The following is a 57,671-nucleotide window of genomic DNA, read 5'->3' as shown; positions in this document are numbered from 1 at the left end:
TGCTCGAACAGGCTGCCGACCGTTTCACGCCCGTAAAGACGCAGGAAGCCGGGCCGGACCGTCAGGCTGAACAGCCGTTCCGGGGCGGGGCTGCGCAGCCATTGCAGGTCCTGCGGCAGTTGGGGAAGGTCGAAGCGCCCGTCCCAGCGTTCGATGTCCCATGGGGCGGGCGGCAGGTCCGGCGCAGGCGGCGTCCGGTCGGGCTGCGCGTCCCCGTTGACGGTGCGCAGCCAGCCATCCTCGCCCCACAGCATCGGTTGTATCGCGGTTTCGCGGCCCATGATGCAGCGTTCGCGCCCCGGCAGGGGACGGCCGCACAGATAGGCCAGCCAGGTGCTGCCATCCGCCAGTTCCACCAGATCGCCGTGGCCGGCGCGGGCGATGGGCACGTCCTTGCGGCCCGCGCTGGTCAATATGGCTCCATCCGGATGCACTTCATAGGGGCCGAGCAGGTCGGGCGCGCGCGCCATGACGACGGCATGATCCCAGCCCGTGCCCCCTTCGGCGACCAGCAGATGATAGAAGCCGCCATGCTTGTAGAGATGCGGCCCTTCGGTAAAGCCGCGCTCCGTGCCCCTGAAGATCAGCGTCGGTTCGCCGACCAGCTTCAGCGCCGCGCGGTCCAGTTCCTGCGCTTGTATGCCGGCGAACCGGCCATGGCCGGGCCGGTGGTCCCACAGCATGTTGAGCATCCAGCTGCGCCCGTCATCGTCATGGAATAGCGCCGGGTCGAAACCGCTGCTGTTGAGGTGCACCGCGTCCGACCATATGCCGTCGACCGTTTCGCAGGTGACGACATAATTGGGGAAGTCGCGCAACGACATGCCCTTCGCCCCCTGGACGGTGGTGGCGCCGTAACGCTTGACGTCCGTGAAGACCAGCCAGAAGCGGCCGTCCGCATGGCTGAGGTCCGGGGCCCACACGCCGCAGCCGTCGGGATCGCCGCGCATGTCGAGCTGCGCCGCGCGGTCGAGCGGGCGAGCGACGAGCCGCCAGTTCACCAGGTCGCGGCTGTGGTGGATCTGCACGCCCGGATACCATTCGAAGGTGGATGTCGCGATGTAGAAATCGTCGCCCACGCGCACGATCGACGGATCAGGATTGAAGCCCCGCAAAATGGGGTTGGAAATGTTTGTCATCGAGGCTTGCGCACCAGCGTCCACAAAATGGCGGCGCCGACCAGGTCGAGCACGCCGAGCAGGATGAAAAAGGGCTCATAGCCGACCCGGTCGACCATCTGCCCAAGGGAAAGGGAAAAGACCAGCACCCCCAGATTCCCGGCCAGGCCCGCCATGCCGGCGGCGGTCGCCACCTCATTCCTGGCGAACAGGTCGGACGCCATGGTGATGACCGTCACCGACAGGGTCTGATGGGCGAAGCCGCCAAGGCAGAGCAGGGCGATCGCCGCATAGGGATTGGTGGCAAAGCCGACAAAGGCCATGCCGGTCATCAACAGGGCGCCAAGCGTGAAGGCCCAGCGCCGCGCATCGACAAGGTCGATCCCCCTGCGCTGGAGGAAGGCGACGACGGCCGGGCCGAACAGGCATCCAAGGTCGGCGGCCAGGAAGGGCAGCCAGGCGAACAGCGCGATTTGCCCAAGATCGAAGCCGCGCACGCGCGCGAGGTAGAGCGGCATCCAGAAGGACAGCATGCCCCAGACCGGATCGGCCAGCAGGCGGGGAAGCGCTATGCCCCAAAGGTCGCGCCGCCGCGCAAGGGCGAGCACAGCGGGTTTTTCGGCGCGAGCGGCCAGGCGCTGTTCCTGGTTGTTCAGGATATAGTCGCGCTCCGCCTGACTCAGCCGCCGGTGCCTCATCGGGCTGTTGTAATGGAGGAACCAGAGGACCGACCAGATGAGGCCTATGCCCCCCGCCACGACGAAGGCCAGCCGCCAGCTATGCACCATGACGGCCCAGGCGACGAGCGGCGGGGCGAAGACCGCGCCGAAGGAAGCGCCGATATTGTAGATGCCGCCCGCGATGCCGCGTTCCCTGGAGGGGAACCATTCCGCCACCAGCTTCTGGCCGGCGGGCTGGGCCGATCCTTCCGCCAGGCCGAGCAGCCCGCGCAGCGCGGCGAATCCGAACCAGCCATTCACAAGGCCATGCGCCATGGTGACGAGCGACCAGACCGCGACGCATATGGCGAAGCCAATGCGCAGCCCTACGCTGTCAAGGAAATAGCCGGCCGCCGGCTGGAGCATCACGCCCAGTTGGAAGGCGCCGGTTATCCAGCCATATTCGACGTTGCTGATCTTCTGTTCGGCAAGGATCACGGGCGCGGCAACGCCCAGCACGGAACGCGACAGATAATTGATGACCATCGCGCCCACAAACAGGCCGATGATCGTCCAGCGGAACTTGCCGACCAGCGTCAACATGGCGGCCTGCTCCAGCGCGAGCCGCGAAATCGCCTGGGTTTTCGGGCGATGGGAGCCGGGCCGCCGTCCTCCACGGACATGGCATGGCGGCGGCATTTGTGGTTCGAAAGCAACATCCCCTCCCGATAATCTTGTATGAGTATTGACAATAATCCTCCTCCAATCAATAGGCATTGTTAGCGCTAACTAAAAATCAGTCGATTCCTTGTTATCGTTTGACGGTGAAGGCGCGCGGCCGGGGCGACAGCCCCGCATTCAGATGCAAAGCATCATTTTATTGGGGAGAGCAGGATGTCGGATTTCCAGTTTCAACGCCGTTTGATGCGCGCGGGTTGCGCCATGGCAAGCATGGTCGCGCTCGGCATCGGCCTTGTCCATGCGCCCGCTTTCGCTCAGGCGGCGAGCCAGGCTTCGGCGCCCCAGAATGGCGAAGAGCGCGCCAGCACTTCGGACATCGTGGTCACCGGATCGCGCATCAAGGCCAGCGGCTATACCGCGCCGACGCCCACGACCGTGATCGATGAAACGTCGATTCAGGCCAATGCGCAGCCCAACATCTTCACCACCATTGCCCAGTTGCCGTCGCTTCAGGGCTCAAGCGGCACCACGGTCAACACCTTCAGCACCTCAAGCGGCCAGCAGGGCCTCAGTTCCTTCTCGCTGCGCGGCGTGGGCGCGATCCGTACCCTGACGCTGATCGATGGCCAGCGGGTTGTCGGCGCAAACGTGACCGGCGTTCCCGACGTCAGCCTGTTCCCGCAATTGCTGATCCAGCGCGTCGACGTGGTGAATGGCGGTGCGTCGGCCTCCTACGGATCGGACGCCGTGGGCGGCGTCGTCAACTTCATCACCGACACCCGCTTCAAGGGGCTGAAGGGCAATATCCAGGGCGGCATCAGCAAATATGACGACAATGAACAGGTGCTCGTCCAGCTTGCGGCCGGCACCAGCTTCCTGGACGATCGCGCGCATCTGGTCGTCAGCGGCGAATATGCCAATGAAGACGGCGTGGGCGGCGGCGACTGGGGCATCGGCCTGGCCGGCGGCCGCGACTGGTTCAAGCAGACCAGCCTGATCGACCGTGGCGTCATCAATGACGGATCGCCGCGCTATGTGCTGCGCGATTATGCGCAGGCCTATAACTACACCAAATATGGCCTCATCACCTCCGGCCCGCTGCAGGGCACGGCGTTCGACCAGAACGGCAACCCGTTCCAGTTCAACTATGGATCGAACGGCGTCCCCGCGCGTGACGGCACGACCAATGTGCGCGGCTGCTTTCCCGGCTTCTGCCTTGGCGGAGACCTGTCGGGCAATGTCGATGCGGGCCGTTCGCTCCAGTCGTCCATCGAACGCATCAACACTTATGCACGCCTCGGCTTCGACTTTGCCGACAATGACGAACTCTACTTCACCTTCAACTTCGGCCAGGTGAAGACGCAGAACCAGCCTGTGGGCGGCATGAACAAGCCGGGCCTGACGATCCAGTGCGCCAATCCGTTCGTGCCGGCGTCGATCAAGGCGGCCTGCGCGACGGCGGGCATCACCAGCTTCGGCTATGGCACCAGCAACGCCGCGCTGGGCAACACGCAGGTCAACACCGACCGCCGCCAGTATCGCGCGGTGATCGGCGCCAAGGGTCAGTTCGACTTCCTGGGCACCGAATGGTCGTACGACAATTATTATGAGCGCGGCACGAACTATACCGACATCGATGTGTCGAACATCCTGCTCACCAACCGCTTCAACGACGCGATCAACGCAACCACGCTGAACGGCGCGGTGGTGTGCGCCAGCGCCGCGGCGCGGGCGAACGGATGCCAGCCGCTCAACATCTTCGGCGGCAACCCGTCGGCGGCTGCGCTCGCCTATATCATGCCGGAGAACGGACCCCGCCAGCGGACCCGCCAGACGCAGGACGTGGTCAGCATCAACATCTCCGGTTCGCCGGTGGAACTGTGGGCCGGGCCGCTGTCGATCGCCTTCGGCGGCGAATATCGCCACGAATTCTATCGCGTGAAGGCCGATCCCTATGGCGTCGGCACCAATTTCCAGCCGAGCGAACCCGACTATCCGTTCGATCCCACGCTGCTGCCCGGCGGCAACAACTGGTACGCCGGCAATTACAAGAGCGGCGGCGGCGCCTATGGCGTGAAGGAAGCCTTTTTCGAGGCCGATCTGCCGGTCCTCAACAGCGACGCGCTCGGTCGCGCCAACATCAACGGCGCGGTGCGCGTGACCGACTACAGCACGTCCGGCACCATCTGGGCATGGAAGGTCGGCGGCACATGGAACCTCCCGATCGAAGGATTCCGCCTGCGCGGCGTGACGTCCAAGGACGTCCGCGCGCCCAACCTGTCGGAACTGTTCGCCGCGCCGGTCACCACGACATTGCCCAATTTCTTCGACCCGTTTCGGGGCGTCAATGTGCTCGCGATCCAGAACAGCATCGGCAACCCGAACCTGCGTCCGGAAACGGCGCGCAACACGACGGCGGGCATCGCCTTTTCCGGCGCGTCCTGGCTGCCGGGCCTCAGCGTTTCGTTCGATTATTACAAGATCAAGATCAAGGACGTCATCTCCAGCCTGGGCGCGGGCGACATCGTCAACCTTTGCTTCCAGAATGTCCGTCCCGAAACCTGCAGCGCGTTCAACCTGAACAACCAGCAGGGGCCGAACTTCATCAATGTGCAGGCGTTCAACCTGGCGTCGATCGATACCAGCGGGTTCGACATAGAGGCGAGCTACCAGTGGCGGCAGCCTCTGGGCCTGCCGGGCACCCTGACCCTGCGCGGCCTTGCGACGCATGTCAGCAAGTTCGTGACGGACTCCGGCCTGATCGGCACGATCCCGGTCGACAGCGCGGGCGTCAATACCGGCAACACGCCCGACTGGAAGTTCCTGGCGATCCAGAGCTACGAGAATGAGAAATTCTCTTTCATGATCCAGGAGCGTTGGTTCAGCGACGGCGTGCTGGGCCACCAATATGTGGTTTGCCAGCCGGGCACCTGCCCTGCGTCCACCAACAATCATCCGACCATCGACCAGAATTTCATGCCCGGCGCCTTCTACATGGACATTGGCGGCACCTATAATGTCACGCCGCAGGTGACCGCCTATTTCAAGGTCGACAACCTGTTCGATCGCGATCCGGCCAAGTCGCCATTCTTCGTCAATCCCGCGCTCTACGATGTCGTCGGGCGCATGTATCGGGCAGGCGTTCGTTTCCGTTTCTAGGACATGGTGCGGGAAATCGGGGAACCGGTCTTCCGCTCATGACCGTCTGAATGAAGACCATGCTGTCGGGGTCGAAGCGACACCGGCAGCATGGCGATGAACTGGGGAGAGGTTTGCGTCCAGAGCTTTGCCTGGGCCAGGGCAGCGGCGGTTTTCCCCTTCCCCCGCCTTGCCCCATGCCTCTCCTCCCTCTTCTTCCGCGGCATCGGGCCGCTTGCGCCGGGCCGTCAAGCGCGCAATCCCTTTCTTCCAACGGGATTATGTGGTAGCGCTCCCAAGATAAGAGGCGAGAGGGTGGGATGGCTGGGGATATTTTTCCGTCGCTGACGAACATATTGGCGCCCCACGGGCCGCCGGTCAGCGCGAAGCTGCTGAGTTTCGCTCCCGGCGACTACAGCATCCATTTCTTCCTGCAACTCGCGCTCATCGTCCTCGCCTGCCGGGGGGTGGGCTGGTTCTGCCGCAAATTCCTGGCGCAGCCCCAGGTGGTCGGGGAAATGATCGCCGGCGTGATCCTGGGGCCCTCGCTGTTCGGCGTCGTCGCGCCCGACCTGCAGGCGATGATCTTTCCCAGGGAAACCAACAATGTGCTTTACGCCGGCGCGCAGTTCGGCGTGGCGCTTTACATGTTCCTCGTCGGCCTGACGCTGCGCCTGGATCATTTCCAGTCGAAGGCCCGGAACGCGGCGATGGTGTCGGGCGCGGGGCTGTTCGCGCCTTTCGTCATCGCGATCCTGATCACGCCCTGGCTTGTCACCGTTCCCGGCCTTTTCGCGGAGGGCATAGGTCAGGGCAGCGCGACGCTCTTCATGGGCGCATGCATTGCCCTGACCGCCTTTCCGATGCTGGCGCGGATCATCAACGAACGCGGCCTTGCCGACAGCCCGCTCGGAACCCTTTCGCTGACGGCCGGGGCGTTCGACGACGCCGCATCCTGGTGCGTGCTGGCCGTGGTGCTCGCCCTGTTCGGCGGCGGCAGCGGCGTCGCCGTTCTGGCGATCGTCGGCGCCTTCCTCTACGTCGGTTTCCTGCTGCTGTTCGGTCGGCGCCTGCTCGCGCCGCTGGGGCGCGCGGTAGAGGCGCAGGGGGAAATGAGCATGACCGTGCTGGCGATCACGCTGGCGCTGTTCTGCCTGTCCGCCTTCATCATGGACGCGATCGGCATTCACGGCATATTCGGCGGCTTCATCCTGGGCGTATTCATGCCGCGCGGTTTGTTCGTGGAGGAACTGAGGAAGAAGGTCGAACCGTTGGCCGTCGTCATCTTGCTGCCGATGTTCTTCACCTATTCCGGGTTGAACACGCGCCTCGACATGGTGAATTCGCTTTCCTTCCTGCTCATTGCGCTCGGCATATTGGTCGCCTCCATCCTTGCCAAGTTCGGCGCCTGCTATGCGGCGGCGCGCCTGTCGGGCGAGGATAATCGGACCGCGCTGGGAATCGGCGCGCTGATGAACTCGCGCGGACTGATGGAACTCATCATCATCAATATCGGCATTCAGAAGGGCATTATCGAACCCGCCCTGTTCTCGATGCTGGTGCTGATGGCGATCGTCACCACCATGATGGCGGGGCCGCTGTTCGAGATAGTCTATGGAAGGCGCGCGCGGGCGGAGGGGGAATTGGGTCGGCTGGGGGCCGCGGCCTGATCTCCCTGTCGTGAGCCGACCCTAAGGTGTGTGGGAATTCAGCTCAGGGTGGAGCGAAAATGGTGGATTTCGAGAACCGGCGCGGAGCGAACTCAAAGTACGTGAGCACTGGAAGCGCAGAAAGCCGCCATTTGCAGCCCGCTCTGGGCTGAATCCCCACACACCTTAGGCCGGCCGAACCGGCACGACCGCCAGCATATCGGAGGATGTGAGGAAAAGGCGTCGCCCGGCGGCGTCCAGCGCGCAGTTCGCCACCGACTTGCCCGTCCCGACCAGCCCCAGCGCCCTGCCGTCCGGGGCGAGTATGTGGACGCCCCCCGGACCTGTGGCGAAGACATGCCCATTGCGTGAAACCTTGATGCCGTCCGGCAGGCCGGGCAGGCCCTTCTCCTGTTCCGCGCGCATGTCGTGGAACAGGCGCCGACCCGTCGGAAAGCCGCGTTCATCGAGCGAATAGGCCAGAACCTCCGGCCGCTGCTCATCGGACAGTGCAAGATAGAGCGTCCTGCCGTCCGGCGATACCGCAACGCCATTGGGGCGGCGGTGACTGCCGTCCAGCAGCGACAGCGCTCCGTCCGGACCCAGCGCATAGAGGCCGCAATGCTCCAGTTCCCGCAGCGCAGACCTATCGCCATCCGTCAGCCCATAGGGCGGGTCGGTGAAATAGATCATGCCCGACGGCGCGACGCACAGATCATTGGGGCTGTTGAACCGCTTGCCCTGGAACCGGTCGGCCAAAATGGTCCGGGCGCGCGTGCGCAGGTCGATTCGCACGATGGCGCGCGTGCCGCTGTCCGCGGCGATCAGCGCGCCGGAGGAATCGATCGCCAGACCGTTGAGGCCCGGCTCCCTGATGCCGGGCGGCACGGGGCCTTGCAGGCCGGAAGGCGACAGGAACGGACGCGCCCCATCCTTCGGCCGCCAGCGATACAGGATATTGGACGGCGGATCGTTGAACAGCAGGCAATTGTCCCGCGGCGCCCAGACCGGACCCTCGGCCCATTTATAGCCCCTGGCGAGGACGGTCACGGCGGCGGATGGCGCGACGATCCGGTCCAGTTCGGGGTCGAGCCGCCGGATCGAGCCGATGGGGACGGCCACCGCCGCGCCCAGCCGCGCGCCGACCGGCAGGCTCGCCAGACCGGCCAGGAACATCCGGCGCGACGTCATGCCCTTATGGCGACCTCTCGCCGCTCGGCCGCCGAACGGTAGATCGCTTCGATCACGCGCATGTCGGCAAGGCCTTCCTCGCCCGGCACGATGGGGGTCGTGCCGTTGACGATGCATTCGGCCATATGATCGAGCTGCCCCGCAAACTGGTTCTTGGCCGTGGGCGGGAGCGTGCGCGGGGTCGTGACGCCATCCTTGCGGATCGACATGCTCTGCTCCTGATAGGGGGTCGCCGGTTCCATGTCGATCCAGCCCTGCGTGCCGATGACGCGATAGCCATTATGGGAGGAACTATAGCTGGAGATGCAGTTGGCGACGATGCCGGATGGAAAGCGCAGCAGGAAGCTGATGCGGTCCTCCACCGTCTTGAAGCGGGGATCGGATTTGTCCGTGGTCTCGACGGCGCTGACCGAAACCGGCTCTTCCCCGGTCAGGTAGCGGGCTGCGTTCAGGCTGTAGATGCCGATGTCCATCATCGATCCGCCGCCCGACAACGGCCGGTCGAGCCGCCACTGGTCCGGCCGGGCCGGGAAACCATGTTCGGCGGTGATGAGGCGGGTGGGGCCGACATGGCCGCCGCGCGCCAGTTCGATGGCGAGCCGGTTATAGGGTTCGAACCGCGAACGATAGCCGATCATCAGCTTCGTCCCCGCCTTGCGGCAGGCGGCGATCATCGCCTCGCACTCCGCGACTGACACGGCCATGGGCTTTTCACACATCACATGCTTGCCCGCCTGCGCCGCGCGGATGCTATATTCGGCATGCATGCTGTTGGGCAGCACCACATAGACGACGTCGATGTCCGGATTGTCCCGGATGCGGTCGAAATCGGCATAGCTGTAGCGGTGGGTCGCCGCTATGCCATATTGCGCGCCATATTGGTCCAGCTTGGCCGGCGTGCCGCTGACGAGGGCGACCAGCCTCGCATGCTCGCAACCCGCGAAGTTCGGCATGATCTGGCGCGTGGCGTAGGAACCCAGCCCGACAATGGCATAGCCGATCTTGCGCGCCGGCGCCGCGCCGGCGCGCGTTGCCATGCCGGCCAGAACCATTCCGGCGCCAAGGCCGCCCAGGATTTCACGACGGGAAGTGGTCGCCACGCGAAGCTCCCTTTTTTCTGGAGGATGAATGAGGGGTCAGTCGGCGGCGCGGCCAAGCGCGGGGCGCAGCCAGCCCAGATTGCGCGCGACGATGGCCGCCTGGGTGCGGTTGCGGACGTTCAGCTTCCGCATCAGCGCCGTCATGTGAACCTTCACCGTGGCTTCGGCCATGCCCAGTTCATAGGCGATCTGCTTGTTCAGCAGTCCCGAATGAACGCAGCGCAGAACCTTCATCTGGGTGGGGGTGAGCTGGGGCGGTTCGGCCGTCCTGATGCCCTGGGGCCTCTGATCCTGATGACCGAGGCTGTCATGCAGATCCAGCGCGATGTGCATCCTCTCTCTCCCTGTTTTGCCGGGCGCTGTCCTGCCCGGCGCTATTCTACCCGGCCTATTCCGCCAGGCTTGCCGAGGCAGCGCGGTTCGCGCACTGCCATGTCGGATTCGATAACGCTAACATACCGGAATCGGTCAGACAGCTTCAAGCGAAAAATGCGATATACGACCCCATATCTGTGGTTTTGCGCTGAAATCATGGCTATGACCTGTCTAACAGGTTTCAGCAGCGGCTGATCTCCGCATGGCCCGATCACCATATAGAAGAGAGGGGAGAGGATGGCGTTAACATCAGTTATGGCGGCGGTGGCTCCTCATCCGCCGGTCGCCCGCGCCGGCGCAGGAGCAGGCGCCGCATGAGCCCGGCGGACTATCGGCTGATCTTCTCGGCCATTGCCGGCATCGCGCTCTCCATCACGCTCATCATCCGGGGGCGGCTGCATCCGTTCGTGGGCCTGCTCTGCGGCGCCTTCACCGTGGGGCTGCTGGCGGGCCTGCCGATGGAGGAAACCGCAAAGGCGGTGGAGAAGGGCGCGGGCGCCATCCTGGGCGGCACGGGCCTTGTCGTCGCGCTTGGCCTCGGCCTTGGCGCGATGCTCCAACTGTCGGACGGCGCGGGCGGACTCGCGCGCGCTGCGCTGCGCATTTCAGGCATTGGGGGCGCGCCCTGGGCCAGCCTTTTCACCGCCATCGTGATCGGTCTGCCCCTCTTCTTCGAAACGGGGCTGGTGCTGCTGCTGCCGATCGTCGCTTCGGCGGCGGCGGCCTTGCCCAATGGGCAGAACAACGACACGGCCAAGCTCCGCCTGATGTTGCCCGCCCTGTCGGGCCTGTCGGTGGTCCATGCGCTGGTGCCGCCGCACCCCGGCCCGTTGCTGGCCGTGAACGCGCTGGGCGCCAATCTGGGCCTGACGCTGGTCTATGGCCTGATCGTCGGCATCCCCACCGCCATCATCGCCGGCCCGCTGCTGGCCCGCTTCACCGCGCCCGGCGTGAAGCTCAGTCCTCCGCTGCTCGACCCCGTGCGCGTCGATGTCGCGACTCCTTCCGTCGGCCGCGCACTGGCGGCCGTGCTGCTGCCGGTCGTGCTGATCGCTGCGGGGCAGGCGGTCGCGCTGATGCCGCCGGACATGGCGGCGCTGTTCCACTGGCTGAGCTGGATCAGCGATCCGGTCGTCGCGCTGCTCGTGGCGGTGCTTGCCGCATTGCCGCTGCTGTTCGGGCGACGCATCGCCGACCGCAGCATCCAGAACGCCATCTGGACGGAGGCGATGACGCCCGCCGGGGGCATCATCCTGGCCATCGGCGCGGGCGGCGCGCTGAAGCAGGTGCTGGTGACGGCGGGGCTTTCCGACATGTTGGTGCGGCTGGCGCAGGGCGGCGCGATCTCCCCGATCCTGCTCGCCTGGGGCGTGTCCGTCTGCATTCGCCTGGCGACCGGTTCGGCCACGGTGGCGACGATCACCACGGCAGGCGTCATGGAGGGGCTGGTCGCCGCATCCGGCGTGCAACCCGAATGGATGGTCCTCGCCATCGGCGCGGGTTCGCTGTTCTTCTCGCACGTCAACGATCCCGGTTTCTGGCTGGTGAAAAGCTATCTTGGCACCGACATGCCCGGCACTTTCAAGACCTGGTCGATCATGGAGACAGTCGTCGCCGTCGTCGGCCTGCTGGCGGTGCTGGCGGCGAGCAGTATCTTCTAGCAAGGGGGGCAGCCATGACTTCGACAGACAGGCAGGTGTCCCGATGACACAGGCGCGGCTTTCCGACCATGCCTATGCCGGCATTGTAGAGATCATCAAGGCGGAAGGTCTGGAGGTCGGTGAACGCCTGCCCTCCGAATCGCGGCTGGCGGAGATGTTCGGCGTCTCCCGCGCCATCGTGCGGGAAGCTTTGGTGCGGCTGGCGTCGGACGGCATAACGGAGGCGCGGCGGGGCGCCGGCTCCTTCGTCAAGAGCCGCCCGTCGGAACGGCTGACGGCCTTCATGCCGCTCAGCGAACTGCCGACGACGCTCGGCAGCTATGAGGTGCGCTTCGTGCTGGAGGCGGAGGCCGCGCGCCTCGCCGCCACCCGGCGGACGGGGCATGAAATGGCGCATATCGAAGAAGGGCTGGCGCTGTTGAGCCAGGCCCTGCTGTCCAGCGAGCCCGCCCATGCCGAGGATATGGAACTGCACCGCCGCATTGCGGAAGCGACCGGCAATCCGGCCTTCGTCATCACCTTCGATGCGCTATATGGCGATGTAGAGAAGATCATGCGGGCGGGCGTCGACATCTCCCGCTCCCGCCCGCCGGAGGTGATCGCGACCATGCTGCGCGAGCATGAGCTGATCGTCGACGCGATCCGCGCCCAGGACCCGGAGGGCGCCGCGCTCGCTATGCGCTGGCATTTGTGGGAAGGACGCCGCCGCCTGATGCCGTGAAGGCAATCAGCGCAGCCAGTCCAGCGTCAGATCGCGCAGCGCGCCGGGCGGCGTATCGGTCGTCAGGATCATCGCACCCTCGTCCGGCTGCGGCCGTTCCAGCGTCGCCAACTGGCTGTCCAGCAGGCTGGCGGGCATATAATGGCCGGGGCGGTTGCAAAGGCGCGCCAGCAACTGGTCCCGGCTGTTTTCCAGCAGGACAAAACGCACAGGCGCGCCGATCGCCGCGCGCAGCCGGTCGCGATAGCTTCTGCGCAGCGCCGAGCAGGCAAGGACCGCCGCGCCGTTCGCCGCTATCGCATCCGCCGCCGCTTGCCCCAGACGGTCGAGCCAGGGCCAGCGATCCTCGTCGGTCAGCGCCCGCCCGCCGCGCATCTTCTCCACCGCATCGGTCGAGTGGAAACTGTCGCCCTCCAGAAAGGGACAGGCCAGCGCTTCGGCCAGCAGGGCGCCCAGCGTCGACTTGCCGCAGCCGCTGACGCCCATGACGATGACGGCGAGCGGCAAGGAGGGGGCAGGATCGGCGGATGATGGCAAAATGGCGTCCCTGGCAGGCGGGCGATGGCGCCCTGATGACGCACCGCCCCGATGTCCCTTCGCTATAGCTTTGCCGGTAGAGGCATGAAAACTACGACCTTTGTCGCAAGTGCCAAGCGCCGGCCCCGGCCTTAGCCATGGGTCGAGGCGACAACTATCTCGGGAGACGGTGATGATCGGACGCGCCATGATGGCGGCTCTGCTGGCGGCGACGGCCCTGGCGGGGGCCGAACGGGCACAGGCGGAGCAGGCATCCTCCGCGGGCCGCTCGGTCTTCCCCCTTGCCCCCGACGAACCCGATGCCGTCACCGTCAGGGCGAAGGGCGACGGCCGCGTGGACGACAGCGCGGCGATCCAGCAGGCGCTCGACAAGGCGCGGGACAGGACCGGCCATGGCATCGTCTTCCTGCCGTCCGGCACCTATCGCATCACGCGCACGCTGGTGATCCCGGCGGGCGTGCGCGTCTATGGCGTGGGGCCGACGCGCCCCGTGATCCTGCTGGGCGCCAATACGCCCGGGTTCCAGCAGGGCGTGTCGACCATGATCGTCTTCGGCGGCGGCGACCAGTATAATGTCGGCCAGGTGCCCGTGCCGGTGCCGACCGTCGTCCCGCGCGAAAAGGTGGTGCGCGACGCCAATTCAGGCACTTTCTATTCCTCGATGAGCAATGTCGACATAGAGATCGCGCCGGGCAATCCGGCGGCGGCGGGCGTGCGCTTCCGCATGGCGCAGCATGCCTTCCTCAGCCATATGGAATTCCGCCTCGGCACCGCCTTTGCGGGCGTCTATCAGGCGGGCAACGTCATCGAAAATGTCCATTTCCAGGGCGGCCGCTATGGCATCGTGACGGAAAAGACCTCGCCCGCCTGGCAGTTCACCCTGCTCGATTCCACCTTCGACGGCCAGCGCGACGCCGCCATCCGGGAACATGAGGTGGACCTGACGCTGGTCAATGTCGCGATCCGCAACACGCCCGTCGGGATCGAGATCGACCGGGGCTATGGCGACAGCCTGTGGGGCAAGGATGTCCGATTCGAAAATGTGTCGAAGGCGGGCGTCATCATCTCCAATGAGAAGAATGTCTTCACCCAGGTCGGCTTCGAAAATGCGCTGGCGGTGAACAGCCCGGTCTTCGCGCGCTTCCGCGACAGCGGGCAGGCGGTGAACGGCAAGGGCAGGGCCTATAGGGTGGCGTCCTTCTCCTACGGCCTCGCCGTGCCCACGCTCGGACGGACGGGCGAGTACAGGACGGAGGCGGAGGTGGAGGCGCTGCCCGCCATGCCCGCGCCCAGGACGCCCGCCATCCGCGACCTTCCGGATATGGCGCAATGGGTCAACGTCCGCACGCTGGGCGCGATGGGCGACGGCAGGGCGGACGACACCGCCGCGATCCAGAAGGCGATCGACAGCCACCGCATCCTCTATTTCCCGACCGGCTTCTACAAGGTCACCGACCGGTTGAAACTGCGCCCGGACAGCGTGCTGATCGGCCTGCACCCGGCGATCACGCAGCTTTATATTCCGGACAACAATCCCGGACATGCCGGCCTCGGCACGGTGCTCCCCATATTGGAAAGCCCCAGGGGCGGCGACAATATCCTGTCCGGCCTCGGCCTCTTCACCGGCCGCGTGAACCCACGCGCCTCCGCGCTGCTGTGGCGCTCGGGCGAGAACAGCCTGGTGGACGACGTCAAGATCATGGGCGGCGGCGGCACCCCCACCGCAGACGGCACGATGCTCGGCAGCCTGCGGGTCCACACCGGCGATCCCGTCACGGACGACCGGCTGGACGCGCAATATCCCAGCATCTGGGTCACGGACGGGGGCGGCGGCACCTTCGTCGATGTGTGGAGCCCCAACAGCTTCGCGCAGGCGGGTTTCTATGTCACGGACACCCGCACGCCGGGCCATGTCTATGAAATGTCGGTCGAACATCATGCCCGCAATGAATTCGTGCTCGACAATGTGCATAATTGGGAGTTCCTGGCGCCCCAGACCGAACAGGAAGTGGGCGACGGGCCCGACGCCATCTCGCTCGACATCCGCAATTCCAGCAACCTGCTGTTCGCCAATTATCATGGCTATCGGGTCACGCGCACCTATGCGCCGGAGGAAAGCGCGGTGAAGCTCGCCAATTCGGGCGACATCCGCTTCCGCAACGTCCACATCAACGCCGAAAGCGGCTATGCCACCTGCGACGACGAAGGCTGCGGCACCTTCCTGCGGGCGAGCAAATATCCGTTCGACAATGCGATAGAGGATGTGACGCGCAAGCTGTTCGTGCGGGAAAGGGAGTTTGCGAAGCTCGACATCGGACCGGCGGGCAGCACCATCCCTGCGCCGCCGCCCGGCGGCACGAAGGTCGATAAGCTGGAGGACGGCTTCTGGTCGATCTCCGGCGCGGCGGTGGACCCGCAGGGCGCGCTCTATTTCATCGACCGCCGGTTCCAGCGCATCCACCGCTGGAGCGAGGACAAGGGGCTGGAGATCGTGCGCGACCATGCGCTCGACCCGGTGAACCTTGCCATCGACGCATCGGGCCATGTGATGGTGCTGTCCTCCCTGGGGCCGAAGGCGGGCGTCTATTCCTTCGATCCGGCGGGGCCGAAGGATGCGATGACGCTGATCCGGCCCACTCCGGTGCGCAACGCCGCCGCCGCCCGGACATTGCTGCCGGTCAACTGGTGGAACAATGGCGAGTTTCGCGACCAGCTCGACTTCGGGACCTATCGGTTCACCACATTGGCGGAGATGTTCGCACGCGACGTGGGAACGCCCAAGGCGCAGGAATATCTGTCCCCCGACGGCAGCCTGTCGCTGCCCGCCTTCCGCACCTGGCAGCAGGGGCCGGTCGACCACAGCGGCTGGCGCTGGTCCGACAGCCTCAACGCTTATGGTTTCGTGTCGGGCAAGCCGGGCGAGCGCCTGTTCGTCACCAATGCGTCGGAAAATGTCACCTATAGCGGCACGGTGGGCGCGGGCGGCGCGCTGACCGATCTTCGCCGCTTCGCCAATCGCGGCGGGGAAAGCGTGGCCGTGGACGGACGGGGCCGCGTCTATGTCGCGAACGGGCAGATCTTCGTCTATGGGCCGGACGGCGGGGAAAGCGGCCGGATCGACGTGCCCGATCGTCCGTTGCAGATCCTGTTCGGGGGCCCGGACAGGCGCACGCTGTTCATCCTGACGCACCACGCCCTCTACGCGGCGAAGCCGTAGGAAAACGCCCCCACGGCGCGCCTACGACCTATGTCGTAAGTGCGGCGCGGCGGGCCGGGGGCTAATCTTTGCGGCATCGCCGGGCATGGGCGCAGCCGGCCGGCAACGGGCGGCCAGATATAAAAGGGGAAGGATCAATGAAAGTGACGATCGCAATCCATCGACATCTGGCCGGCGTCAGCCTCGCGGCGGTGGCGAGCATGGCTCTGGCCGGCGCGGCCCGGGCCCAGGACGCGGCCACGCCGCCGACGGCCGCGCCCCAGGCGCAGACGGAGGATGCGGGCGCGGCGCGCAATGCCGACATCGTCGTCACCGGGTCGCGCATCACGACCAGCGGCTTCAACGCGCCCACGCCGACCACGGTGATCGGTGAGGAGCAGATCGCCAACAATGCGCAGCCCAATATCTTCAACACCGTCGCCCAATTGCCTTCGTTGCAGGGATCGACCGGCGCGTCGACCGGCACCTTCAGCACGTCGAGCGGCCAGCAGGGCCTCAGCTCCTTCTCCCTGCGCGGCCTGGGCCCGATCCGCACCCTGACCCTGCTCGACGGCCAGCGCGTCGTCGGCGCGAACGTCACCGGCGTTCCCGACATCAGCATGTTCCCGCAGCTTCTGGTGAAGCGCGTCGACGTGGTGACGGGGGGCGCGTCGGCCTCCTACGGCTCCGATGCGGTCGGCGGCGTCGTCAACTTCATCACCGACACCCGTTTCGAAGGGTTCAAGGGCAATATCCTTGGCAGCATCACCAAATATGGCGACGATGAAACCGCGCTGGTGCAGGCGGCCTGGGGCAAGTCCTTCCTCGACGATCGCCTGCATGTCGTGCTGAGCGGCGAATATGACCATGAAGGCGGCGTGGGCGCCGGCGACTTCGGCACGGACCTCGCCGGCAGCCGCGACTGGTATCGCGCGACGACGCTGATGAACACCGGCCAGCTCAACAACGGCCTGCCGCAGTTCAACTATCGCGACTATGCACAGCCCTATCAATATGCGCGCTACGGCCTCATCAACAACGGCCCGTTGCAGGGCATCGCCTTCGACCGGAACGGCACGCCCTATAATTTCAACTATGGTTCGGGCGGCCAGCCGCTCGGCAACGGCCAGGTCAGCAACTGCTTCCGCGGCAACAGCTTCTGCCAGGGCGGCGACCTGTCGGGCGCGCCGGGTTCGGGCGCCTCTCTGAAATCGGCGCTGGAGCGCATCAACGGCTACACCCGGATCGGCTACGACTTCGCCGACGACAATGAAGCCTATGTGACGGTCAATGTCGCGCAGGTGAAGACCAGCAACCAGCCCAGCCCCGGCTATAACCGGCCCAGCCTGACCGTCCAGTGCGCCAACCCGTTCCTGCCGCAACTGGTGCGCGACCGCTGCGCCACGGCGGGCATCACGGAATTCAGCTTCGGCAGCAGCAACGGCGCCTTCCCCGATCCCCGGGTGCACACCGACCGCAGGCAATATCGCTTCGTCGGCGGGCTGAAGGGCAAGATCGGCGTCGGCGGAACGGACTGGAACTATGACGCCTATTATGAACATGGCATCACCATTTCCGACATCAGGGTGCGGGACATCGTCCTCCAGAACCGCTATGTCGCCGCAACCAATGCGATCACGCTCAACGGCGCCGTCGTCTGCGCCGATCCGGCGGCGCGGGCGGCGGGTTGCCAGCCGATCAACATCTTCGGCGGCTTCACCCCTTCGGATGCGGCGCTGGCCTATGTCGCGCCGCATGAGAACGGACCGTTCCAGCATACGAAGCTGACGCAGGACGTCGCCAGCCTCAACTTCTCGGGCAATCCGTTCGAACTGTGGGCTGGGCCGGTCTCGGTCGCGTTCGGCGGCGAATATCGCCGCGAATTCTATCGCGTGAACGCCGATCCCTATGGCGCGGGCGTTTCGCCGCTCAGCCCCAACAGCCCCGACTATCCGGCCGATCCGCTGCTCAATTCGACGCTGGGCAGCAACTGGGCGGCCGGCAACTACAAGAACGGGCGCGGCAAATATGAAGTGTGGGAAGGCTATCTCGAAGTCGACCTGCCGCTGATCGACAGCGACGCCATGGGCCGCGCGAACCTCAACGGCGCGGCGCGCGTCACCAACTACAGCACGTCGGGCACGGTCTGGACGTGGAAGGTCGGCGGCACCTGGGACACGCCGCTCGACGGCATCCGCCTGCGCGCCGTGACCTCGCGCGACGTGCGCGCGCCGAACCTGTCGGAACTTTTCGCGGCGCCCACGGTGACGACGCTGCCCAACTTCAACGATCCCTTCCGCAACCAGGCGGTGCAGGTGTTCCAGAACACCATCGGCAACACCAATCTGAAGCCGGAAGTGGCCCGCAACACCGAACTCGGCATCGTGCTGGCGCGGCCGTCATGGCTTCCCGGCCTCAGCCTCTCCTTCGACTATTACAACATCAAGCTCAGCGGCGTGGTCTCCACCCTGTCGGCGGACCAGATCGTCCGCTTCTGCTTCGAGGGCAACCAGGCCTTCTGCGGCGGCTTCCAGCTCGACGGGCCGCAGGGCACCAATTTCGTCAATGTCCAGCCCTTCAACCTCGCTTCCTGGAAGACCAGCGGCTTCGACATAGAGGCAAGCTATCAGTGGCAGCAGCCGCTGGGCCTGCCGGGCAGCTTCACCGTCCGGGCGCTGGGCACGCATATCCGCAAGTTCATCGTCAATGCGGGCATTGCGGGCGTCGACCCGGTCGATCAGGCGGGCGCCAACAACGGCAATACGCCGGACTGGAAATGGCTGGCGGTCCAGACCTACGACAGCGGCCGGTTCAGCTTCACGGTGCAGGAACGCTGGATCAGCGACGGCACCTTCGGCAATCAATATGTCGTCTGCCAGTCGTCCTGCCCGGCCTCGACCACGAACCACCCGACCATCGACTATAACCGGATGAAGGGCGCCTTCTACGTCGACATCGGCGCGACCTTCAAGTTCGGCGAAAACCTGTCGATCTACGGCAAGGTGGACAATCTGTTCGACAAGGACCCGGTCGCCGCGCCGCAGACCAACACCGGCCTGGACATCAACCCGGCGCTCTACGACACGCTGGGCCGCATCTACCGCGCGGGGGTTCGCTTCAACTTCTGATCTGCCACTCTCTCCCCCACCTCGTCCCGGCCTTCACCGGCCGGGACTTCTTGTAACTGGAGTATGTCGATGGTTCGTGGATTGAGCGGGGCCTGCGCGTCGGTGCTGCTGTTGCTGGCGGCGGCTGTACCCGCTCACGCTTCTCCATCCGTCTATACCGTTGCGCCCGACGAGCCGCGCGCCGTCACCGTCAAGGGCGCGGGGGACGGCCGGGCGGACGACAGCGCGGCGATCCAGCGCGCCATCGACGCGGCGGCGGAAAAGGGCGGCGGCGGCATCGTCTTCCTGCCGGCCGGCACCTATCGTATCAGCCGGACGATCTTCCTCTGGCCGGGCGTCCGCATCTTCGGCATCGGGGAAAGGCGCCCGGTCATCCTGCTCGGCCGGAACACGCCGGGCTTCCAGCGCGGCGTCGCCCATATGCTGATGTTCACCGGCAGCAAGCGCCAGACCGACCGGGACACGCCGCCCGCCGCCTTCCCCCCGGCGGGCAGCGTGCCGTTCAACAGGACCATCGCGGACGCCAATCCCGGCACCTTCTATTCTGCGCTCGGCAATATCGACTTCCGCATCATGGACGGCAATCCGGCGGCCACCGCGATCCGCTTCCACTCCGCCCAGCACAGCTTCGTCAGCCATGCCGATTTCGACATCGGCTCGGGCCTCGCCGGCCTCTACCATGTGGCGAATGAAGCGGAAGACCTGCATTTCCGGGGCGGGCGCTACGGCATCCTCGCGGAAAAGCCGTCCCCCGCCTGGGGCTTCGCGCTGGTCGACGCGACGTTCGAGGGACAGCGCGACGCCGCCATCCGCGAGCATGAGGCCGGCCTGACGATGGTCAACGTCGCCTTCCGCAACGTGCCGGTCGGGATAGAGATCGACCGGGGCTATGGCGACTGGCTCTGGGGCCAGGACCTCCGGTTCGAGAATGTGGCCAAGGCGGGCGTCGTCATCTCGAACGAGAAGAATGTCTATACCCAGATCGGCTTCCAGAATGTGCTGGCGGCCAACACCCCCACCTTCGCCCGTTTCCGCGAAAGCGGCCGCACCGTCGCTGGCAGGGGGCAGAACTACAGGATCGCCTCCTTCACCCACGGCCTGACGCTGCCGGGCGTCGGCCGCATGGGCGAGTACCGGACGGACATGCAGGCGGAAGCCATGGGCGCGCTGCCGGCCCCGTCCGCTCCCGCCATCCGCCCCTTGCCGCCCGTCCCGGAATGGGTGAACGCCCGCACGCTCGGCGCCAAGGGCGACGACAGGACCGACGACACCGCCGCCATCCAGAAGGCGATCGACAGCCACCGCGTCGTCTATCTGCCCGCCGGCTTCTATCATGTCAGCGACACGCTGCGCCTGCGTCCCGATACGGTGCTGCTGGGCCTGCACCCCAGCCTGACGCAGATCGTGCTGCCCGACGGCGCGCCCGGCTGGGCAGGGGTGGGCGCGCCCAAGGCGCTGGTGGAAAGCGCGAAGGGCGGCGATGCGATCGTCGCGGGCCTCGGCCTCAACACCAACGGCGCCAATCCGCGCGCCACGGCGCTGCTGTGGAAGGCCGGCGCCCACTCCATGGTCAACGACGTCAAGTTCCAGGGTGGCCACGGCACCGACCGCTTCGACGGCAGCCGGGTCAATCCCTACAACAACAATGCCACCGGCGATCCCGATTCCGCCCGACGCTGGGCCGGCCAATATGCCAGCCTCTGGGTGACGCAGGGCGGCGGCGGCACCTTCGCCAATATCTGGAGCCCCAGCACCTTCGGCCATCCCGGCATCCTGATCTCCGACACGGAAACGCCCGGCCGCCTCATCCAGGCGTCGGTCGAGCATCATGTCCGCACGGAAATCGGCCTGAACCGCGTCGCCAACTGGGAACTGCTCGCGCCGCAGACGGAGGGTGAAGCGGGAGAGAGCGGCGACGCCGTGGCGCTGGAAATCAGGGACTCGCGCAACATATTGGTCGCCAATTTCCACGGCTATCGCGTCACCCGCACCAGGGAGCCCGCACCCGCCGCCATTACCCTCTATAATTCCCATGACATCCGTTTCCGCAACGTCCATGTGAATGGCGAAAGCGGCCTTGGCACCTGCGACGAAAATGGCTGCGCGACCTTCCTGCGGCTCACCAAATTCCCGTTCGAAAACGCCATTCGCGACGTCACCCATGGGCTGGACGTTCGCGAACGGGAGTTCGCCGTGCTGGACGTCCCCGCCCGGCCGGAGCCGGTGAAGCCCGCCAGCTTCCTGGGCGGCAGGGTGGAGAAACTGGCAGACGGCTTCCATTCGGCGGGCGGCGGCGCGGTGGATGCGCAGGGCCGGCTCTATTTCATCGATCGCCGCTTCCAGCGCATCTGGCGCTGGTCGGACGAAGGCCGGCTGGAGATGGTGCGCGACGCCTCGCTCGATCCGGTCAACCTCAGCATCGACCGTTCCGGCAATCTGCTCGTCCTCTCCTCCTACGGGCGCAACGGCACGGTCTACAGCGTCAGGCCCGGCGCGCCCGACGGCGAGATCAGCGTCATTCCGGCAACGCCCGTCGCGCCCCACGCGGGCAGGGCCACGGTGCTGCCGGTCAACTGGTGGAACAATGGCGAGTTCAGGGACCAGATCGATCCCAGGACCTACGAATTCACGACGCTTGCCCAGATGTTCGCCCGCGACATGGCGGCGCCCAAGGCGCAGGAATATGTCTCGCCCGACGGCAGCATCGCCCTGCCTGCCTTCCGCACCTTCGCGCAGGGTCCGGCCGACCATCGCGGCCTGCGCTTCTCCGATTCGCTCGACAGCTATGGTTTCATCCAGGGGGAGCCGGGCAGGCGCGTCTTCCTCACCAATGGTTCGGAAAACCGCACCTACAGCGGCCTGGTGGGCGCGGGCGGCGCGATCACCGACCTCAGGCCGTTCGCGGATCGCGGTGGGGAGGGGGTCGCGGTGGACCCGCAGGGCCGGGTCTATGTCGCGAACGGGCAGGTCTTCGTCTATGCGCCCGACGGCAGGGAGGTCGGCCGCATCGACGTGCCGGAACGGCCCTTGCAACTGCTCTTCGGCGGGGAAGGCGGCCGAACCCTCTTCATCCTGTCGCACCACGGCCTCTATGCGGTGAAGCCGGGGCGCGGGGGCTAAGCTCCGGACCGCCGCCACCGTGGAGCCGCGCGAAGCTGCCGGGCGGACAGCCCAGCCGCTTGCGGAACGCGGTGCTGAAGGCGCTGGCGGAATCATAGCCGATTTCCTCCGCGATCCGGCCCAGGGACCTGTCGCCCCGCAGCAAGGCGTGTTTGGCGATCGCCATGCGCCAGCGCGCAAGATATTCGATCGGGCCGCAACCCAGCGCCTCACCGAAGCGCGCGGCGAAGGCGGAACGCGACATGCCCGCCACGCTTGCAAGCTGCGCGACGGTCCAGGGCGCGCGCACATCCTCATGCATGGCCCGCAGCGCGCGGGCCAGCGCGGGATCGCGCATCGCGCCCAGCAGGCCCCGATGGTCCGCTTCCCCACCGCCCGGCCGCCAGCGAAGCGCCTCCACCAGCAGCATCTCCAGCAGGCGCCGGGTGATCAGTTCCTTGCCCGGATGGCTGGACAGGCATTCGTCGGCCAGCATCCCGATCAACTGGCCGAAGCGCGTGGCGCGGCCCTGCGCTGCCGGGATATGGATCAGATCGGGAAGCAATGACAGCAGAAGGGGGGCGTTGGCCCGCTCGAACGCGAAGCTGCCGCCCAATGCGATGAAGTCCGGATCGCCTGGCTGATCCCCGTGCCGCACCGCTTCGCCGCGGGGTTCCACCCAGGTGCAGGGAAGACCCGCTTCGCTGCTCAAGGAAAAGGGCGGGGTGGTCGGCATCAGCAGGAAGTCGCCCTGCGCCAGCCGAAGCGGTGCGCCCCCTTCGAAGGCGACCCAGGCTTCCCCCGCAAGGATGATCGTGAAGCCGGGCGCGTCATGCGCGCGATAGCGAACGCCCCACCGCCCGCGCCCCGTGATCGGCTTGGCGATGGCGGCGCTGGGTCCAAGCAAGGCGATGATGTCGCTAAGGGGATCCATGTTATGGACGATCCGTAATCTTATATGGATCATTGATTATAGATCGTCCGAAACGGTCCGTCTATCGGTCATGCATCGACATCGAGCGAGGCAGACGATGAGCAAGACGATCCTGATCACCGGCACTTCTTCGGGCTATGGCAAGGCCACGGCGCTTCATTTCCTCTCGCAGGGATGGAATGTCGTCGCAACCATGCGACGGCCCGACCCGGCCCTGTTCGGCGGCCATTCCGAACGCCTGCGCCTGCTGCCGCTGGACGTCACCAGCGAGGACAGCATAGCCGCGCTGGTCGCGGCCGCCGGCCGGGTCGACATAGTGGTCAACAATGCGGGGATAGGCGGCGTGGGCGCCTTCGAAGCCATGCCGATGAGTCTGGTCCGCCAGCTCTTCGAAACCAACAGCATCGGCACCATGGCGATGTGCCGCGCATTCATACCGCAGATGCGCGAGCGTGGATCGGGCATGATCGTCAACGTGACGTCCACCGTGGCGTTGGGAGCCTTTCCGCTCGCGGCGGCCTATAGCGCGACCAAGCATGCGATCGAGGGATTCACGGCTTCCCTCGCGCATGAACTCGCCTATTTCGGCGTTCAGGTGAAACTGGTCGAGCCGGGCTATGCGCCCACCACCCGCTTCGGCGCGAACGCCATCATCCCCGTGACCGACCTGCTGCCCGGCCGATATGCGGATTTCGCGCAACCGATCCTCGCGGCCTTCGCGTCGCCTGCCCTGACGACCAGAGAGAGCGACGTCGCGCAAGCCGTCTGGACCGCCGTTCATGACGGGACGGGTCAGCTCCGCTTTCCGGCGGGCGCCGACGCGGTGGCGCTGGCGGAGGGACGCTGATCCTGTTCCGGCGAACCCACGCCCCAGCTCAGCAACACCCCGCCCAAGATCATGGCCATGCCGGCAAGATGGTATCCGAACAGCGGTTCCCCAAGGATCAGGGCAGCCAGCACGGCCCCGAACAGCGGCAGCAGGCTGATCGTCTGTCCGGCGGCGCTGGCGCCCACATGGCTGACCGCGGCGTTGAACGACATATAGGCGATGATCGAGGGAAAGATCGCGACATAGGCGATGGCGGCCATCACGCTTCCGTTCCAGTGCATCCGCGCGATCGCCTGCGTCTCGCTCAACGCGCCCATGCCCATCGCCAGCGCGCCGATGGCGAAGGTCACGAACAGAAAGACCAGCGGGGCGATGGGCGGGCGCAGGCGCAGGCAGGCGGTATAGACCGCCCATGCGCCACAGCCGCATAGCACCAGCAGGTCTCCGATGCCCAGGCGCAGCCGCAGGATTTCGGACAGATCGCCCCTGAACACGATGAATGTCACGCCCAGCGTCGACAGCGCAATGCCCGCGACCCGGCGGAGGGGCGCTCTGTCGCCAAAGGCGATGCGGCTCACGATGACGACGAATGTCGGGATCAATCCCTGCAACAACAGGCTGTTGGCCGCCGTCGTGTGGCGAAGGCCCGAATAGAGGAAGCCGTTGAACGCAGCGACGCCGGCCAGCCCCAGGAACAGGATCGTGCGCCAATGGCGGCGGATCAGCGCGCGCTGGGCCATGACGGGACGCCACGCAAAGGGGGCCAGGATCAGCAGCGCCAGCATCCAGCGGCCGAAGGCCAGCGTCAGCGGCGGAATTTCGCCCCGTACCGCGCGGCCGACTATCGCATTGCCCGCCCAGAACGCCATGGTCATGCCCAACATGGCATAGGCCCGCACCTGCAAGTTCAAATCCTGCCGCCCTTTCCTTTGGAGCACGCCGCGTCAAATCGGACGCAGGTCGCGCGCTCCAGTTTTCCGTTGTCGCATCCTTTCAGGCCGAAAACCGGTTCCCACCCTTCGACAGGTTCAGGACAGGCTTTTCTGCACGACGCACGCCAACTTCGGTCAGCCGTTCCTTAGGCGGGCAGGGGCCGAGAGGCCAGCCTGCTTTCGCTCCTGTTTTTCGCGGCCGTCTGCTTCGGCTGGCGGCGGGGCAGCGGGCTATGCCAATATCTTGAACGGCTGCAACTGGGCGAACAATGCCTCGCGGCTCCTCACGCCGGTCTTGGAATAGATGCGGCGGATATGGGTTCTGACCGTTTCCAGGGATATTTCGAGATTTCCCGAAATCTGTTCGGCGTTCATCCCGCTCATCATGGCGCTCAATATCTTATACTCGCCATTGGTGAGCCGATAAATGTCCTTGACGTCGCCCGACACGATCGACTGGTCGATGAAATGTTTGGCGGAAAAGAACATGATGCCGATCTGCTCGCCCTGTTCTCCCCGCCCGCTTGCCCCGATCGGCCTTCCGCGAAGGATGAGATAATCGTCCGCAACGGGTAGAATGACCATGGAGGAAGATGCGTCGGACCCGGCATGGGCGGCGAACAGCTTGAGCCGTGCGTGGTTTTCCGGTTGCAGGGCGAAGAGGCGGCCGTCCTGTTCCTGCAATTCGGACGAATGCTGCAGCAGGGCTGTGGCGGCCCGATTCTGCCAATGCAGCCGCAAGGAGCGATCGATTATCGCGTGCGGAATGGGATCGGCGTCGACCCAGCTCGCAAAAATCGATTCCCCATCCGCGATGGAGCCTTCAGCCACACATACCCCCCCGGCAGCAGCCTCTCAATCTTGATCTATATCGGTCGAATCGACAGCTATTACGTCGGATATAGAGAAATTGAATAAATTGTCCTTAACAAATTAACAGCCCTTTGTCCCGATCTCGTACATGATGGAGGCGATCTGGGTCGATCTGGCGGAAACTATGCCTTTCATCCGCCTGAATCCGCGACTTTGATGATCGAAGGGTAAGATGCGCTTGTTGCCTGTTAACCATTAAAGCGGCGTCATACCCAATATTGAGTATTAACTTTCGTTAGATATATATTAATACTTTCGACCAGCTCCAGGGGTGGGGAAAGAGAGTCGCGCGTCCTCCCTGAAGTTACGGTCCGGAGCAAACCCATTGGAGACGGGGGCGGTTCTGGCCGATTTTCGTAACAGATGGGGAAGTATTCCATGAAGAAGATGATCCTTGCCTCCGCGGCAGCAATGCTTGTCGCGAGTCCGGCCCTTGCGGCCAACTCGGCCACCGACCAGTTCCAGATCAATGCGCAGATCCCCGAAACCTGCACGATGCAGAACGTCAATGACGTGAACCTCGGCGCGCTGAACATTTCCACGACGGCCGGCAATGGCGCCCTGCTGCTCAGCAGCGATGCGACGCAGAACACCAACCAGTTCTGGGTGAGCTGCAACAAGCAGAACCAGATGACCCTGTCCGGTCCCGCGACGCTCCAGGGTTCGCGCGCCTTCCAGGCGGGCGTCGACGACGCCGGCTTCACCGACAAGCTGAACTACCGTGTCGAGGCTCTGAACTATTTCACGAGCGGTGCGCAGCCCAGCTTCTCCAGCGCGCAGGGTGCCCAGAACCAGACCAGCCGTGGTCCCGTTCACCGCCAGGTGCGGCTGGCTGCGAAGGTGCTGTCGTCCGAAAACACGCTGCGCCCGCTGGCCGGCAATTATACTGGCACCGTTACCGTCACCGTCCAGACTGCGCTCTGAGGCATGGCTTGGATCGGGATTCGCAGACGTTCCTGATCCCGTCGCCGCTCTGACGCGCAATCCATTTCAAGATTCAAGGAAATCCTTATGAAGAAGCTCCTTATGGCCGCCACGGCCGCAGCAGTCCTGATGGCCGGCACGCCCGCTTTCGCTGCCAACACCGACAGCGACACCTTCGACATCAACGCATCGGTCGCCAAGACCTGCACGATGGAGAATATCGGTGACATTCAGCTTGGCACCGTCAACGTCAACACCAACGCCGGCAGCACCGCGCTTTTCATCAACGACGTCGCCAGTAGCTCGACGAACTCCTTCTACGTGTCGTGCAACGACACGAACAGCATGACCATCTCGTCGGCCAATGCCGGTCGTCTGACCACCAGCACCCCGCTGACCGGCGCGGATGCGGGCTTCAAGAACACGATCAACTACTCGCTCGCCGCCGACAATTACCGTAATGGCGGCCTGCTGCAGCAGCCCGGTTTCCGCCGTTCGGCGCTGTTCGGCCTGGTCCAGCTCAACAACGGCGCCTCGCGCGGCGCGCTGCATCGCCAGGTCAAGTTCGACGCATTGGTCGATCCTCTGAACAACCTGGATGCTCGCCCCGTGGCTGGCACCTACACCGATACCGTGACGGTCACCGTCACCGCGAGCTGATCGCAGCATATCACGGGAATTGGGGGAGTCGTTCATGGCTTCCCCGATTTCCGCCGTTCATGATCGAGGGGGGAAGAGGACGATGTTCCTCAAATGGGTGAAATTCGTTCTGCCGCTGCTTCTGCTGACGGGCATGGCGACCGGCGCTCAGGCTGCGCGGGTCACGCCGATGTCGGTGGATCTGGAGCCGCAAGGTACGCGGTCCACGGCGCGGATCGAGGTCGCCAATAATGAAGACCGCCAGTTGCCGATGGAAGTGCGCATGTATCGCGGCGTCATCGGGGAACGCGGCGAACTGACGCTGGAGCCCGCCGACGACCGGTTCATGGTCTTCCCGCCCCAGACGCTGATCGCGCCCAACGGCAAGCAGGTCTTCCGCATCCAATATCTGCCGGACGGCCCGCTGACGCAGTCGGAGGTCTATTATGCCGCCGTCAGCCAGATCCCGGTCCAGCTTCCCGCCGAACAGTCGCGCATCCAGGTCGTGATGCGCTTCAACGTGCTCGTCAACGTCGTGCCCGACGGGACGACGCCCGATCCGGTGGTCGCCCAGATCGCACCGATTTCCCGGGAGGTCGAACTTGGTCCGGACGAAAAGGCGCCGGAGGACAAGGATGTTCGCAAGACCAGGACCGAAAACGGTCTGGAAGTGCGCATCGAGAACAAGGGCAATCGCTATTTCCCGGCCGGCCGGTCCGGTTGGACCATCAGCGGCGTCGATGGCGCGGGGAAGCCCTATAGCGCGGAATACAACGCCGCTCAGATGAGCGAAATGATCGGAATGGGAATCGTCGCCCCGGGTCGCGCCCGCGTCTTCTTCATCCCGACTCCGGAAAAGATGGCGGCTGGGGCGACGGTGACGCTGAAGCGCTGATCCATTGAACATGCCCGAGGGGGGGCAGGGTGAAACATCTACTCTTCAGCGTCGCCACAGGCGCATTGGTCGCATCGTCGACTATCGCGCTGGCGCAGGCGGCCGGGCAGCCAAGCGCAGGCGCGCAGCCCCCGGCTGCACCCGCACCGCCGGGTTCCGCGCCGCGCCCTGCGGACAAGGGCCTTCAGATGACCCTGCCCCTTTTGCGGCAGGGCAATGTCTATGGTGACGTCTCTGCGACGGTCTATATGGACGGCACAGTTCTTTTCGACCGCCAGTCCCTGATCGAGCATATCGCACCCCTGCTGTCGGAAAGCGGACGGATCAAATTCGCCGCCGTCTTGCCCGGCACGCCTTCCGTGTCGGTCGCGGACGCGGAAAGAGCGGGCGTCACCCTCATCTACGATTCGTCCGAATTGCAGGTGCGCGTGGATCGCATCGACGGGACCATGGTCGCTGCCCAGGCCTTGGGGGAGGCCGTGCGTTTCTCGCTCCCCGCGACGACGCTGGAGCCGGAGACGTTCAGCGCCTATCTGAACATGATCGGGGACATGCGGGTTACGGATTTCCGCGACTTCGAAAAGCCCGCGATGATCCTGCAGGGCGCCATGCGCTATCGCGGCGTCGTTCTGGAGTTCGACGGCGGTTACGACCAGGCGCTGACGGGCGGAGGCGGCTTCTACCGGCGTCAGGCGCGGCTGGTCTATGACGAATATCAGAAGCAGCGGCGCTGGACGGCGGGCGACCTTCAGCTCAACGGCCTGTCGATCACTTCCGGCACGCTGCTGGGCGGCATCGCTGTCGAAAAGGGCAGGCGGACCTTCACTGGCAGCACGCCGCTCGTCCAGCTTGGCGGGCAACAGGTTCTGCTGGACCGCGATTCGACCGTCGATGTGATCGTCGACGGCCAGCAGGTGGAGCGGTTCCAGCTCAATTCGGGCACTTACGACCTCTCCCGGCTCCAGGCCCAATATGGCGGCCGCAATGCCCAGCTGTATGTCACCGATGTCAGCGGGCGGCGGCAGATCACATCCTTCGACTCCTATTTCAACCCGTCCGATCTGGTGGCGGGCGAAACCGAATATGGCGCCGCACTCGGCTTCGTGCCGACCGACTTCCGCGCTCAGCCGATCTATGGTCATTCTCCCGCGCTGTCGGCCTATTATCGCCGGGGCATCAGCAACCGGCTGCTGCTCGGCGGCGCGGTGCAGGCGGGGGATGATGTGCAATTGGGCGCAATCGAGATAATTTCCACGCCGCGCACCATCCCTGGCCGCTTCGAATTCTCCAGCGCCATCAGCACGGGGCGGGGCACCGGCTATTCGCTGCGCGGCGCCTATTCGCTGCAATTCGGCTATGGCATCCAGGGCAAGCAATTGTCCGTCAGCGCCGATTATCGCAGCAGGAATTTCTCGACCCTGTCCGACGCCATCGGTTTCGGGCGCTTCCGAACCTTCACGCTGACCGCCAATTACGGCCAGCAACTCAGCGAGCGCACCAGCCTGGTCGTCGGCGGCAACTGGTTCGAGCGGGAGGGGTTGAGGGGAACCAAGCTCGCCTTCGTCGATGTCATGCACCGGGCGTCTCGCTTCCGGCTGACCGGTGGCGTGGAATATGGCAAGGACGTGTTCGGACGCAGTTTCGGCGCGCGCATCGCGCTGGTCGTGCCCTTCGGCCAGAAGACGCGGGCGGAGGCAGGTTATAACAGCCGCCGGGACGATGCGCGTCTCACCCTGACGCGCAGCTATGACGATACGGTCGGGTCCTTCGGGTACGACATCGCGGCGCGCAATTCGGACGGCATGGCTTCGGTCGACGGGTCGGCGACCTATATCGGCAACCGCTTCTATTCGCGCTTCACTACCATCTCTTCGGGCAATGGTTTCTCGCGCATCGACGACCGGCAGGACAGCCGCCTTCAGATCGGTACCTCGATCGCCATGGCGGGGAACAGCATCGCCGTCGGGCGGCCGGTTTCCGACAGCTTCCTTGTCGCGAAGGCGCATGAGGCGCTCAAGGACAAGCAGGTCGTGGTGGGACAGTCGGTGGACGACGGCAAGGTGGAGGCGCAAAGCGGCACCTGGGGTCCGGCCATGGACGGGCGGCTCAACAGCTATAACCGTCAGAGCATTCAATATGACCTGAAGAACGGGACGGAGGGCTATGACATCGGCACGGGCGTGCACACCGTCAATCCGCCCTATAAGAGCGGTTACAAGCTTGTCGTCGGCAGCGACGCCAACATCAGCGCCTACGGCTTCCTCTATTATCAGGGGGAGAAGGTCAGCCTGCTGGGCGGCACCATTTCGGCGGTGGACGATCCGGACTTCGAGCCGCAACCCTTCTTCACCAATTCGGCCGGCCGTTTCGCCACGCAGGGCCTTCGTCCCGGCAAGAGCTATCGCGTGGAACTGCGCAATCCGGACATGATGTTCACGATTCATGTCCCCGCCGACACAAAATCCTTGCTACAACTGGGCGATGTGACGGCCCGCCCCGCCACCGGGACACAGGAGTGAATATGATGCGCCGATTTTGCCGCTGCCTGGGTTTCGCATCGCTCGTCATGCCGGCCCATGCCTGGGCGGAATGCCAGCCCTCCTTCATCGAGGGGCCTCGCGAGGTCCGCCTTGCCGCCGGCGACGGCATGGACCAGCGGCAGTTGACCGAACCTTTCCGCATCATGATACGCAATGACGGCGACAGTGAATGCCGCCTGCGGCTTCGGGTGACGCGGGATCTGGGCGCATCCGACGCCTCTTTCCCCAACTACACACTGAACGGCCCGGGCGGAAACATCGCCGTGACCTCCGCCTCGCCTGCGGATGTATCCAGCGGTGGCGGCGTCGTCATTCTGCAGCCGCATGCGCGCAGCCCGGTCGGCTATACCGTCAACGTGCCGGTGAACTGGGGCATGCGAAGCGGCGATTATCGCCAGCAGCTGATCTTTGCCCTGTCGGAAGACATCGGCAACACGCCGCTGGATACGGCGCAGGTTCGGTTGAAGCTGGAAATTCCGGCGACGGCGCGCATTCGCTTCGCCGGCGTCGGCGGGGAAGGGGGAGCGGCCCGGATCGACCTGGGCGAACTGTCCACCACCATGCCTACGGTGTCGCAGCCCTTTGCGGTGCGCGTGCTCAGCACATCCGGCTATCAGCTACGTTTCGCATCGCAATATGGCGGAATGCTTCGGCGGACCGATGGGCCGGACGTCATTCCCTACCGGCTGTTCGTGGATGGCCGCGCCTTCAACATGGCGACCGGCGATCAGATCAATGTCGGTGAGCATACCGGGTCGCAGGGCGACGTGCATGCGGTTTCCATCACCGTCGATCCGGACCCGACCTGGCATGCCGGCAAATATACCGACCGGGTGACCGTCGCCGTTACGCCGATCTGATTGCGGGGTTGCCCGGTCCCGGCCGGATCAGAAATAAGTGATGGTGAGATTGATCGCCAACGGCGATTGAAGCGCACTATATTGCACGCCGATCGGGCGCATGCCGAATTTGGCGCCGACACGGTTGGCAACCGGCGTCCAGCCCGATGCATTGAGCTGACGCGAAAGCCCGGCATAGCTGAACCGCACCTGCTCGTTCGGCGCCAGTTCGCGATAGGAAGCGACAACCTGAAAGCCGTCCGCACTGTTGCAAAGCTCCATCACGCTTCCCGACTGAAAGCCCGCACCCTCGCTTAGCTGAACGGGATCGCTGTCGATCTCGCAATAGGCCGGAACCACGGCCCTGACAGCGAAGGATCCCTTCGCGGTCTCGGCCGCGGTGGCGGGGTTGGCCAGCAGCAATGCCGACGAAAAGATGGTGGACGCAGCGCATAGTCGAACGAATGTCATATCCGGCCCTTTCGGTTGCCGTTCGTCTAACATCCGCGAATTAAGGAATGCTTGATGCATTATCCTTAACGAACCGTCTCCGACGGGCCGAAATATGGCCGAAATCGGCTGAACGAAGAGGGGAAGGGTTTGGAGACGTTCCCGCTCTCGCGTTCAGCCGAGCGAAAAGCGGGGAAGTATCCGGATTTCGCCAACGCAGTGTATCACTTCGGTTCCGGCAGTTCATCAGTCAAAAATGTAAACCATCCGTTACGGACTTTCGACCTTTTGGGTGATGCCCGATGGAGGGGCTATGCGCTGATCCAGTCCCTGCGCAGCGCCTTGCCCGCGAGCGCCATGAACAGTCCGGCCAGCAGGTAAAAGCCCAGCGCCGCGATGATCGCATAGCGCAGGGCTTCGTGGCCGAATTGCGGCGTCAGCGCATCCGACAGCGCGCCGACGCTCCAGCTGCCAAGGCCCAGGCCCACCAGATTGTTGATCAGCAGGAAGGTTGCCGATGCGCTCGCACGCATATGGGCGGGCACCAGATGCTGGACGGCGGTCAGCACCGGGCCCAGCCAGACATAGACCAGCGCCTGCGGGATTAGGAACAGGCAGAAGGCGAAGGCCACGCTGTCCGACAGCACGCCGATGACGAACAGCGGCATGCCGACGATATAGCTGGCGGCGGGAACCCAGGCATAGGCGGCCCTGTCGCGTCCGCCGAGCCGATCCCCCAGCCAGCCGCCCAGCAATACGCCCGCCACGCCGCCGGCCAGCAGCAGTGCGCCGAGAAACTGTCCCGCACCCATCAGATCGAGGCCGAAGCTGCGCATCAAAAGGCTGGGGAGCCAGAAGGCGACGCCATAGCCGCAAAGCGACGAGCAGGCCGCGCCCAGGGCAAGCAGCCAGAAGCTGCGCTTGGCCGCCAATATGCCGAAGACGGCGGAAACCGGTATAGCATCGGCCTGCATGTCGGGGCGAGCCGGCTCCCGGACGGTGAGGCGGAAGATGGGCGCGATGATCAGGCCGGCCAGGCCGACGACAATGAAGGCCGTGCGCCATTCGACCGTCTGCGCGATATAGCCGCCCAGCAGCACGCCGCCCGCCGAGCCGAGCGGAATGCCGAGCGAGTAGATGGAAAGGGCGCGGGCGCGCTGGCCTTGCGGGAAATAGTCGGAGACGACGGCATAGGATGGCGCGACGCCGCCTGCTTCCCCCACGCCGACCCCGATGCGGAACAGGAACATCTGCGCGAAACTGCCCGCCATGCCGCACAGCGCGGTGAAGCCGCTCCAGACCGCAAGGCTGGCGGTGATGACCCATGTGCGGCTGGTGCGGTCCGCCAGCAGCGCCAGCGGGATCGCCAGCGTCGAATAGAGCAGGGCGAAGGCGATGCCGCCCAGCGCGCCGAGCTGCGCGTCGCTAAGGCCCAGTTCCGCCTTGATCGGCCCGGCGAGGATACCCAGGATCTGCCGGTCGAGGAAGTTGAAGGTATAGACCAGCAGCAGCATGGCGAGGACGATCGCGCGATAGCCTTTGCCTGCCGTTTCCTGCGCGCGTCCGGTCATGCTGCCGCTGGTCCCTTGCAAATTAGAAGCGGAAGCCCGCCGTGATCGTCCAGGTGCGCGGGTCGCCATAATAGACAGTCTGGATGTTGCCCACGCTGGAAAATTCCTGCCCGTCGGTCTTGTACAATTCCTTGAAGGCATTCTTCACCGCGCCGCGCAGATAATATTTGCCCTCCGCGAAATCGGCCTGAACATAGGCGTTGGCGATGGTATAGCCGTCTTCCTGAAGGCCGGGGCGGTTGTCCACCGACAGCCACTGCTTGTCCACGAAGCGCATGTCCCCGCCCAAGGTCAGCGACGCGCTGCCCAAGGGAATGCTGTAGTCCGCCGCCAGCCGCACCGTCATGGGCGGCGCGAAGGGGGGCTTGCAGGTGATGGCGTTGCCGGTCGGATTGCAGGAGAAGGCGGGCGCGCGGCGGCCGTCGTTGAACTCCTTGTAATCGGCGTTGAGATAGCCGACAGAAGCCGCGACGTTCAGGTTGCGCATGGGTTTTACCGAAGCCTCGAACTCGACGCCCCAGATGCGCAGCTTGCCTGCGTTCACGACGGGGAAGGAGCCGCCCGCGATGCCGGTGGTGCCGCCGCCGACACGGGCCTGGAAGTCCTTGTAGTCGGAGTAGAAGGCGGCCGCGGACAGATTGACCCGCCCGCCCAGGAAGCTGCCCTTGGCGCCCGTCTCATAGCTCCAGACCGTCTCCGGCTTGAAATAGGGGATGATGGTGGTGACGCCGTCCACCACCTGCGTCACGTCGCCCAGCCCGTTGACGCGGCCGTTGAAGCCGCCCGACTTGAAGCCCTTGGAAACGGTCGCGTAGAGCAGCGTCTCGCGCGTCGGCTTGTAGGATAGGGTCGCCATCGGCGTCCACGCGTCGAAATCGACATGGTCTAGGTCATTATAGGGCGCCGGCAGGCTGCCGGGGAAGAGGAAGGGCGCTGTCTGCGCGCCGGCGAGCACCGTATAGGTGGACCGGTTATACTCCTTGCGTTCCTTCGTGTAGCGCAGGCCTGCCGTGATCGAGAGCTTCCGGGTCAGATCATAGGTCATCTGGCCGAAGGCGGCGTAGCTCTTCACATTCTGGTGATCGTCGATGAAGCGGGTGAAGGTCAGCGGCAGGATAAGGCCGGGAGCGGCCTGAAGCTGAAGATAATTGTCGTCATAGCTTTCCTGATGGGACCGGATCGTCTCATTCAGATAATAGAGCCCGAACACGCCCGACAACGGGCCGCTGTCATATTTGAGCTGCAGTTCCTGGCTGAACTGCTTCTGATGCACGCCGACGAAGGCGTCCGCCACTTCCAGTTCGGTGGCGTCGAAATCGATGTAATAATCCGGGCGCAGCTTGCGATAGCCGGTGATGGAGGTCAGCGTCACCGCGTCGTTCAGTTCGACATTGGCGGTGAAGGACAGGCCCCAATGGTCGAGCCGCTGGCCCTGGCCCGGCGCCAGGCTGGTCGACGCCTTGTAATCATATTTGCCATAGGGATAGGCGGGCTTCACCACCGGCACCCCGATCACCTGGAAGGCGGAATTGTAGAGCACGTTGGTGAGCGGCGCGGTGGCATAGCCCAGTGTCGGCGCCGTCCGCTGGCGGGTATAGTCGCCCGACAGGATCAGTTCCACCCGGTCGCTGGGTGTGGCGCGCAAAATGGCGCGGCCGGCCTTGGTGTCGCGATCATTATATTTGCGGCCGGTCAGAGGATCGGTGACAGTGCCGGCGCGCTTGTCATAGACGCCCGCGATGCTGAGGGCGAGCTTGTCCTGCACCAGCGGCGCGGAGACATAGCCGTTCGCCAGCCAGGTGTCGTAACTGCCATAGGTCAGGCTGCCCATTGCCTTGAAGTCGGTGGTGCTGGGCTTGCGGCTGACGATGTTGACCGCGCCGCCAATGGTGTTCTTGCCATAGAGCGTGCCCTGCGGGCCGCGCAGCACCTCCACCCGCTCGACGTCGAACAGGTTCACCAGCGCGCCCTGGATGCGGCTGAAATAGACGCCGTCGACATAGGTGCCGACTGCCGGATCGAAGGTCTGGAGCGCGTCGGGCTGGCCGATGCCGCGGATGAAGAAGTTGGAATTGGAGGTGGAGCCGCGTCCCTGCACCAGATTGACGTTCGGCACCGCCCCCTGAATGCCCGACATGTCGTTCGCCTGGAGCCGGGCGATGCTTTCCGACGAGATGGCGGTGACGGACACCGGCACGTCGAGGATATTCTCCTCCCGCCGGCGAGCGGTGACGATGATCTCGCTGCCGCTGTCGAATGCGGGCGTTTCATTTTGCGCGATGGCTGGAAGCGAAACGGCGCCGCCCCATGCTGCGGAGGCGAGCGCGGCGATACGCAGGGAATGGCGAGCCTTCATGGACGGTTCCTCTCCTGAAATACGCCCGGAAATCCGGGTCGCGGGACTGTTCCTGCGATTCGATAATGAAAGTTGAACCAACTTTCAACTTGAAATAAGGACGCATGACGGGAACAGGCCGGATGCGGCAAAAAGATCACGGATGGGGAGGATGACGGATGACGGATTTGCTGGGCGAAAAGGACAAGACGCCGCGCACCGCCCGCGGGGAAAGAACCCGCCGGGCGCTGTTGTCGGCGGCGGCCGAGGAGTTCGGGGAAAAGGGCTTCCACGAAGGGTCGATCAGCGGCATCACCCGGCGGGCAGGCTGCGCGCTGGGCAGCTTCTACACTTATTTCGACAGCAAGGACGACATCTTCCGCGCGCTGGTCGCGGATATGTCCGGACAGGTGCGGGACTATGTCGGGCCGCGCATCGCGCAGGCCCGCGACGGGATCGATGCCGAACGGCTGGGGCTGCTGAGCTTTCTGGAGTTCGCGCGGAGCCACAAGGAAATCTACCGCATCATCGATGAGGCGGAGTTCGTCGACCAGGCGGCCTATCGCACCCATTATGAGAGCACGGCGTCTCGGATATTGGTCCGGTTGCGCGAGGCGGCGGCGCGCGGGGAAGTCTCCGGCGAGCCGGATGAAATCCATGCCTGGGCGATCATGGGCATGAACGTGTTCCTGGGCCTGCGCTTTGGCGTTTGGGACGACAGCCGCCCCGTTCAGGAGGTGGCCGCGATCGCCAACGCGCTGATCGAGCGCGGAATCGGAAGCGGCGGCAGGGATGGAAATCCTGACAACGCCTGACGGCCAATCTCCATGAGTCCTGGAGGCATTCCACCCATGATCTCATCCGAATTTGCGCGAGATCATCCGGAATAGCCTTAAATTGTAGCAATTGAGCAACTATCTTCTTCCTACCGCAGTCGATCCTAATCCAGGTTGCATTCCAGCCAGCGTCCCTCAACCCCGATCGCGCGTTCAGCGGCAGCGCCGATCTTACTGCGGTTCGGCGCGACTTCTTCCTGTGAGGGGATCGAGCAATGCGAACCAATTCGGCTATCATCCACCGCGCCCTCTGCAATAGCTCTGCACTGACGGCCTGTCTGGCGAGCCTCAGCCTGATCGCCCCGGCGGCGGCGCAAAGCAGCACTGCGCAGCAGTCCGACACGCAGACCGCGCCCGGACAGGCCCCGGCCCCCACGACCAACTCCGCCGAACCCAGCGAGGGCGACACGATCGTCGTGACCGGGTCCATCCTGCGCACGACGACGGCAGCGACGCCATCGCCCATCACCGTCGTCAATGCCGAGACGCTGGAACAGCGCGGCATCAACACCACGCAGGAGGCGGTGCAGCGGCTGGCGTCGAACAACGGCCCCGCGCTCACCAACTCCTTTTCCGCCAATGGGGCCTTTGCCGCCGGCGCATCGGCGGTGTCGCTCCGTGGCCTCAGCACCAACTCGACGCTGGTCCTGTTCGACGGCCTGCGCGCGGCCTATTATCCGCTGGCGGACGATGCGACGCGCAATTTCGTCGACCTCAACACCATTCCCGACGACATCGTCGACCGGATCGAAGTGCTGCGCGACGGCGCGTCCTCCACCTATGGCGCGGACGCGATCGCGGGTGTCGTGAACGTCATCACGAAGAAGCAGATCACGGGCATATCCGGCCGGGCGGAAGCGGGCATCAGCCAGCGGGGCGACGGCGCCAATCACCGGCTCAGCCTGACGGCGGGCTGGGGCGATCTCGATGATCAGGGATTCAACGTCTATATCAGCGGTTTCTACTTCGATCAGGCGGCGCTCTATAACCGCGACCGGCGCTATCCCTATAATTCGCAGAACCAGTCGGGCATCTGCCGCGACGGCGTGTGCGGACCGTCCATCGGGCCGAATGGAGGATCGATCAATCCTTCGACAGGCGGCTATTCCGGTTTTTCGACCACCACCGACGCCAGCCTGTTCGCCACCACCTTCTTCGTGGCGCCGGCCGGTCCGGACAATGCCGCCGAAACCGGCCGCTACCAGTTCCTCAACCCCGCCGCCGGCTGCATCGCCGGGGAGACGCCTTATACGCTGACCCCACAGGAATTCGCGGCGGACGCGCGTGCGCCCGGAACCGTATGCCAGGGCGATCTCGTCAATCAATATGGCGTCATCTCTCCCAATATCGAAAGATGGGGCGGTTCCTTTCGGGCGACGGGACGGATCACCGACGACATAGAGGCCTATTTCCAGGCGAATTTCCTTCAGAGCAATGTGAGCTTCACCGGCCTGCCCGCCAGCATCCGCCGCAACGGCCCGGCCGGCATCAACTTTCCCCGCTTCAGCACGGCGGCCGCCGCTGGCGGCGCCAATTCCGTCGGTTCGCTTGTCCTTGCCCTGCCGGTCTATGTCTGCCCGCTGATCAATAACTTGCCCGATCCCAATTGCACCGCCGCCAATCCGGCTGCCCGGCTCAATCCGAACAATCCTTTCGCGGCGCAGGGGCAGGTGGCGCGCATATTGGGGCGCATACCCAATATCCAGGAATATAATGAGACCCGCAGCCGCACCTATCGCGCCGCTCTGGGCGTTACGGGCAAGTTGTGGGACGACTGGGACTTCGCGGTGAATGGCGTCGCAATGCGCACCGACCTGCGGCGGACGCAGAACGGTTATATCTATATCCAGAATCTTCTGAACGTGATTGCCGACGGCAGCTATGATTTCGTCAACCCTTATGCCAATAGTCAGGCGACGCTCGATTATCTGTCGCCAGACAATGTGACGGATGCCAATTCCCAGCTTTATGCCGTGGAGGCGACGCTCAGCGGCAATCTGTTCGACCTGCCAGGGGGACCGATGCAGATCGGCGGCGGGCTTTCGCTGCGCTATGAATCCATCGATGCGCCAAGCGCCAATTCGGACGTCAACGGGCCGACGCAGCGTTATTTCGTCCTCAACGCCTTCGGCACCAAGGGCCACCGGACGGTCCGTTCGGCCTTTGTCGAGCTGAATGCGCCGGTGCTGGAGTCGCTCGAGATCAACGCTTCGGGCCGCTATGACGATTATTCGAGCGGACAGCACGCCTTCTCTCCGAAGGTCGGGGCGAAGTTCACGCCGATCCGCCAGGTCGCGCTTCGCGGCACCTGGTCACGCGGCTTCCGCATCCCCAGCTTCGCGGAGGCCAACGCCATTCCGACGACCGGCTTCGTCACGGCCGCTCAATCGCTGTACAACGACGCCTTCCTGTCGCAATATGGCTGTTCCCTGGCGACCTTCAACAGCTGTCCGGCCTATATCAGCAGCGCCAGCTATGGCCAGACCACGCTGGCCAGCCCCGACCTGAAACCGGAACGGTCGACCAGCTTCACCGCCGGCATCGTCGTGGAGCCGATCCGGAACATTTCCCTCAGCATCGACTATTTCAACATCAAGAAGACCGGCGCGATCACCACGCCCAGCAACCGCCCGGCGCTACTCGCTTATTATGCGGGCCAGGTGGTGCCATCCGGCTATAATATCATCGCGGATGCGCCCGCGCCCGACTTTCCCGGCGCGACGCCGCGCGTGGCCTTCGTGCAGTCGCAGCTTATCAACGCCAACACCATCCGTTCGGAAGGACTGGACTTCGCCGCGAGGGCGCAGATCGACCTCGGCCCGGACATTCGCTTCACCTCGGCGCTGGAGGCGAGCTATATCATCAATCTCAGCACGACATTTCCGGACGGCACGACGGAATCCTATGAAGGAACGGCCGGCAACTTCAACCTGACCGCCGGATCGGGCACGCCGGAATGGCACGGCAACTGGCAGAATACGCTGGAATGGGGGAAATGGACGGTCAGCGCGACAGCCGAATATTTTGGCGGCTATAATCTTTCCGCCGCCGACCAGGGGACGGAGCCGGGCGATTGCGGCCTGCTTTCCGCGCCTTTCGTGAAGTGCGACGTGCCTGCCTATATCACGGTCGACCTGACGACCAGCTTCAAGGCGTCGGATCGCTTCACCTTCTACATCAATATACTCAACCTGTTCGACGATCTGCCGCCGATCGACCCCGTCACCTACGGCGCGAACAACTATAATCCGGTCCAGGGTGGACTGGGAATATTCGGGCGCTCCTTCCGGGCCGGCGCGCGGTTCACCTTCTGAGAGTTTGGGAGGACCGGAGGAGGAATTCTCCGGTCCGGGCCCGGCATCTTCATATCCGCCCCCTGCGATCATTCAGCTTTGCCCAGCCTGCGGCACCCCAATCCATGGTTGCGCGTTGATCCGGTACGAAGAAAAGCACCGAGGATGCCATGATGAAAATCGGAAAGAAATGGATGCTTGCAACGGGCCTCATGCTTGCGCTTGGCGCCTGCACGACGGCAACCCCCTATCAGCCGGCCGGGCAGAGCCGCGCTGCCCCCGGCGGCTATGCCGACGAGCAGATCGAGGCGAATCGCTTTCGCGTGACCTTTTCCGGCAACAGCATGACATCGCGGGAGACGGTGGAGCGCTATCTGCTCTACCGCGCCGCGGAACTGACGCGCCAGCGCGGCTATGACTGGTTCGTCATGGCCGACCGCAATACCGAGAGGCGCAGCCGGACCTATGTCGACCGGCCGTTCGCGCCGGGCGCCTTCGGCTATTGGGGCCCATCCTGGCGCTATTATGGGCGCGGCTTCGGTTGGCGGAGCTGGGATCCCTATTGGGGCGATCCCTTCTGGGACAGCCGGATCGATGTGCGCACCGTGGACCGCTATGAGGCCAGTGCAGAAATCGTGATGGGCAGGGGCCGCAAGCCCGCAGATAATGTCCGCGCCTTCAGCGCCGAAGAAGTGATGACGAATCTGGGCCCCAATATCGTCCGGCCCAACTGACCGCAGGCGGAATAAAAAAGGGGCGGCAGCGCCATGGCGCTGCCGCCCCTTCTACGATCCGGCTTAGCAGCTGGAGTTGCGATCGATGGCGCGGCCCGCAAGTGCGCCGGCGCCCGCGCCGATGATCGTGCCGGGAGCCCGGTCGCCGCGGGTATCGACCGCGCGGCCCAGCAGCGCGCCCGCGACGCCGCCCAGCAGCAGGCCGGTCGTGCCGCCCGACTTGCGGCAGCGATAGCCGCGGTCGTCGCGATAGGAACGGTAGTCGCGATAGTCGCGGCGGTCGGAATAGCGAACCCGCTCGTGGCGATCATGGCGGTGCCAGCCGCCGTCGCGGGCGAAGGAAGTGGCCGGAACCGCCGCAGAAAGGGTCGCGGCAGCGGCAGCGATGGCGAGCATGGTCTTGCGAATGGTCATGACTGGTCTCCTCTTACCTCGTCGTTGACCGCCTTATTCCATGCCGCACATGCGCCAATCCTGAACCGGCTTGTTATCAATGGTTAAGCTGGGGGCCGGCGCTATGCGGCCCCGGTGCTGCCGCGCACGACAAGGGCGTGGGGCAACATCAGGCGGGATTGCGGCCCGGCGCTTTTCTTTCGGAAGGATGGGTCGACCAATATGTCGACGGCGGCGGCCGCCATTTCCGCCTTGGGCTGGCGGATGGTCGTGATCTGCGGCCAGGCCGCGCGCGAGGAGGCCGAATCGTCGAAGCCCGCGACGGACAGCGACTGGGGCACGGCTATGCCGAGTTTCATCGCGGTGATGAGGACGCCGAGCGCCATGTCGTCATTGCAGGCGAAGACGGCGCTTGGGCGGTCCGTCCGGTCCAGCAGCGCTTCCCCCCGTTCCAGGCCGGAGCGAAAACTGAAGTCGCCGCGCAGCACCGCATCTTCATCGACCGCAATGCCGGCCTCCGCCATGGCCGCGCGGAAACCTTCCTCCCGCCGGGCGGACGCGCTGTGGCTGAGCGGCCCCTGGACCAGGCCGATGTGGCGATGGCCAAGGCCGATCAGATAGGCGGTCATCTCCCGCGCCGCGCCGCGATCGTCCATGCGCACCGCGCCAGAATCGGGCGATTCGCCGGATGGGGCGATCAGCACATGGGGCACGTCGGATTCGCGGAACAGGTCGATCAGCTCAGCCGCATCGCAAATGGGCGGGGCGATGATCGCGCCATCCAACCGGAGGCTCGCTATGCTGGCGCGGACATGATCCTTCCAGTCCGGCCGGTTCAGCTCGACCGGCTCCACCACCAGATGATAGCTGCGTTCCCGGCATCGCAGCAGCGCCCCATGCTGCACATCTGCGGCATAGCCCGAAACGGGATCGTCGATGAACAGGCCAAGCAGATAGGAACGGGAACTGGACAGGCTGCGGGCAAAGGCATTGGGCCGGTAATTGAGTTCCGCCACCACGCGCTGCACCGCTTCCCTGATCTCGGGTCGGACATGGTCCTCCCCATTGATGACGCGCGAGACGGTCTTGGGGGAAACGCCGGCGCGGGCCGCGACGTCCTTGATCGTGACGGTACTCATGGGCGGGTCTCCTGCGGCCGCGCGCACAGGGCCGCGAACTGGGCGATGAAGGCATAGCAGGCGGCGGGCAGGATCAGCGCGGGCAGCAATGCCGTCGCATCCGCCAGCGCGCCGGTCAGCAGTGGAACGATGGCCCCGCCGACCACCGCCATGCACAGCCACATGGATGCGACCGGCGCCTGCCGTTCGTCTTCCGGCAGGGCGAGCGCGTAGATCGTCGGGTACATGATGGCGTTGCAAAGGCCCACGGCCAGCAGGGCGCTGGCGCCGGTGACGCCCGGCAGGACGATGGCGGCGGTCGTCAGGACGGCCGCCCCGAAGGACACGGCCATCAGCAGCCGCGCCTCCGCGATCCGCTGCATCGCCCATGCGCCCAGGAAACGCCCCACCATCGCGCCGCCCCAGTAGAGGCTGACCAGTTGACCGGCGAGAACAGGCGCCGCGTCCAGCCGGTCCGGCCGCATCAGGACGGTGGGCAGCAACGCGCCTATCGCCACCTCCGCGCCGACATAGACGAAGATCGACGCCGCGCCCCAGCGCAACCGGCGGGAGCGCATTACCCGGAACATCTGCCCGATGGAGGCGAATCGGCGCGATTCATCCTGCTCCAGCAAGGCGCGATTGCGGAAATAGGCGAAGGCCAGCAGTCCCGTGACCAGCGCCGTCCCCGTAAAGGGCAGGGCCGCGCCGACATGCCGCGCCGCCTGCGGGTCCAGCTCGCCAAGCAGCAGCGGCGCGCTGAGCAGCGGACCCAGGACGGTGCCGAACGAATTGAAGCCCTGAAGCAGCGTCAGCCGGCGCGCCGCGCCCCGCGAAGGTCCGATCACGGCCACGACGGTGTTGGACGCGATCTGAAGGAAGGTCTGCCCCGCCGAAACGAGCAGCAGCGCCCCCAGCACCATGGCGAAGGACAGGGCGTTCTGGGCCAGGGTCAGGGCCAGGCATCCCGCCGTGATCACCGCCAGGCCGGCGACGATGGCCCGCATGTAGCCGGCGCGCACGATCGACCAGGTGATCGGCAGCGCGAAGAGCATGTAGCTGGAATGAAAGGCAAGCTGGACCAGCAGCGCGCCCTTGTAGTCCAGGTCCAGCATCAGCTTGAGCTGCGGCACCAGCAGGCTGACGGACGATGTCAGGAAGCCCCCGGTGAAGAACACGCCGATGGACAGCCGGAAAAGCCGGCTGTCCACCTGCTCTTGATCGGAAAGGGGCGGGGATGACGTGACGGCCACCATGGAAAGAGGCTTTGGCTGAACCTTGGAGAATATAGTGAAGCCGCAAAGCCGTTCCGGCGCAATATGGCAATATATGACAACGATGTCAAAAATCATGTTGACATCGTTGTCAGGCTTGGGTCAATAGGCGCCCACAGACCATGTGGGTCCAGGGAGAGAGATGATGAAAAGCTTTGCGCTGGCCGCGAGCACCGCGCTTGCATCCGCAACCTTGTGGATGACCCCCGCCTTCGCACAGGATGCAGCGCCCCAGACGGCGCAGCCCGATTATGGCAGCGACATCATCGTGACGGCCACCCGTCGCGAAACCACGCTGCAATCCACCCCCATCGCCGTGTCCGCCTTCGGTCAGGCGCAGCTCGACCGGCAGCAGGTGAAGGACGTCACCGACCTCGCCCGCTTCGTCCCGTCGCTCCAGTTCAACCAGCAGGGCGACCAGTCGGCGGTGCTGCTGACGCTGCGCGGCATCGGCAACGACAGCGCCTATACCGAAGTGGCGGACCCCGAAGTCGCCATCTATGTCGACGGCATCTACTCGCCGCGCGCGCAGGGGGCGTCTGTGCTGATGTACGACATGGAGCGCGTCGAGGTGCTGCGCGGCCCGCAGGGCACCCTGTTCGGCCGCAACGCGACGGTCGGTGCGCTCAGCCTCATCTCCGCCAAGCCGAAGCTGGGCGAGTTCGGCGGCAATGTGGAGGTCGTCGCGGGTAATTACGACCGTCTGGGCGTGCGCGGCGCGATCAACATCCCGGTCACCGACACGCTGGCCTTCCGCGTCGCCTTCGTCACCGACCGGCATGACGGCTATGCCGATTTCCAGCCTGCGCCGGACGTGCCCGGCATCAACCGCTCGGCCTTCATCACCACCGGCAAGAAATATTATGCCGCCGACCAGCAGTCGGGCCGCGTCTCCATGCTCTGGCAGCCGAGCGAACGCTTTAGCTGGAACCTGTCGGCGGAAGGTTTCCTCGACAATGGCGCGCCGGTCATCGGCCTGCTCCAGACGCCGCGCCCCGGCACGAAGCGCTGGTCGACGCTCAGCGACACCGCGCCCGACACCGACCGCTATTCCGTCGCGGTGCGCAGCACCATGAACTACGATGTCACCGACGGCATCCAATTGAGCTATATCGCGGGCTGGTCGCGCATCGGCGGCTCGACGCAGACCGATGCGGACGCAGGCGCTCTGCCGCCGACGGGGCAGGTCGACGCGGACGGCAACGACCTGCCGCTCGGCGCCTTCGGGGAGAACCGGACGCTCTCCTCGCGCTACGATTTCCAGAGCCATGAGGTCCAGCTCAAGTCGACCGGCGAACAGGCGATCGACTGGATTTTGGGCGCCTATTACAGCCATGAGAAGAACCGCATCCGCTTCGACATCGACCAGCGGAACGGCTATCGCGACGGCACCTTCAGCTGGGCGGGCAGCTTCATCCAGGCGAATCGCCAGATCGACAGCCGCGCCGTCTTCGGCCAGGCGGTCTGGCATGTCAGCGACGCGCTGCGCGTCACGGGCGGCCTGCGCTACACCTCCGACAAGAAGGAGGATATCGGCGGGCGCAACGTGACCTTCTCCGGTTGCCCCGCGACCCTGCCCGCCGACGCGTGCCAGGGCGGCATCTTCGGCGCCTATCCGAACGCCACGGCGGATGAACTGGCCGCGCTGCTGCCCGGTTTCTCCATTTCCAGCAACGATGTGAAGGGCAAGTGGGACAAGCTCACCTATCTCGCCCGCGTCGATGCCGACCTGGCGGAGGATGTGCTGGGCTATGCCAGCATCAGCACCGGCTTCAAGTCGGGCAATATCCAGGACAATGCCGGCCTGACCGATCCGGAAACGCTCACCAACTATGAAGTCGGCCTGAAGTCGCGCTTCCTCGACCGGCGCGTCACGCTGAACCTCGCGGCCTATTATAGCGACTTCAAGGGCTATCAGGTGAACCAGGCCGTCACTTTCCGCGACGATGCGGGCAATGTCGTGCGCAGCCAGATGATCACCCAGAATGCGAAGGGCGCCAAGGCCTATGGTCTGGAGGCGGAAATGGTGGCGAACCTGACCGACAGCGACCGGCTGCAATTCTCCGGCACGCTCCAGAAGACCAAGCTGGAGGAACTGGAGAGCGTCGACGGGCGCCTCTACGACGGCGGCAAGCTGTCCTCCATCGCGCAGCTCAAGGGCAATGAACTGGCGCATGCGCCGCGCTTCTCCGCCACGCTCAGCTATGAGCATGATTTCGAACTGGCGAGCGGCGCGAAGATCACGCCCCGTTTCACCACCCATTATGAGACCAAGAGCTGGCTGAGCTACTTCAACGGCGATGCGAATCCCTTCGTCAATCCCAACGATCCGGCCGACAATATGCCGAACCGCGGCACCAACGGCACCGATTGGGACCGCCAGAAGGCCTATTTCCGTTCCGACGCATCGATCCGCTTCGTGTCGCCGGACCAGAAATATTCGGTCGAAGCCTTCGTCCAGAATATCGAGAATGGGAAGATCCGCACGGGCGCCGGTTCCTTCGGCGCGCCGCGCTACGACCCGGTATTCCTGTCCAACCTCCAGCCGCCGCGGACCTGGGGCGTGCGCGCCCGGGCCAACTTCTGACCGGCTGACGAGGAGAAGTTGAGATGACGGCCGACATTCCCTCCCCCGGTCGGATCGTCATCGTCGGCGGCGGAACGGCCGGATGGCTGTCCGCCGCCACCTTCTCCCGCACGCTGGGGATGCGCGACGTGACGCTGGTGGAATCCAGCGAGATCGGCATCATCGGCGTGGGCGAAGGGACCTTTCCCACCATCCGCTCGACCCTGGCGGGACTGGGCGTTGGGGAGGGGGAATTCCTCCGCTCCGCCGATGCGACCTTCAAGCAGGGCGTGCTGTTCGACGGCTGGGCCACGGGCGCGGACAGCTATTTCCACCCGTTCAACATGCCCATCGGCGGCGAGGATGAGGCGCTGCTGCCCCATTGGCTGGCGATGGAGGGACAGCGCGCTTCCTGGGCCGACAGCGTCACCGTGCAGGAACGGGTGATCCGCGCCGGGCGAGCGCCCAAGCGGGTGCAGGACCCGGATTTTTCCGGTCCGATGAACTATGCCTATCATTTCGACGCGGCGCGTTTCGCGGACTATCTGCGGACGATCTCGCTCGCCGCCGGTGTCCGGCGGATCGAGGGCATGGTGGCGCATGTCGAACAGCGGGAGGATGGCGACATCGCCGCCCTGACCCTCAGGGACGGGCGGCGGGTAGAGGGGGACATCTTCATCGACTGTTCCGGTTTCCGCGCCCTGCTGATCGGGAAGACGCTGGGCAGCGGCTTCGTCGGCTGCGGCGACACGCTGTTCAACGACCGCGCGCTGGCGATGCAGGTGCCCCATGACCGCCCGGACGCGCCGATCCGTCCCTATACGCTGGCGACCGCGCATGAGGCGGGCTGGACTTGGGACATCGGCCTCCCCGAACGGCGGGGCATCGGCTATGTCTATTCCAGCCGCCATTGCTCCGACGATGAGGCGGAAACCGTGCTGCGCCGCTATGTCAGGCCGGGCGGCGAGGCGCTGACCCCGCGCCAGCTTCGCTTCGCTACTGGTTATCGCGAGCGGCAATGGATCGGCAACTGCATCGCCATCGGCCTGTCGGCGGGTTTTTTCGAGCCGCTGGAATCGACCGGCATCATGCTGATCGAGGCGGCGCTGCGCATGGTGGGGGATTTCCTCCTGCCTGCCGGAAGCGCCAGCGACACCGCCGCCCGCAATGCCGCGGCGCGCCGCTTCAACAGGCTGATGACGGCGCGGTTCGAACGGATCGTCCGCTTCCTGAAGCTGCATTATTGCATTACCCGCCGCACCGACACGGCCTATTGGCGCGACAATGCCGATCCGGCCTCCATCCCGGCTGATCTGCAGGACCTGCTCGCCCAATGGCGGCACCGCCCGCCCTCGCGCTTCGATTTCACGGTCGATCTCGAAACCTTCCTGCCGCCCAGCTATCATTATATCCTCTACGGCATGGGTTTCGAAACCCGGCTGGCGGGCGGCATCGGCCGCTATCCCGGCGGGCAGGAGGCGCGGGCCGCCTTCGCCAGGGTGGCCGGGGCCTCCGGCGCCGCCGTCTCCCATCTTCCCGACCATCGTGCGCTGCTCGACCATCTGCGTGGGCGGCAACCCTCTGCAAGAGTATCCTGATGACGCGCAAACCGCTGATCGCTTCCCTGCTTCTTGGCGTCGCCGGCCTGGCCCATGCGCAGCCTTCCCCGCCGGTCCCCGCCGCCAGTGCCGGCAGCAACCGCGCCCTGTCGCCGGAAGCACGCGCCAGGGCGCTGGTGGCCGCCATGACCATCGAGGAGAAGCTGGCGATCATCCACGGCTATTTCCCGCCGCTCGCCCGGCCTTCCCAACCGATCGCCATGATCCCGTCCGCAGGGCACATCCCGGGCATCCCGCGCCTCGGCATCCCGACCCTGCGGGAGAGCGACGCGAGTCTGGGCGTCGCCAACCAGATCGAGCAGCGCAAGGGCGATACGGCGACGGCCCTGCCGGCCAGCCTCGCCACGGCGGCCACCTTCAACCCGGCGCTTGCCTATGCGGGCGGCGCGATGATCGGCGCGGAGGCGCGGGCCAAGACCTTCAACATCCTGCTCGCGGGCGGCGTCAACCTGACCCGCGATCCCTGGAACGGGCGGAATTTCGAATATCTGGGCGAAGATCCGCTGCTGGCCGGGGTGATGGCGGGCGAGCATATCAGGGGCGTGCAGAGTGCCCATATCGTCTCAACCATCAAGCATTTCGCGTTGAATTCGCAGGAAACCGGCCGCACCGTGCTGGACGCCCGGATCGACAGGGCGGCGCTGCGCGAAAGCGACCTGCTGGCCTTCCAGATCGCGACGGAGATCGGCGATCCCGCCTCCGTCATGTGCGCCTATAACAAGGTGAATGGCGATTATGCCTGCGAAAATGACTGGCTGCTCAACCAAGTCCTGAAGAGGGACTGGGGTTATAGGGGCTGGGTCATGTCCGACTGGGGCGCGGTCCATTCCACCGGGAAGGCGGCGCTGGGCGGGCTCGATCAGGAATCGGGGCAGGAACTGGACGATGCGATCCATTTCGGCAAGCCGTTCGAGGAGGCTGTGAAGGCCGGCCGGATTCCCGCGGCCCGGCTGGACGATATGGTGGAGCGCATCCTCCATGGCGTGATCGCCAGCGGCCTGATGGACGATCCCGTCCCGGAAAGCCCGCGCCAGATCGACTATGCCGCCCATGCCGACATCGCCCAGCGCGCGGCGGAGGAGGGCATCGTCCTGCTGAAGAATGAGGGCGATCTGCTGCCGCTGGCGAAAAGCGCGCGGCGGATCGTCCTGATCGGCGGCCATGCCGATGTCGGGGTGCTGTCGGGCGGCGGATCGTCGCAGGTCCGCTCCGTCGGCGGGGCTCCGGTCGAAATTCCGCTGACAAAGGGGGCCGCCGCCTCCTTCGCGCGGATGACCTGGCATGCTTCCTCGCCGCTGAAGGCGATCCGCGCACTCGTGCCGCAGGCGGAGGTCAGCTATGTCGACGGCGGCGACCCAAGGGCCGCGGCCGAAGCGGCGCGTCGGGCGGACCTCGCCATCGTCTTCGGCTGGCAATGGCAGACGGAGGCGCAGGACCCTGACAATATGCGCCTGCCGGACAATCAGGATGCGCTGATCGAAGCGGTCGCCACTGCCAACCGGAAGACCATCGTCGTGCTGGAGACGGGCGGCCCTGTGGAAATGCCCTGGATCGCGAAGGTGCCGGCGCTGGTGCAGGCCTGGTATCCCGGCCAGCGCGGCGGCGAAGCCATGGCGAATATCCTCTTCGGGGACGTCGCGCCTTCGGGCCGCCTGCCCATCACCTTCCCGGTGCGCGCCGGTCAGGCGCCGCGTCCGGAACCGGCGGGCCTAGCCGAACTGCACGCGGCCGAGGCCCGCCGGGACGCCGGGGACAAGACCAATTACGGCATGACCGGCGGCGTGGCGCCCTTTGCGGTCGATTATCCCGAAGGTGCGGAGGTCGGCTATCGCTGGTATGCGATGAAGGGCGTGAAACCGCTTTTCCCGTTCGGCCATGGCCTGACCTATACCAGCTTCACCTATGCCAATCTGGCGGTGCAGGACGGCGCGGCGCTGACCGTCAGCTTCGACGTGACCAATGCGGGCAGCCGTGCGGGCGCGGACGTTCCGCAACTTTATGTGCAGGCGAAGGGGAGCGCAGGCATCGCCGCCTGGCGGCTTGCCGGCTTCGACAAGCTCAGCCTGTCGCCCGGCGAGACCCGGCGCGTCACCATGACCGTCGACCCACGCCTGATCGCGCGCTTCGAGGAAGGGAGGGGCTGGCGGCTCGACGGCGGCAACTATGCGCTGGCGGTGGGGCATCATGCGGGCGACGCCGCGCTGAAGGGCGTGGCGAGGCTTAATGCCAAGAGCCTGAAGCCCTGATGGGGGCGGTTGGCCCAAGTGCAGAATGTGCTCCTGCCTCCGCGGGAACGCATTGATGCCCGGACAGAAAAAATTCCGCTATTTCGCCAGCATGAAGGCGACCTTATTCCAGGAGACGACATGACCATCGGCCTTTCGCCCGTTTCCCTGACCGTCCTGACGGTCCTGCTCGCGGCATCCGCGGCGGCGCAGCAGCCCGCGGCCTCGGTTGCGCATCCCGAACTCTGGCCCAGGGTGGATGCCCAGCCCAAGCGCGACCCGGCCGTGGAAAGGCGCGTCGACGCATTGCTGAAGGCCATGTCGGTCGAGGACAAGGTCGGCCAGCTCATCCAGGTCGACATCGGCTCCATCACCCCCGCCGACGTGCGGACATACAAGGTCGGATCGGTCCTGAACGGCGGCAATAGCGGCCCTTATGGCGACGAATATGCTTCGCCCGCCAAATGGTTGAAACTGGCGGACGAATTCTATGAAGCCTCCATGTCCCGGAGCGACAGGGGCCCGAAAATCCCGATCATCTGGGGCACCGATTCCGTCCACGGCAACAACAACATCGTCGGCGCGACGCTCTTCCCGCACAATATCGGCCTGGGCGCGGCGCGCGACCGCGATCTCATCCGGGAGATCGGGCGCGTGACGGCGCTGGAGACGGCGGCGGCGGGGCTCGACTGGACCTTCGCGCCGACGCTGGCGGTGGTGCAGGACGACCGCTGGGGCCGCACCTATGAAAGCTATTCGGAGGAGCCGCAGATCGCCGCCGACTATGCCGGCGCGATGATCGAGGGCGTGCAGGGCAAGGCCGGCACCAGGGATTTCCTCGCGCCCGATCATCTGATCGCCACCACCAAGCATTTTCTGGGCGATGGCGGCACCGGCGGACGCGACCAGGGCGATACGCGCGTGTCGGAGGAGGTGCTGCGCGACGTGCATCTGGGCGGCTATCCCGCGGCGATCGAGGCGGGCACGCAATCGGTCATGGCCAGCTTCTCAAGCTGGAACGGCGCCAAGATGAGCGGCAACAAGTCGCTGCTGACCGACGTGCTGAAGGATCGCATGGGTTTCGACGGCTTCGTCGTGGGGGACTGGAACAGCCATGGGCAGGTGCCGGGCTGCTCCAATGAGGATTGCCCGCAGGCGATCAATGCCGGGCTCGACATGTTCATGTATTCGGGGCCGGGCTGGAAACAGCTTTACGACAACACGCTGCGGGAGGTGAGGGCGGGCACGATCCCGATGGCGCGGCTGGACGACGCCGTGCGGCGCATCCTGCGGGTGAAGATCCGCGCCGGGACGTTCGAGCGGGGGCGCCCCTCCACCCGCGCCTTTGCCGGCAAGTTCGACGCCATCGGCTCCGCCGGCCATCGCGCCGTCGCCCGGCGCGCCGTGCGGGAATCGCTGGTGCTGCTGAAGAATGAAGGCGTCCTGCCGCTCAAGGCCAATGCCGACATCCTCGTCGCGGGCGAGGCGGCCGACAGCATCAGCCAGCAGGCGGGCGGCTGGTCGATCACCTGGCAGGGGATCGACGTGCCCAATTCGGCCTTTCCCAACGCCCAGTCGGTCTGGAAGGGGATAGAAGAGACGGTGAAGGCCGGCGGCGGCACGGCGCGCTACGCCCCCGACGGCCGCTTCACGCAAAAGCCGGACGCCGCCATCGTCGTCTTCGGGGAAAAGCCCTATGCGGAGTTCAAGGGCGACGTTCCCAATCTGGAATACAGCCCCGGCGACAAGCGCGATCTGGAGATGCTGCGCCGCTTCAAGGCGGCGGGCGTGCCGGTGGTGGCGGTTTTCCTTTCCGGTCGGCCGCTTTGGGTGAATGCGGAACTCAACGCATCCGACGCCTTCGTCGCGGCCTTCCTGCCGGGAAGCGAGGGCGGCGGCGTGGCCGATATGCTGTTCGCCGGCGCGGACGGGAAGCCGCGCCATGATTTCCGCGGGAAGCTGAGCTTTTCCTGGCCGAAACGCCCGGACCAATATGTGCTGAACCGCCGCGATCCGGGCTACGATCCGCTTTTCCCCTTCGGCTATGGCCTGAGCTACGCCCGGCCCGGCAAAGTAGGGACGCTGGACGAGAGCCGCCCCGCCGGCATGGCGGCGGCGACGCCCGGCACCTTCTATGGACGCGGCCAGACGCCGCCCGGCTGGGCCATAGAGGCGGAGGGCGTCACACAGAGCGGCGTCGACCGCCGCGCGCAGGAGGACAGCCGTCGCTTCGTATGGAAGGGGGCAGGGCAGGTCGCCTTCGTCGCCCCCCGCGCCTTCGACCTCTCGCGCGAGAGCAACGGAGAGATCAGCCTGGTCGTCGAATATCGGGTGGACGCAAAGCCGGCGGGGAAGATGACCGTCGGCCTGCAAAGCGGGCAGAGCACGGTCGAACTGCCGATCGGCGGCGCATTGTCCTCCGCAAAGCCCGGGGAATGGTCTCGGCTCGTCGTTCCGCTGCAATGCTTCGCCAAGCGCGGCGCGGACATGCAGGCGGTCACCGCGCCGCTCGTGCTGCGATCCAACGGCGCTGCCGACATCAGCATTTCGGACGTGAAGCTGGACTATGTCAGCGTGCCGATGGACGCCTGTGGCGACGCGGCGCCGCACTGAGGGGAAGGAGCGATAAAGCAGGTTAAACCCTATTCGGTTGTCGCCCTGTGGTGAGGATACCGTCCGGACATGGCACGTTGAGACCCTCGAAGCAGGAGATCGACATGCAGAATGACGGACAGCGCGGCGAATCGACCCAGGACCCGGCGGAGGGCCGCAATGACGTGCCGCCGCCGGAAAAGGGTTCGCCCGGCGGCGATGCGGGCCAGGCCGACGATGAAGCGGCGGAGCGCGTGGAGAAAGCCGAGGACAGCGATCCCAATCCATTGGCGCCGCCCGTCAATACGGAAGCGGGCAGCTAGAGCAGATGGAGTCATCTGCTGGCTCGGAAAACGCGATAAACACAAACCTAGAGCAGTCGAGCCGATGCAATCGGATCGGAATCTGCTTTGGATATGGTGCGGAACTGCCCGTGCTGAGCCCGTCGAAGGGCGGGGCCGGTTTTCCGCCTGAAAGGATGCGATAACGGAAATTCGGATGCGCGTGCCCCGCCTCCTGCCTGACGCAGGGCGCTCCAGCCAAATGCTTCATCAACCGGAGAGCAGCGGGTAACGCATGCGCCAGTCGTCCAGCAGCGCCTCGATCGCGGCGATTTCCTGAAAGCTTCCGGTCGGCGCGGCGGCCCAGTTGCAATGCGGATGCGTCGCGCGGCTATAGAGCCGGATCGGCCCCACCAGCCTGCGCCAATGATGTTTGCTGCGTCCATGATCGCGCACCAGACGGGCGACGATCAGTTCGACGAGTTTGTCAGCCGTCATTCTCTTTTCCCTCGGCGCAAGGCCATTGTCCCGGCAGTTCCAGATAAGCCTCCAGCTCCCGCCAGTGCCGGTCCCATCCGGGTCCGCGCCGTTCTTCCGGCACATGGGCCTCCACCATGCGCCTGGCCCGCGCCACGACATTGCCGGCGGGTGCGCGCAAACGGTCGAGAATGTCCCTGATGCCGTCTGTCATGAAGATCGCCGCCGCATCCATCGCTGATAGGAGCAGGCGTGCCGGCTTTCAACTTTCCCGAACCGACTGGCCCGCCTGACCTCGATCAGGCAGAGGGAGCGCGCCTTTCGGTTCGTCGCGCAGCGGCAACAGCAGTCCGCAAAACATCCATCCACTATTGTCAATCATAATGATAGAGAATATGTCATGGGCAGGAGGTTTCCCATGCGCCCATATGCCCCTGAACTGACCGCTTCCGCGACGATCCTGACCGTGCCTGGCCTGATGAACAGCGGGCCGGGGCATTGGCAGACGATCTGGGAAGCCGAACTGCCCAATTGCCACCGCGCCGAACTGGGCAGTTGGGACGCCCCGCAGCGCAATAGCTGGATCGGCAATCTCAACCATGCGATCGATCGCATCGATGGCCCGGTCATTCTGGCCGCCCATAGCCTGGGCTGCCACGCCGTGACCTGGTGGGCCGCGTTCGAATGCCGCGAATGGAGCGAAAAGATCGTCGGAGCCCTGCTGGTGGCGCCGCCTGAACTCGAATCGGGCGCCGTCGACTCCCGCCTGCGCGGCTTCGCGCCGACGCCCAAGGCGCTGCTGCCTTTCCCCTCGATCCTCGTAGCCAGCCGCAACGATCCCTATATCTCCTTCAGCCGGGCGAGGCTGCTCGCGCAATTCTGGGGCAGCCGTTTTGCCGACGCGGGAGAGGCGGGGCACATCAACGCCGATTCCGCGCTGGGCGATTGGACGTTCGGACGATTCCTGCTGTCCCGGCTCGGTCAGCCTTTCGAAGATCAGGGAATGGATGGCCAGCGCATCGCCGGCGAGCGGGAACGCAGCGCGGAGGCGACGCTGCTTTACGGCGTCTGACCATTGCCTTCCTGTTGTTGAATGGCCGCTGGACGGAGGCGAAGCGGCGCGGTTGAGCTCTCCGCCGGCCTTCGCCTGTTCCTCCTCCCCACGCTTCGCGCGGGGAGGATGTCCGTTTGAAACGATGCGGCGACAGAAATGTCGAGCGCGCGGCCAGCGTCCGCTTCAACGCGGCGCGCCCTAAAACTTGACCTTCATCCCCAGGCGCACGGTCCGGGGCTCCACGACCCGGCTCAACCGCCCTTCCTGCGGACCCGTCATGTCGAAAGCGGGAATATAGGACTCGTAAAAATAAGCGATGTCCTTGTCCCGGCTGTCGAAGATATTCAGCAGCTCCCCATAAAGTTCGATCCGCTTGCCCTTCCACGCGCCGCGGGCGTTCACCACCGTGCTCCCCTTGTCCCGCACGCTATTGTCCTCGATCAGCGGATAAGGCCCCAGATGCCGCACCCGCAGGCTCGTCTCCCAGCGCCCCAGCACGACAGCCACGCCCGCCGAAGCGGCATTTTCGAAGGCATTGGGAATCCGGTCCCCATTGTCGTAGCGCGAATGGCTGGCGGTATAATTGCCGTCCAGCGCCAGCCAGGGCAGCGGCCGCCAGAAGGCGACGATCTCATAGCCATGCCGCTTGCTGGCGCCGGTCGGCTCGACCGCGTTGCTATCCCCGACGAAGCGCAATTCGCTGCCCACATTCAGCCACCAATAGGTTGCCGTCAGGCTGGCCGAACCGATCTGGACCCGCCCGCCCAGCTCCTTGCCGGTGCCGCGCACCAGCACCGGGACAGGCGTGTCGACATTCACCGCCCCCCGCACATCGTTGCTGTGGAAGCCACGGCCCCAATTGGCGTAGAGTTCCAGCGCGGGCGCGACCCGATAGGCGAGCGACGCCTTGGGCGACAACAGGCTGTCCGACCCCTTGCCTTCGCCCAGAGCGGCGGCGGCGGCATCCCTTGCCCGCACCGCATAGCGATAATGATCGCCGCGTAGTCCGCCCGTCACGCGCAGGCCGGGCAGCGGCTGCCACGTCACGTCGCCATAAAGCGCCAGCGACAGTTCCTCGACATGATAGCGGCCGAGCGAGGAGAGGAAGGCCCGGTCGGCGGTGCGCGACACCCCGACATTGCCCATATGATCATAGCGATCCTCCGTCCCGACGCCGAAGTCCAGCGTGGACCCCAGCGACCAGCGCTTCTCCGCCGTCGCGCCGATAATCCAGCGGCGGTCATATTGGCGGATCTGCGCGCTGCTGCCGTCCGGATCGGCATAGGTCGGGTTGGAATACATCGACCAGTCATAATATTGCGCATAGCCATTGGCGCGCCAGTCCGCCTGCGTCACCGCGACATTGCCGACGAGGCGCGTCGTCGCCCCCCGCGCCGAGGGATCGGGCGAGCAGAACATATCCGCACAGACCGGCGATCCGACGATCCGTTCCGGAATCTGCTCGGTCGGCCGCCATGTCGCGCGATAGGCATGCAGCGTTGCCTCCACCGCCCCCGCCCGATATTTGGCGAAACCGGCATAATGGCGCAGATGCTCCGGCTCCTCCCATGGCCCGTCATAGGCCTTGGCCTGCGCCACCAGCGTCAGTTCGCCCGGCCCGAAGCCCTTGATCGTGCCCCCCGCCGCGATCCGCCGCGAACCGTAGGAGCCGCCCTCCACCGACATCCACGGCCGGTCGAACCCGTCGATCGTCTTCATATAGGCGGCGCCCGCCAGCGCGAAGTCGCCGCCATCGGCGCGATAGGGGCCTTTCCGGAAATCCTCCCGCGCGATGATCTCCGGGATCAGGCCGTTCAGGTCCAGATAACCCTGCCCATGCCCGTGCGAGCGGAAATTCATCTGCACCCCGTCAATATAGGTGGTGAAGTCAGACCCATGATCCAGGTTGAAGCCGCGCAGGAAATATTGGTTCGCCTTGCCGCTCCCCGAATGTTGCGCCGCGACCATGCCCGGCACCGCCTCCAGCAGTTCCGCCACGCGCAGCAGCGGGCGGACCAGCAGGTCGGACCCGGCGACACTCCCCTCGCTCGCCGCCTGGGCGACGCCGATCTTCGCCTCGCCCCGGCCGAAGACGATGATCTCCGCCTCCGGCGCCTCCGTCTCCGCCAGAGCCGGGACCGCATGTGCCGCGATCAAACCCGCAGCCATTATCTTCCATTGCATTCGCATTCCTTCCGGCGTCTCGCGACATCCGGCGGAGCCTGACCGCCAGACGACGGCCGGCGCGCAGGGACGGCCGGACGCCAAAAGCGACCGTTCCCGCGAACCGATGCGGCCTCCACCGCTCGTTCGTCGCTCAGACGGAAAGACACCGTGCCGCGGCCATCCCCTGGGCCAGGGCAAGAGCGACCAGACGCCGGCAGGTCTCCTGGCTCGCGGGTCGTCGCATCGATGCAAGGCCTTCCCAGGCCTCGCAGGATTTAGCGTCCGGCCCAGTGGCTGGCGGCGGAAGCCTCGCTCCGCCGCGCATATGCATCGCGCTCACCGCTTACAGTTGCAGGGACAGCCGCGGCTTGGGGAGGTTGCCCTCCCGCACCGCATTCCCCTTTAAGCCCCGTTCGGGGCACCGGCGCGATCATTGCGGGAGACGATATGTCCCCCGCGCCTTCTCGTTACACGCGGTGACGCCCCGCTTGCAAGAGGCTCTTCGTACTCCAGCAAAGGGCGGAGACCAGCTTCGCCGTCGCCCGCATCCACCAGGCATCTACAAGCGACATTCGCATCTGCGGCATGATCAAATACAGCAAAATCAACGGGTTGTCCGTGACCATGCGACTTTTTTCCGGGAATTTCCAAAAACTGTCATTTTTGGGGTTGCCTGAATCTCCTGGCCCACCTAGATGCCCGTTCACCGGACGGGACGACGCCACTGAGGCGCTGAACTGGACGGTCGCCAACAGGTACGGACGCTGGTCTCCCGGAACGCAAGGAACGGGGTAGGATAGCTGTCCGGTATGGTTGTCGGCTCTTTGACATTGTTGATTGATGAAGGGACATGTGGGCGGCGGCTCCGGGTTCTTGTGGCTTCTAGGCGCAGGATACTCGGTTAAATTAGCCATCCTCACAATGTCCTTACACACCATGTAAGATTTGTGCAGGAATGGCTCCTAGGAATGAGCGGTTTCGGTTTGGGATTATTCCTCCTGGATCGAGATCGGACATCAAACTTGAGAG

General features: G+C 65.1%; 41 protein-coding genes and 1 riboswitch (1 of these 42 running past the window's edge). Of the genes, 22 read left to right on the top strand and 19 right to left on the bottom strand.

Annotation, left to right across the window (positions count from 1 at the left end):
* Both A8G00_RS09510 and A8G00_RS09505 read right to left on the bottom strand, forming a co-directional pair.
* Nucleotides 1-1,139, bottom strand: the 5' portion of a protein-coding gene (locus A8G00_RS09510; RefSeq protein ID WP_103000495.1) for a glycoside hydrolase family 43 protein. It extends 493 nt beyond the left edge of the window; the window shows 1,139 of its 1,632 coding nt (coding positions 1-1,139); its start codon is at nucleotides 1,137-1,139; the stop codon falls past the left edge of the window.
* A complete protein-coding gene (locus A8G00_RS09505) occupies nucleotides 1,136-2,476 on the bottom strand; it encodes an MFS transporter (protein WP_253257950.1) in 1,341 nt (446 codons plus the stop codon). Before A8G00_RS09505 ends, A8G00_RS09510 begins: the two co-directional genes overlap by 4 nt.
* Before the next feature lie 243 nt (nucleotides 2,477-2,719).
* Between A8G00_RS09505 and A8G00_RS09500 the strand changes: the two genes are divergently transcribed.
* Together A8G00_RS09500 and A8G00_RS09490 are read left to right on the top strand one after the other, a co-directional pair.
* Nucleotides 2,720-5,617, top strand: a complete 2,898-nt coding sequence (locus A8G00_RS09500; protein WP_235600854.1) for a TonB-dependent siderophore receptor — start codon at nucleotides 2,720-2,722, stop codon at nucleotides 5,615-5,617.
* Nucleotides 5,618-5,916: 299 nt separating this feature from the next.
* Entirely contained in the window at nucleotides 5,917-7,266 is a 1,350-nt protein-coding gene (locus A8G00_RS09490; protein WP_025549230.1) for a cation:proton antiporter, read from the top strand.
* A gap of 165 nt (nucleotides 7,267-7,431) precedes the next feature.
* On the opposite strand, the gene A8G00_RS09485 is transcribed toward A8G00_RS09490, so the two are convergent.
* From A8G00_RS09485 to A8G00_RS09475, 3 genes are all read right to left on the bottom strand, one after another.
* On the bottom strand, nucleotides 7,432-8,436 hold the full coding sequence (locus tag A8G00_RS09485; RefSeq protein ID WP_103000493.1) for an SMP-30/gluconolactonase/LRE family protein: 1,005 nt from the start codon (nucleotides 8,434-8,436) through the stop codon (nucleotides 7,432-7,434).
* Nucleotides 8,433-9,488 carry a Gfo/Idh/MocA family protein gene (locus tag A8G00_RS09480; RefSeq protein ID WP_103000509.1) on the bottom strand — a complete coding sequence of 352 codons (1,056 nt, stop codon included), beginning with the start codon at nucleotides 9,486-9,488 and terminating at the stop codon, nucleotides 8,433-8,435. The genes A8G00_RS09485 and A8G00_RS09480 overlap by 4 nt, the downstream gene beginning before the upstream one ends.
* A gap of 84 nt (nucleotides 9,489-9,572) precedes the next feature.
* The gene (locus tag A8G00_RS09475) at nucleotides 9,573-9,869 is read right to left on the bottom strand and encodes a response regulator transcription factor (protein WP_025549227.1); all 297 of its coding nucleotides are present in this window, start codon (nucleotides 9,867-9,869) and stop codon (nucleotides 9,573-9,575) included.
* Nucleotides 9,870-10,225: 356 nt separating this feature from the next.
* Here A8G00_RS09475 and A8G00_RS09470 point away from each other — a divergent pair, with 356 nt between their 5' ends.
* Both A8G00_RS09470 and A8G00_RS09465 read left to right on the top strand, forming a co-directional pair.
* Nucleotides 10,226-11,572, top strand: coding sequence for a gluconate:H+ symporter (locus A8G00_RS09470; RefSeq protein ID WP_103000492.1), 1,347 nt, complete (start codon nucleotides 10,226-10,228; stop codon nucleotides 11,570-11,572).
* 43 nt (nucleotides 11,573-11,615) lie between these two features.
* Nucleotides 11,616-12,293, top strand: a complete 678-nt coding sequence (locus A8G00_RS09465) for a FadR/GntR family transcriptional regulator (RefSeq protein WP_044661134.1) — start codon at nucleotides 11,616-11,618, stop codon at nucleotides 12,291-12,293.
* Nucleotides 12,294-12,299: 6 nt separating this feature from the next.
* On the opposite strand, the gene A8G00_RS09460 is transcribed toward A8G00_RS09465, so the two are convergent.
* Nucleotides 12,300-12,830 carry a gluconokinase gene (locus A8G00_RS09460; protein WP_048575499.1) on the bottom strand — a complete coding sequence of 177 codons (531 nt, stop codon included), beginning with the start codon at nucleotides 12,828-12,830 and terminating at the stop codon, nucleotides 12,300-12,302.
* Between the two features lie 172 nt (nucleotides 12,831-13,002).
* On the opposite strand from A8G00_RS09460, the gene A8G00_RS09455 reads away from it, so the two are divergent.
* From A8G00_RS09455 to A8G00_RS09445, 3 genes are all read left to right on the top strand, one after another.
* The gene (locus A8G00_RS09455) at nucleotides 13,003-16,047 is read left to right on the top strand and encodes a glycosyl hydrolase family 28-related protein (RefSeq protein WP_103000491.1); all 3,045 of its coding nucleotides are present in this window, start codon (nucleotides 13,003-13,005) and stop codon (nucleotides 16,045-16,047) included.
* Nucleotides 16,048-16,184: 137 nt separating this feature from the next.
* Nucleotides 16,185-19,154 carry a TonB-dependent siderophore receptor gene (locus A8G00_RS09450; RefSeq protein WP_103000490.1) on the top strand — a complete coding sequence of 990 codons (2,970 nt, stop codon included), beginning with the start codon at nucleotides 16,185-16,187 and terminating at the stop codon, nucleotides 19,152-19,154.
* A 69-nt stretch (nucleotides 19,155-19,223) separates the two neighbouring features.
* On the top strand, nucleotides 19,224-22,274 hold the full coding sequence (locus A8G00_RS09445) for a glycosyl hydrolase family 28-related protein (protein ID WP_103000508.1): 3,051 nt from the start codon (nucleotides 19,224-19,226) through the stop codon (nucleotides 22,272-22,274).
* Here A8G00_RS09445 and A8G00_RS09440 read toward each other — a convergent pair.
* Nucleotides 22,222-23,187: an AraC family transcriptional regulator gene (locus tag A8G00_RS09440; RefSeq protein ID WP_044661137.1), complete on the bottom strand. Its 966-nt coding sequence runs from the start codon at nucleotides 23,185-23,187 to the stop codon at nucleotides 22,222-22,224. The two genes, A8G00_RS09445 and A8G00_RS09440, sit on opposite strands and share 53 nt — an antisense overlap.
* A gap of 97 nt (nucleotides 23,188-23,284) precedes the next feature.
* On the opposite strand from A8G00_RS09440, the gene A8G00_RS09435 reads away from it, so the two are divergent.
* The gene (locus A8G00_RS09435; RefSeq protein WP_025549220.1) at nucleotides 23,285-24,034 is read left to right on the top strand and encodes an SDR family oxidoreductase; all 750 of its coding nucleotides are present in this window, start codon (nucleotides 23,285-23,287) and stop codon (nucleotides 24,032-24,034) included.
* On the opposite strand, the gene A8G00_RS09430 is transcribed toward A8G00_RS09435, so the two are convergent.
* Nucleotides 23,980-24,927 (bottom strand): DMT family transporter, encoded by a 948-nt coding sequence (locus tag A8G00_RS09430; RefSeq protein WP_229742664.1) that lies wholly within the window; start codon nucleotides 24,925-24,927, stop codon nucleotides 23,980-23,982. The two genes, A8G00_RS09435 and A8G00_RS09430, sit on opposite strands and share 55 nt — an antisense overlap.
* 252 nt (nucleotides 24,928-25,179) lie before the next feature.
* Nucleotides 25,180-25,779 carry a helix-turn-helix transcriptional regulator gene (locus A8G00_RS09425; RefSeq protein ID WP_025549219.1) on the bottom strand — a complete coding sequence of 200 codons (600 nt, stop codon included), beginning with the start codon at nucleotides 25,777-25,779 and terminating at the stop codon, nucleotides 25,180-25,182.
* A gap of 420 nt (nucleotides 25,780-26,199) precedes the next feature.
* Here A8G00_RS09425 and A8G00_RS09420 point away from each other — a divergent pair, with 420 nt between their 5' ends.
* The 5 genes from A8G00_RS09420 (at nucleotide 26,200) to A8G00_RS09400 (ending at nucleotide 31,679) form a co-directional block, all read left to right on the top strand.
* Nucleotides 26,200-26,745: a spore coat protein U domain-containing protein gene (locus tag A8G00_RS09420; RefSeq protein ID WP_044661138.1), complete on the top strand. Its 546-nt coding sequence runs from the start codon at nucleotides 26,200-26,202 to the stop codon at nucleotides 26,743-26,745.
* 87 nt (nucleotides 26,746-26,832) lie between these two features.
* Nucleotides 26,833-27,405, top strand: coding sequence for a spore coat protein U domain-containing protein (locus tag A8G00_RS09415; protein WP_025549217.1), 573 nt, complete (start codon nucleotides 26,833-26,835; stop codon nucleotides 27,403-27,405).
* A gap of 82 nt (nucleotides 27,406-27,487) precedes the next feature.
* Nucleotides 27,488-28,279: a molecular chaperone gene (locus A8G00_RS09410; protein WP_025549215.1), complete on the top strand. Its 792-nt coding sequence runs from the start codon at nucleotides 27,488-27,490 to the stop codon at nucleotides 28,277-28,279.
* Nucleotides 28,280-28,308: 29 nt separating this feature from the next.
* A complete protein-coding gene (locus A8G00_RS09405; protein ID WP_128830744.1) occupies nucleotides 28,309-30,798 on the top strand; it encodes a hypothetical protein in 2,490 nt (829 codons plus the stop codon).
* Nucleotides 30,799-30,800: 2 nt separating this feature from the next.
* Entirely contained in the window at nucleotides 30,801-31,679 is an 879-nt protein-coding gene (locus A8G00_RS09400) for a hypothetical protein (protein WP_037482525.1), read from the top strand.
* 27 nt (nucleotides 31,680-31,706) lie between these two features.
* Here A8G00_RS09400 and A8G00_RS09395 read toward each other — a convergent pair whose 3' ends face one another.
* The 3 genes from A8G00_RS09395 to A8G00_RS09385 all read right to left on the bottom strand — a co-directional run bounded on the left by A8G00_RS09395 (nucleotide 31,707) and on the right by A8G00_RS09385 (nucleotide 36,035).
* Complete coding sequence (locus A8G00_RS09395) at nucleotides 31,707-32,129, bottom strand: hypothetical protein (protein ID WP_025549211.1); 423 nt, start codon at nucleotides 32,127-32,129, stop codon at nucleotides 31,707-31,709.
* A 290-nt stretch (nucleotides 32,130-32,419) separates the two neighbouring features.
* Nucleotides 32,420-33,679: an MFS transporter gene (locus A8G00_RS09390; RefSeq protein WP_103000489.1), complete on the bottom strand. Its 1,260-nt coding sequence runs from the start codon at nucleotides 33,677-33,679 to the stop codon at nucleotides 32,420-32,422.
* A gap of 22 nt (nucleotides 33,680-33,701) precedes the next feature.
* Nucleotides 33,702-36,035, bottom strand: coding sequence for a TonB-dependent receptor (locus A8G00_RS09385; protein WP_025549209.1), 2,334 nt, complete (start codon nucleotides 36,033-36,035; stop codon nucleotides 33,702-33,704).
* A gap of 158 nt (nucleotides 36,036-36,193) precedes the next feature.
* Between A8G00_RS09385 and A8G00_RS09380 the strand changes: the two genes are divergently transcribed.
* The 3 genes from A8G00_RS09380 to A8G00_RS09370 all read left to right on the top strand — a co-directional run bounded on the left by A8G00_RS09380 (nucleotide 36,194) and on the right by A8G00_RS09370 (nucleotide 40,877).
* Nucleotides 36,194-36,829, top strand: coding sequence for a TetR/AcrR family transcriptional regulator (locus tag A8G00_RS09380; protein WP_025549208.1), 636 nt, complete (start codon nucleotides 36,194-36,196; stop codon nucleotides 36,827-36,829).
* Nucleotides 36,830-37,065: 236 nt separating this feature from the next.
* Entirely contained in the window at nucleotides 37,066-40,164 is a 3,099-nt protein-coding gene (locus A8G00_RS09375) for a TonB-dependent siderophore receptor (protein WP_025549207.1), read from the top strand.
* Nucleotides 40,165-40,313: 149 nt separating this feature from the next.
* Nucleotides 40,314-40,877, top strand: a complete 564-nt coding sequence (locus A8G00_RS09370) for a hypothetical protein (protein WP_161942146.1) — start codon at nucleotides 40,314-40,316, stop codon at nucleotides 40,875-40,877.
* A gap of 63 nt (nucleotides 40,878-40,940) precedes the next feature.
* On the opposite strand, the gene A8G00_RS09365 is transcribed toward A8G00_RS09370, so the two are convergent.
* From A8G00_RS09365 to A8G00_RS09355, 3 genes are all read right to left on the bottom strand, one after another.
* Nucleotides 40,941-41,291, bottom strand: coding sequence for a glycine zipper domain-containing protein (locus tag A8G00_RS09365; RefSeq protein ID WP_025551033.1), 351 nt, complete (start codon nucleotides 41,289-41,291; stop codon nucleotides 40,941-40,943).
* A 101-nt stretch (nucleotides 41,292-41,392) separates the two neighbouring features.
* On the bottom strand, nucleotides 41,393-42,409 hold the full coding sequence (locus A8G00_RS09360; RefSeq protein ID WP_025551035.1) for a LacI family DNA-binding transcriptional regulator: 1,017 nt from the start codon (nucleotides 42,407-42,409) through the stop codon (nucleotides 41,393-41,395).
* Complete coding sequence (locus A8G00_RS09355) at nucleotides 42,406-43,644, bottom strand: MFS transporter (RefSeq protein WP_065846438.1); 1,239 nt, start codon at nucleotides 43,642-43,644, stop codon at nucleotides 42,406-42,408. The genes A8G00_RS09360 and A8G00_RS09355 overlap by 4 nt, the downstream gene beginning before the upstream one ends.
* A 160-nt stretch (nucleotides 43,645-43,804) precedes the next feature.
* Between A8G00_RS09355 and A8G00_RS09350 the strand changes: the two genes are divergently transcribed.
* The 5 genes from A8G00_RS09350 to A8G00_RS09330 all read left to right on the top strand — a co-directional run bounded on the left by A8G00_RS09350 (nucleotide 43,805) and on the right by A8G00_RS09330 (nucleotide 52,987).
* On the top strand, nucleotides 43,805-46,249 hold the full coding sequence (locus A8G00_RS09350) for a TonB-dependent receptor (protein WP_044661140.1): 2,445 nt from the start codon (nucleotides 43,805-43,807) through the stop codon (nucleotides 46,247-46,249).
* 23 nt (nucleotides 46,250-46,272) lie between these two features.
* Nucleotides 46,273-47,826, top strand: coding sequence for a tryptophan halogenase family protein (locus tag A8G00_RS09345; protein WP_025551041.1), 1,554 nt, complete (start codon nucleotides 46,273-46,275; stop codon nucleotides 47,824-47,826).
* On the top strand, nucleotides 47,826-50,093 hold the full coding sequence (locus tag A8G00_RS09340) for a beta-glucosidase (RefSeq protein WP_044661141.1): 2,268 nt from the start codon (nucleotides 47,826-47,828) through the stop codon (nucleotides 50,091-50,093). Before A8G00_RS09345 ends, A8G00_RS09340 begins: the two co-directional genes overlap by 1 nt.
* A 120-nt stretch (nucleotides 50,094-50,213) precedes the next feature.
* Nucleotides 50,214-52,685 (top strand): exo 1,3/1,4-beta-D-glucan glucohydrolase, encoded by a 2,472-nt coding sequence (locus tag A8G00_RS09335; RefSeq protein WP_025551045.1) that lies wholly within the window; start codon nucleotides 50,214-50,216, stop codon nucleotides 52,683-52,685.
* A gap of 104 nt (nucleotides 52,686-52,789) precedes the next feature.
* Nucleotides 52,790-52,987: a hypothetical protein gene (locus A8G00_RS09330; RefSeq protein WP_025551047.1), complete on the top strand. Its 198-nt coding sequence runs from the start codon at nucleotides 52,790-52,792 to the stop codon at nucleotides 52,985-52,987.
* Nucleotides 52,988-53,215: 228 nt separating this feature from the next.
* Here A8G00_RS09330 and A8G00_RS09325 read toward each other — a convergent pair whose 3' ends face one another.
* Both A8G00_RS09325 and A8G00_RS09320 read right to left on the bottom strand, forming a co-directional pair.
* Nucleotides 53,216-53,443, bottom strand: coding sequence for a hypothetical protein (locus A8G00_RS09325; protein ID WP_025551049.1), 228 nt, complete (start codon nucleotides 53,441-53,443; stop codon nucleotides 53,216-53,218).
* A complete protein-coding gene (locus A8G00_RS09320; RefSeq protein WP_048575535.1) occupies nucleotides 53,433-53,636 on the bottom strand; it encodes a hypothetical protein in 204 nt (67 codons plus the stop codon). The genes A8G00_RS09325 and A8G00_RS09320 overlap by 11 nt, the downstream gene beginning before the upstream one ends.
* Before the next feature lie 204 nt (nucleotides 53,637-53,840).
* Here A8G00_RS09320 and A8G00_RS09315 point away from each other — a divergent pair, with 204 nt between their 5' ends.
* Complete coding sequence (locus A8G00_RS09315) at nucleotides 53,841-54,494, top strand: alpha/beta hydrolase (protein ID WP_044661142.1); 654 nt, start codon at nucleotides 53,841-53,843, stop codon at nucleotides 54,492-54,494.
* Between the two features lie 180 nt (nucleotides 54,495-54,674).
* On the opposite strand, the gene A8G00_RS09310 is transcribed toward A8G00_RS09315, so the two are convergent.
* Both A8G00_RS09310 and A8G00_RS24755 read right to left on the bottom strand, forming a co-directional pair.
* Nucleotides 54,675-56,660: a TonB-dependent receptor gene (locus A8G00_RS09310; RefSeq protein ID WP_044661143.1), complete on the bottom strand. Its 1,986-nt coding sequence runs from the start codon at nucleotides 56,658-56,660 to the stop codon at nucleotides 54,675-54,677.
* Between the two features lie 177 nt (nucleotides 56,661-56,837).
* Nucleotides 56,838-57,083: riboswitch (cobalamin riboswitch) on the bottom strand.
* A gap of 26 nt (nucleotides 57,084-57,109) precedes the next feature.
* Nucleotides 57,110-57,556 carry a hypothetical protein gene (locus A8G00_RS24755; RefSeq protein WP_146032580.1) on the bottom strand — a complete coding sequence of 149 codons (447 nt, stop codon included), beginning with the start codon at nucleotides 57,554-57,556 and terminating at the stop codon, nucleotides 57,110-57,112.
* Between the last annotated feature and the right edge of the window lie 115 nt (nucleotides 57,557-57,671).

Source organism: Sphingobium sp. SA916, from assembly GCF_002894065.1.
Classification (GTDB): Bacteria; Pseudomonadota; Alphaproteobacteria; order Sphingomonadales; family Sphingomonadaceae; genus Sphingobium; species Sphingobium fuliginis.
Note: the sequence above shows the minus strand (reverse complement) of the source record. Positions and strands in the feature narration are given on the sequence as shown.

Coding starts and splice junctions, on each gene's coding strand:
- A8G00_RS09350 (WP_044661140.1), top strand. CDS start 43,805: ATGATGAAAAGCTTTGCGCTGGCCGCGAGCACCGCGCTTGCATCCGCA.
- A8G00_RS09500 (WP_235600854.1), top strand. CDS start 2,720: ATGGCAAGCATGGTCGCGCTCGGCATCGGCCTTGTCCATGCGCCCGCT.
- A8G00_RS09390 (WP_103000489.1), bottom strand. CDS start 33,679: ATGACCGGACGCGCGCAGGAAACGGCAGGCAAAGGCTATCGCGCGATC.
- A8G00_RS09330 (WP_025551047.1), top strand. CDS start 52,790: ATGCAGAATGACGGACAGCGCGGCGAATCGACCCAGGACCCGGCGGAG.
- A8G00_RS09360 (WP_025551035.1), bottom strand. CDS start 42,409: ATGAGTACCGTCACGATCAAGGACGTCGCGGCCCGCGCCGGCGTTTCC.
- A8G00_RS09345 (WP_025551041.1), top strand. CDS start 46,273: ATGACGGCCGACATTCCCTCCCCCGGTCGGATCGTCATCGTCGGCGGC.
- A8G00_RS09410 (WP_025549215.1), top strand. CDS start 27,488: ATGTTCCTCAAATGGGTGAAATTCGTTCTGCCGCTGCTTCTGCTGACG.
- A8G00_RS09505 (WP_253257950.1), bottom strand. CDS start 2,476: ATGCCGCCGCCATGCCATGTCCGTGGAGGACGGCGGCCCGGCTCCCAT.
- A8G00_RS09325 (WP_025551049.1), bottom strand. CDS start 53,443: ATGACGGCTGACAAACTCGTCGAACTGATCGTCGCCCGTCTGGTGCGC.
- A8G00_RS09355 (WP_065846438.1), bottom strand. CDS start 43,644: ATGGTGGCCGTCACGTCATCCCCGCCCCTTTCCGATCAAGAGCAGGTG.
- A8G00_RS09440 (WP_044661137.1), bottom strand. CDS start 23,187: ATGGATCCCCTTAGCGACATCATCGCCTTGCTTGGACCCAGCGCCGCC.
- A8G00_RS09470 (WP_103000492.1), top strand. CDS start 10,226: ATGAGCCCGGCGGACTATCGGCTGATCTTCTCGGCCATTGCCGGCATC.
- A8G00_RS09485 (WP_103000493.1), bottom strand. CDS start 8,436: ATGACGTCGCGCCGGATGTTCCTGGCCGGTCTGGCGAGCCTGCCGGTC.
- A8G00_RS09465 (WP_044661134.1), top strand. CDS start 11,616: ATGACACAGGCGCGGCTTTCCGACCATGCCTATGCCGGCATTGTAGAG.
- A8G00_RS09415 (WP_025549217.1), top strand. CDS start 26,833: ATGAAGAAGCTCCTTATGGCCGCCACGGCCGCAGCAGTCCTGATGGCC.
- A8G00_RS09435 (WP_025549220.1), top strand. CDS start 23,285: ATGAGCAAGACGATCCTGATCACCGGCACTTCTTCGGGCTATGGCAAG.
- A8G00_RS09385 (WP_025549209.1), bottom strand. CDS start 36,035: ATGAAGGCTCGCCATTCCCTGCGTATCGCCGCGCTCGCCTCCGCAGCA.
- A8G00_RS09375 (WP_025549207.1), top strand. CDS start 37,066: ATGCGAACCAATTCGGCTATCATCCACCGCGCCCTCTGCAATAGCTCT.
- A8G00_RS09420 (WP_044661138.1), top strand. CDS start 26,200: ATGAAGAAGATGATCCTTGCCTCCGCGGCAGCAATGCTTGTCGCGAGT.
- A8G00_RS24755 (WP_146032580.1), bottom strand. CDS start 57,556: ATGGCTAATTTAACCGAGTATCCTGCGCCTAGAAGCCACAAGAACCCG.
- A8G00_RS09335 (WP_025551045.1), top strand. CDS start 50,214: ATGACCATCGGCCTTTCGCCCGTTTCCCTGACCGTCCTGACGGTCCTG.
- A8G00_RS09455 (WP_103000491.1), top strand. CDS start 13,003: ATGATCGGACGCGCCATGATGGCGGCTCTGCTGGCGGCGACGGCCCTG.
- A8G00_RS09475 (WP_025549227.1), bottom strand. CDS start 9,869: ATGCACATCGCGCTGGATCTGCATGACAGCCTCGGTCATCAGGATCAG.
- A8G00_RS09340 (WP_044661141.1), top strand. CDS start 47,826: ATGACGCGCAAACCGCTGATCGCTTCCCTGCTTCTTGGCGTCGCCGGC.
- A8G00_RS09370 (WP_161942146.1), top strand. CDS start 40,314: ATGATGAAAATCGGAAAGAAATGGATGCTTGCAACGGGCCTCATGCTT.
- A8G00_RS09490 (WP_025549230.1), top strand. CDS start 5,917: ATGGCTGGGGATATTTTTCCGTCGCTGACGAACATATTGGCGCCCCAC.
- A8G00_RS09380 (WP_025549208.1), top strand. CDS start 36,194: ATGACGGATTTGCTGGGCGAAAAGGACAAGACGCCGCGCACCGCCCGC.
- A8G00_RS09315 (WP_044661142.1), top strand. CDS start 53,841: ATGCGCCCATATGCCCCTGAACTGACCGCTTCCGCGACGATCCTGACC.
- A8G00_RS09310 (WP_044661143.1), bottom strand. CDS start 56,660: ATGCAATGGAAGATAATGGCTGCGGGTTTGATCGCGGCACATGCGGTC.
- A8G00_RS09480 (WP_103000509.1), bottom strand. CDS start 9,488: ATGGTTCTGGCCGGCATGGCAACGCGCGCCGGCGCGGCGCCGGCGCGC.
- A8G00_RS09450 (WP_103000490.1), top strand. CDS start 16,185: ATGAAAGTGACGATCGCAATCCATCGACATCTGGCCGGCGTCAGCCTC.
- A8G00_RS09445 (WP_103000508.1), top strand. CDS start 19,224: ATGGTTCGTGGATTGAGCGGGGCCTGCGCGTCGGTGCTGCTGTTGCTG.
- A8G00_RS09320 (WP_048575535.1), bottom strand. CDS start 53,636: ATGACAGACGGCATCAGGGACATTCTCGACCGTTTGCGCGCACCCGCC.
- A8G00_RS09365 (WP_025551033.1), bottom strand. CDS start 41,291: ATGACCATTCGCAAGACCATGCTCGCCATCGCTGCCGCTGCCGCGACC.
- A8G00_RS09400 (WP_037482525.1), top strand. CDS start 30,801: ATGATGCGCCGATTTTGCCGCTGCCTGGGTTTCGCATCGCTCGTCATG.
- A8G00_RS09395 (WP_025549211.1), bottom strand. CDS start 32,129: ATGACATTCGTTCGACTATGCGCTGCGTCCACCATCTTTTCGTCGGCA.